Annotated in this window: 57 protein-coding genes and 1 tRNA gene (2 of these 58 running past the window's edge); 35 read left to right on the top strand and 23 right to left on the bottom strand. The window is 63.4% G+C overall.

Going from position 1 to position 55052, the window contains the following annotated elements; translation table 11 throughout:
* Positions 1-939 carry the 5' portion of an MATE family efflux transporter gene (locus tag KPL81_RS11440; protein ID WP_219792150.1) on the bottom strand. It extends 510 nt beyond the left edge of the window, so 939 of the gene's 1449 nt are visible here — the first part of the coding sequence; its start codon is at positions 937-939; its stop codon lies beyond the left edge, outside the window.
* A 132-nt stretch (positions 940-1071) separates the two neighbouring features.
* Here KPL81_RS11440 and KPL81_RS11435 point away from each other — a divergent pair, with 132 nt between their 5' ends.
* Positions 1072-1656, top strand: a complete 585-nt coding sequence (locus KPL81_RS11435; RefSeq protein WP_338035609.1) for an elongation factor P hydroxylase — start codon at positions 1072-1074, stop codon at positions 1654-1656.
* On the opposite strand, the gene KPL81_RS11430 is transcribed toward KPL81_RS11435, so the two are convergent.
* Positions 1614-2465, bottom strand: coding sequence for a LysR family transcriptional regulator (locus tag KPL81_RS11430; protein ID WP_219792146.1), 852 nt, complete (start codon positions 2463-2465; stop codon positions 1614-1616). The genes KPL81_RS11435 and KPL81_RS11430 overlap by 43 nt on opposite strands.
* A 101-nt stretch (positions 2466-2566) precedes the next feature.
* On the opposite strand from KPL81_RS11430, the gene KPL81_RS11425 reads away from it, so the two are divergent.
* A complete protein-coding gene (locus tag KPL81_RS11425) occupies positions 2567-4798 on the top strand; it encodes a thiamine pyrophosphate-dependent enzyme (RefSeq protein ID WP_338035608.1) in 2232 nt (743 codons plus the stop codon).
* Positions 4795-5886 (top strand): ACP S-malonyltransferase, encoded by a 1092-nt coding sequence (locus tag KPL81_RS11420; RefSeq protein WP_219792144.1) that lies wholly within the window; start codon positions 4795-4797, stop codon positions 5884-5886. Before KPL81_RS11425 ends, KPL81_RS11420 begins: the two co-directional genes overlap by 4 nt.
* Here KPL81_RS11420 and KPL81_RS11415 read toward each other — a convergent pair.
* A complete protein-coding gene (locus KPL81_RS11415; RefSeq protein WP_209473322.1) occupies positions 5872-6348 on the bottom strand; it encodes a hypothetical protein in 477 nt (158 codons plus the stop codon). The two genes, KPL81_RS11420 and KPL81_RS11415, sit on opposite strands and share 15 nt — an antisense overlap.
* A gap of 13 nt (positions 6349-6361) precedes the next feature.
* Positions 6362-7243, bottom strand: coding sequence for a TatD family hydrolase (locus KPL81_RS11410; RefSeq protein ID WP_240549175.1), 882 nt, complete (start codon positions 7241-7243; stop codon positions 6362-6364).
* Between the two features lie 100 nt (positions 7244-7343).
* Here KPL81_RS11410 and KPL81_RS11405 point away from each other — a divergent pair, with 100 nt between their 5' ends.
* Positions 7344-9269, top strand: a complete 1926-nt coding sequence (locus KPL81_RS11405; protein WP_219792140.1) for an ATP-binding cassette domain-containing protein — start codon at positions 7344-7346, stop codon at positions 9267-9269.
* 55 nt (positions 9270-9324) lie between these two features.
* On the opposite strand, the gene KPL81_RS11400 is transcribed toward KPL81_RS11405, so the two are convergent.
* Positions 9325-9777 carry a universal stress protein gene (locus tag KPL81_RS11400; RefSeq protein ID WP_209473316.1) on the bottom strand — a complete coding sequence of 151 codons (453 nt, stop codon included), beginning with the start codon at positions 9775-9777 and terminating at the stop codon, positions 9325-9327.
* Between the two features lie 100 nt (positions 9778-9877).
* Here KPL81_RS11400 and KPL81_RS11395 point away from each other — a divergent pair, with 100 nt between their 5' ends.
* Positions 9878-10414, top strand: coding sequence for a preprotein translocase subunit YajC (locus tag KPL81_RS11395; RefSeq protein WP_219792138.1), 537 nt, complete (start codon positions 9878-9880; stop codon positions 10412-10414).
* 4 nt (positions 10415-10418) lie between these two features.
* Here KPL81_RS11395 and slyA read toward each other — a convergent pair whose 3' ends face one another.
* Complete coding sequence (gene slyA / locus KPL81_RS11390; RefSeq protein ID WP_209473312.1) at positions 10419-10862, bottom strand: transcriptional regulator SlyA; 444 nt, start codon at positions 10860-10862, stop codon at positions 10419-10421.
* 334 nt (positions 10863-11196) lie between these two features.
* Between slyA and fadB the strand changes: the two genes are divergently transcribed.
* The 3 genes from fadB (at position 11197) to KPL81_RS11375 (ending at position 14906) form a co-directional block, all read left to right on the top strand.
* Positions 11197-13374 carry a fatty acid oxidation complex subunit alpha FadB gene (gene fadB, locus KPL81_RS11385; protein WP_219792136.1) on the top strand — a complete coding sequence of 726 codons (2178 nt, stop codon included), beginning with the start codon at positions 11197-11199 and terminating at the stop codon, positions 13372-13374.
* 28 nt (positions 13375-13402) lie between these two features.
* Entirely contained in the window at positions 13403-14581 is a 1179-nt protein-coding gene (gene fadA / locus KPL81_RS11380) for an acetyl-CoA C-acyltransferase FadA (protein ID WP_219792134.1), read from the top strand.
* Positions 14582-14720: 139 nt separating this feature from the next.
* Positions 14721-14906, top strand: coding sequence for a CCGSCS motif protein (locus KPL81_RS11375; RefSeq protein ID WP_219792132.1), 186 nt, complete (start codon positions 14721-14723; stop codon positions 14904-14906).
* Between the two features lie 100 nt (positions 14907-15006).
* On the opposite strand, the gene KPL81_RS11370 is transcribed toward KPL81_RS11375, so the two are convergent.
* A complete protein-coding gene (locus KPL81_RS11370) occupies positions 15007-15468 on the bottom strand; it encodes a flavodoxin family protein (protein ID WP_219792130.1) in 462 nt (153 codons plus the stop codon).
* 76 nt (positions 15469-15544) lie between these two features.
* Here KPL81_RS11370 and KPL81_RS11365 point away from each other — a divergent pair, with 76 nt between their 5' ends.
* From KPL81_RS11365 to thpD, 3 genes are all read left to right on the top strand, one after another.
* A complete protein-coding gene (locus KPL81_RS11365; protein ID WP_209473302.1) occupies positions 15545-16021 on the top strand; it encodes a YbhB/YbcL family Raf kinase inhibitor-like protein in 477 nt (158 codons plus the stop codon).
* A gap of 40 nt (positions 16022-16061) precedes the next feature.
* On the top strand, positions 16062-16775 hold the full coding sequence (locus KPL81_RS11360; protein WP_219792128.1) for a hypothetical protein: 714 nt from the start codon (positions 16062-16064) through the stop codon (positions 16773-16775).
* 161 nt (positions 16776-16936) lie between these two features.
* The gene (gene thpD, locus KPL81_RS11355; RefSeq protein ID WP_219792126.1) at positions 16937-17848 is read left to right on the top strand and encodes an ectoine hydroxylase; all 912 of its coding nucleotides are present in this window, start codon (positions 16937-16939) and stop codon (positions 17846-17848) included.
* 89 nt (positions 17849-17937) lie between these two features.
* On the opposite strand, the gene KPL81_RS11350 is transcribed toward thpD, so the two are convergent.
* Positions 17938-18705 carry a class I SAM-dependent methyltransferase gene (locus KPL81_RS11350; protein ID WP_219792124.1) on the bottom strand — a complete coding sequence of 256 codons (768 nt, stop codon included), beginning with the start codon at positions 18703-18705 and terminating at the stop codon, positions 17938-17940.
* 93 nt (positions 18706-18798) lie between these two features.
* The gene (locus tag KPL81_RS11345) at positions 18799-19743 is read right to left on the bottom strand and encodes a 2-dehydropantoate 2-reductase (RefSeq protein WP_219792122.1); all 945 of its coding nucleotides are present in this window, start codon (positions 19741-19743) and stop codon (positions 18799-18801) included.
* A 210-nt stretch (positions 19744-19953) separates the two neighbouring features.
* Here KPL81_RS11345 and KPL81_RS11340 point away from each other — a divergent pair, with 210 nt between their 5' ends.
* From KPL81_RS11340 to KPL81_RS11330, 3 genes are read left to right on the top strand one after another with little or no spacing between them, the layout of a single operon-like run.
* Complete coding sequence (locus tag KPL81_RS11340) at positions 19954-21546, top strand: thymidine phosphorylase family protein (RefSeq protein WP_240549174.1); 1593 nt, start codon at positions 19954-19956, stop codon at positions 21544-21546.
* Positions 21546-22451, top strand: a complete 906-nt coding sequence (locus KPL81_RS11335; RefSeq protein ID WP_219792120.1) for a ribose-phosphate diphosphokinase — start codon at positions 21546-21548, stop codon at positions 22449-22451. The genes KPL81_RS11340 and KPL81_RS11335 overlap by 1 nt, the downstream gene beginning before the upstream one ends.
* A 58-nt stretch (positions 22452-22509) precedes the next feature.
* Positions 22510-23061 carry a hypothetical protein gene (locus KPL81_RS11330; RefSeq protein ID WP_209473290.1) on the top strand — a complete coding sequence of 184 codons (552 nt, stop codon included), beginning with the start codon at positions 22510-22512 and terminating at the stop codon, positions 23059-23061.
* 35 nt (positions 23062-23096) lie between these two features.
* On the opposite strand, the gene KPL81_RS11325 is transcribed toward KPL81_RS11330, so the two are convergent.
* Together KPL81_RS11325 and KPL81_RS11320 are read right to left on the bottom strand one after the other, a co-directional pair.
* Complete coding sequence (locus tag KPL81_RS11325) at positions 23097-24023, bottom strand: complex I NDUFA9 subunit family protein (RefSeq protein WP_209473288.1); 927 nt, start codon at positions 24021-24023, stop codon at positions 23097-23099.
* A 52-nt stretch (positions 24024-24075) separates the two neighbouring features.
* The gene (locus tag KPL81_RS11320; protein WP_209473286.1) at positions 24076-24549 is read right to left on the bottom strand and encodes an Lrp/AsnC family transcriptional regulator; all 474 of its coding nucleotides are present in this window, start codon (positions 24547-24549) and stop codon (positions 24076-24078) included.
* Positions 24550-24810: 261 nt separating this feature from the next.
* Here KPL81_RS11320 and KPL81_RS11315 point away from each other — a divergent pair, with 261 nt between their 5' ends.
* The 8 genes from KPL81_RS11315 to KPL81_RS11280 all read left to right on the top strand — a co-directional run bounded on the left by KPL81_RS11315 (position 24811) and on the right by KPL81_RS11280 (position 33708).
* Positions 24811-26541: a putative bifunctional diguanylate cyclase/phosphodiesterase gene (locus KPL81_RS11315; protein WP_219792118.1), complete on the top strand. Its 1731-nt coding sequence runs from the start codon at positions 24811-24813 to the stop codon at positions 26539-26541.
* 244 nt (positions 26542-26785) lie between these two features.
* Positions 26786-27250: an SUF system Fe-S cluster assembly regulator gene (locus KPL81_RS11310; protein WP_209473282.1), complete on the top strand. Its 465-nt coding sequence runs from the start codon at positions 26786-26788 to the stop codon at positions 27248-27250.
* A 70-nt stretch (positions 27251-27320) separates the two neighbouring features.
* Entirely contained in the window at positions 27321-28763 is a 1443-nt protein-coding gene (gene sufB / locus KPL81_RS11305; RefSeq protein WP_209473280.1) for a Fe-S cluster assembly protein SufB, read from the top strand.
* A 185-nt stretch (positions 28764-28948) separates the two neighbouring features.
* Positions 28949-29701: a Fe-S cluster assembly ATPase SufC gene (gene sufC, locus KPL81_RS11300; protein ID WP_209473277.1), complete on the top strand. Its 753-nt coding sequence runs from the start codon at positions 28949-28951 to the stop codon at positions 29699-29701.
* Positions 29698-31065, top strand: coding sequence for a Fe-S cluster assembly protein SufD (sufD, locus tag KPL81_RS11295; RefSeq protein WP_219792117.1), 1368 nt, complete (start codon positions 29698-29700; stop codon positions 31063-31065). The genes sufC and sufD overlap by 4 nt, the downstream gene beginning before the upstream one ends.
* Positions 31066-31079: 14 nt before the next feature.
* Positions 31080-32339 carry an aminotransferase class V-fold PLP-dependent enzyme gene (locus KPL81_RS11290; protein ID WP_219792115.1) on the top strand — a complete coding sequence of 420 codons (1260 nt, stop codon included), beginning with the start codon at positions 31080-31082 and terminating at the stop codon, positions 32337-32339.
* Between the two features lies 1 nt (position 32340).
* Positions 32341-32913: a putative Fe-S cluster assembly protein SufT gene (sufT, locus tag KPL81_RS11285; protein WP_209473271.1), complete on the top strand. Its 573-nt coding sequence runs from the start codon at positions 32341-32343 to the stop codon at positions 32911-32913.
* A 66-nt stretch (positions 32914-32979) separates the two neighbouring features.
* The gene (locus tag KPL81_RS11280; RefSeq protein ID WP_209473269.1) at positions 32980-33708 is read left to right on the top strand and encodes a SanA/YdcF family protein; all 729 of its coding nucleotides are present in this window, start codon (positions 32980-32982) and stop codon (positions 33706-33708) included.
* A 15-nt stretch (positions 33709-33723) separates the two neighbouring features.
* Here the strand turns inward: KPL81_RS11280 and KPL81_RS11275 are convergent, their stop codons facing one another.
* From KPL81_RS11275 to KPL81_RS11260, 4 genes are all read right to left on the bottom strand, one after another.
* Positions 33724-34167 (bottom strand): hypothetical protein, encoded by a 444-nt coding sequence (locus tag KPL81_RS11275; protein WP_209473267.1) that lies wholly within the window; start codon positions 34165-34167, stop codon positions 33724-33726.
* A 109-nt stretch (positions 34168-34276) separates the two neighbouring features.
* Positions 34277-35185: a 30S ribosomal protein S6--L-glutamate ligase gene (gene rimK, locus KPL81_RS11270; protein WP_209473265.1), complete on the bottom strand. Its 909-nt coding sequence runs from the start codon at positions 35183-35185 to the stop codon at positions 34277-34279.
* 29 nt (positions 35186-35214) lie between these two features.
* A complete protein-coding gene (locus KPL81_RS11265) occupies positions 35215-35652 on the bottom strand; it encodes an ATP-dependent zinc protease family protein (RefSeq protein WP_219792113.1) in 438 nt (145 codons plus the stop codon).
* A 65-nt stretch (positions 35653-35717) separates the two neighbouring features.
* Positions 35718-36749, bottom strand: a complete 1032-nt coding sequence (locus KPL81_RS11260) for a DUF3549 family protein (RefSeq protein ID WP_219792111.1) — start codon at positions 36747-36749, stop codon at positions 35718-35720.
* A 319-nt stretch (positions 36750-37068) separates the two neighbouring features.
* On the opposite strand from KPL81_RS11260, the gene KPL81_RS11255 reads away from it, so the two are divergent.
* The 5 genes from KPL81_RS11255 to KPL81_RS11235 all read left to right on the top strand — a co-directional run bounded on the left by KPL81_RS11255 (position 37069) and on the right by KPL81_RS11235 (position 40192).
* Positions 37069-37827 (top strand): amino acid ABC transporter substrate-binding protein, encoded by a 759-nt coding sequence (locus KPL81_RS11255; RefSeq protein ID WP_219792109.1) that lies wholly within the window; start codon positions 37069-37071, stop codon positions 37825-37827.
* Between the two features lie 17 nt (positions 37828-37844).
* The gene (locus tag KPL81_RS11250) at positions 37845-38519 is read left to right on the top strand and encodes an amino acid ABC transporter permease (RefSeq protein WP_209473257.1); all 675 of its coding nucleotides are present in this window, start codon (positions 37845-37847) and stop codon (positions 38517-38519) included.
* Positions 38516-39262, top strand: coding sequence for an amino acid ABC transporter ATP-binding protein (locus KPL81_RS11245; protein WP_209473255.1), 747 nt, complete (start codon positions 38516-38518; stop codon positions 39260-39262). The genes KPL81_RS11250 and KPL81_RS11245 overlap by 4 nt, the downstream gene beginning before the upstream one ends.
* Before the next feature lie 66 nt (positions 39263-39328).
* A complete protein-coding gene (locus KPL81_RS11240) occupies positions 39329-39661 on the top strand; it encodes a YqcC family protein (protein ID WP_209473253.1) in 333 nt (110 codons plus the stop codon).
* Positions 39662-39691: 30 nt separating this feature from the next.
* Complete coding sequence (locus tag KPL81_RS11235) at positions 39692-40192, top strand: gamma-glutamylcyclotransferase family protein (protein WP_209473251.1); 501 nt, start codon at positions 39692-39694, stop codon at positions 40190-40192.
* 80 nt (positions 40193-40272) lie between these two features.
* Here the strand turns inward: KPL81_RS11235 and KPL81_RS11230 are convergent, their stop codons facing one another.
* A complete protein-coding gene (locus KPL81_RS11230; RefSeq protein WP_209473249.1) occupies positions 40273-40899 on the bottom strand; it encodes an OmpW/AlkL family protein in 627 nt (208 codons plus the stop codon).
* 234 nt (positions 40900-41133) lie between these two features.
* Positions 41134-41736 (bottom strand): OmpW/AlkL family protein, encoded by a 603-nt coding sequence (locus tag KPL81_RS11225; RefSeq protein ID WP_209473247.1) that lies wholly within the window; start codon positions 41734-41736, stop codon positions 41134-41136.
* A gap of 272 nt (positions 41737-42008) precedes the next feature.
* Here KPL81_RS11225 and KPL81_RS11220 point away from each other — a divergent pair, with 272 nt between their 5' ends.
* Entirely contained in the window at positions 42009-42305 is a 297-nt protein-coding gene (locus KPL81_RS11220; RefSeq protein WP_209473245.1) for a hypothetical protein, read from the top strand.
* A gap of 58 nt (positions 42306-42363) precedes the next feature.
* Here the strand turns inward: KPL81_RS11220 and putP are convergent, their stop codons facing one another.
* The 6 genes from putP to KPL81_RS11190 form a co-directional block, all read right to left on the bottom strand.
* The gene (gene putP / locus KPL81_RS11215) at positions 42364-43842 is read right to left on the bottom strand and encodes a sodium/proline symporter PutP (protein WP_209473243.1); all 1479 of its coding nucleotides are present in this window, start codon (positions 43840-43842) and stop codon (positions 42364-42366) included.
* Positions 43843-43885: 43 nt separating this feature from the next.
* On the bottom strand, positions 43886-47077 hold the full coding sequence (gene putA, locus KPL81_RS11210; RefSeq protein ID WP_219792107.1) for a bifunctional proline dehydrogenase/L-glutamate gamma-semialdehyde dehydrogenase PutA: 3192 nt from the start codon (positions 47075-47077) through the stop codon (positions 43886-43888).
* 180 nt (positions 47078-47257) lie between these two features.
* Positions 47258-48070 (bottom strand): AraC family transcriptional regulator, encoded by an 813-nt coding sequence (locus tag KPL81_RS11205; protein WP_219792105.1) that lies wholly within the window; start codon positions 48068-48070, stop codon positions 47258-47260.
* A 53-nt stretch (positions 48071-48123) separates the two neighbouring features.
* On the bottom strand, positions 48124-48504 hold the full coding sequence (locus KPL81_RS11200; protein WP_219792103.1) for a hypothetical protein: 381 nt from the start codon (positions 48502-48504) through the stop codon (positions 48124-48126).
* A gap of 53 nt (positions 48505-48557) precedes the next feature.
* Positions 48558-48631: transfer RNA gene (locus tag KPL81_RS11195), tRNA-Gly, on the bottom strand.
* A gap of 352 nt (positions 48632-48983) precedes the next feature.
* Positions 48984-49391, bottom strand: coding sequence for a CBS domain-containing protein (locus tag KPL81_RS11190; protein ID WP_209473235.1), 408 nt, complete (start codon positions 49389-49391; stop codon positions 48984-48986).
* 221 nt (positions 49392-49612) lie between these two features.
* On the opposite strand from KPL81_RS11190, the gene KPL81_RS11185 reads away from it, so the two are divergent.
* The 7 genes from KPL81_RS11185 to KPL81_RS11155 all read left to right on the top strand — a co-directional run.
* Positions 49613-50146 (top strand): YqaE/Pmp3 family membrane protein, encoded by a 534-nt coding sequence (locus tag KPL81_RS11185; RefSeq protein ID WP_219792101.1) that lies wholly within the window; start codon positions 49613-49615, stop codon positions 50144-50146.
* 443 nt (positions 50147-50589) lie between these two features.
* Positions 50590-51678: an ABC transporter ATP-binding protein gene (locus KPL81_RS11180; protein WP_219792099.1), complete on the top strand. Its 1089-nt coding sequence runs from the start codon at positions 50590-50592 to the stop codon at positions 51676-51678.
* Positions 51678-52775: an ABC transporter ATP-binding protein gene (locus KPL81_RS11175; protein ID WP_209473229.1), complete on the top strand. Its 1098-nt coding sequence runs from the start codon at positions 51678-51680 to the stop codon at positions 52773-52775. The genes KPL81_RS11180 and KPL81_RS11175 overlap by 1 nt, the downstream gene beginning before the upstream one ends.
* Positions 52772-53656 carry a carbohydrate ABC transporter permease gene (locus tag KPL81_RS11170; protein WP_209473227.1) on the top strand — a complete coding sequence of 295 codons (885 nt, stop codon included), beginning with the start codon at positions 52772-52774 and terminating at the stop codon, positions 53654-53656. The genes KPL81_RS11175 and KPL81_RS11170 overlap by 4 nt, the downstream gene beginning before the upstream one ends.
* Position 53657: 1 nt before the next feature.
* Positions 53658-54551 (top strand): carbohydrate ABC transporter permease, encoded by an 894-nt coding sequence (locus KPL81_RS11165; RefSeq protein ID WP_209473225.1) that lies wholly within the window; start codon positions 53658-53660, stop codon positions 54549-54551.
* Between the two features lie 16 nt (positions 54552-54567).
* On the top strand, positions 54568-54840 hold the full coding sequence (locus tag KPL81_RS11160; RefSeq protein WP_104201682.1) for a DUF2160 domain-containing protein: 273 nt from the start codon (positions 54568-54570) through the stop codon (positions 54838-54840).
* Between the two features lie 62 nt (positions 54841-54902).
* Positions 54903-55052, top strand: the 5' end (the start) of a protein-coding gene (locus KPL81_RS11155; protein WP_209473223.1) for an ABC transporter substrate-binding protein. The gene runs 1593 nt beyond the window's last position; the window shows 150 of its 1743 coding nt (coding positions 1-150); the start codon lies at positions 54903-54905; the stop codon falls past the right edge of the window.

Below are 55052 nucleotides of genomic sequence, written 5' to 3'. Positions count from 1 at the left end.
TGCCAGTGGCAGCATGAACAGGATCGAGGTGTAGTTCAGGGCCACCTGATGCGCTGCCACCGTCACTTCACCCAGGCTGGCAATAAATAGCGAGATGAGCGTGAACAGCGTGACTTCGACGAAGATCGCCACGCCGATGGGGACGCCTACGTAAAGCAGTTCGCCGATCAGCGTCCAGCGCGGAGGCGTGGGCGAGTGCCACAGAGAGACGCTGCCGTAGGCGCGCGAGCGGCGGGTGTAGAGGATCATGGCCAGGCACATGGTCCACATGGAGAGTGCTGTGGCGATACCGCAGCCCAGTGCCCCCAAGGCCGGCAGGGCATGCAGCCAGCCCGGCAAGGCGTCGCCAAACAGCTGGACCAACCCGTCGCCGCCGTAGATCAGGATGAAGTTGCTGGGAACGTTGACGCCAAGCCCCACCAGGCTGATCCAGAGCGACGGTCGGGTATGGTTCATGCCGTCGGAGAAGGCTCGCAACGCCTGGAACAGGGCAACGCCCGGCATGCCGAAGGCAACGGCGGCGAGGTAGGCCGATGAGCGTCTGGCAACTTCGGGAGGAACCTCCATGAGGCGGAAGATGGGGGTCACCGTGAGCCATAGCAACGCTGCCGACGCTAGCCCCAGTGCCAGCGCGACCCAGAGCGCCTGGTGAACGTTGGGTCGGATTCGCTCGGTGGCACCGCCTCCCAGTAGATGAGCGACGATAGGCGTCAGCCCCATCAGTGTGCCGGTCATGAACAGCATCAGCGGCAGCCATAGGCTGGAGCCGACGGACACGGCCGCCAGGTCGGTGGCGCTGACACGGCCCGTCATCATCACGTCGGTGACGCTCATGCCGGCTTGGGCCAGCTGGGCGCCGCAGATCGGCAGGGTCAGCCGCAGCAGGGGCCGCGTTTCCGTGCGGCTGACGCTCAGCAGGTCGGTGAAGAACGTTGCCAAGGGAGTGCTCCGTGCATGTCAGGACCTTGGCCGCATGCCAAGGAAACCGAATATGTTAGCAATTCCCGGTGAATTTCGCTGCGCAACCGACTCGCCTATACTGGTGGCCCCTTCGTCATGCATGGAGAACTCGTGACGCATCGCCTCGATGACGTGATCGCCCTGTTCGACGGCCTGTTCTTACCACGCTTCAATACTCGGTTGGTACGTGGTGGCGACGAGCCGCTCTACCTGCCTGCCGACGATCGTGTTCCCTGGCATCGGGTGATCTTTGCGCGAGGCTTCTACGCGAGCGCCTTGCACGAGATCAGCCATTGGTGCATCGCCGGTGAGCAGCGGCGCCTGCAGGAGGATTACGGCTACTGGTATCTGCCCGACGGGCGAAGCGCAGAGCAGCAACGCCGCTTCGAGCAGGCCGAAGTGGCGCCCCAGGCACTGGAGATGCTCTTCTCGCGCGCTTGCAGGCTACGCTTTCATGTCAGCGTCGACAACCTGGGTGGTGAGGTCGAGGTCGACCGCGAGGCCTTCCGTGACCGCGTTGCGCAACGCGCGGCCCGCTACGAGCGGGAGGGGCTGCCATGTCGGGCAGCCGCATTCCGCGCTGCGCTGCAAGCCTTCTACCAACGGGGCGAGCCCATGCAGAGCGCGCTGTCAGAAGGGCTGCGTGTGCTCGATCAGCTGCGCTCGCGAGCTTCCCACGCCGCTCTGCCGAGCTGAAGCAGCGGGATCAACGCCGGCATCGTCTGCTGCGCCGGGTAGGCGACGCCGATGGTCTGGCGAATTTCGAGCTCGGCAAGGGGGCGGCTCTGCACGTCCGGGTGAGCGAGGATCTCGGGCCAGGCCGGCACCAGCGAGGCGCCGACTCCGGCCGCCACCAGCCCCAGGGTATATTCGATGGTGCGCAGACGCGCTCGTACCTGGCAGCGCACGCCGGCATCGCTGAGCGCCGTGGCCAACTGCTGCATGGCAGCGCATGGATGGCGCCAGATGAACGGCAGTCCGTCGAGGTCGGCCAGCGAGACAGTGCCCTGCAGGCCCAGCGGGTGCCCGCTGGGCAGCGCGAGACGATAGCTGTCGTGCCAGATCGGCTGGAAGGCTTCGCCGGGCGACAGGTCCTGTTCGCCGATGATGCGTGCGTCGCAGCGCTCCTCAGGATTGACCAGGGTCAGGGCCAGGTTGTCGCCCTGGCCGATGTACTCCTTGAGCAGGGCGGTCATGCGGCTAGCGCCTAGCGAGCGCATCAGGCCCAGGCGCACCGGCATTGCGGGTGCCGGCGTGCGAAACAGGCGGCTGATTGCATCGAGATCCTCGCTGACCTGGCGGGCCAAGGGATAGAGCCGGTGTCCCTCTTCGGTTGGCGTGATGCCGCGACGGTGGCGCTCGAACAGCGGCGTGCCCAGGCGCTCTTCCAGCTGCACCAGCGCGGTCGAGATGGAGGGTTGCGCCACGTGGCAGCGCCGGGCGGCGGCGCTGATCGAACCGCCCTCGTAGGCGGCGATGAAGTAGCGCAGACTTCGTACATCCATAAGATATGCCTATATCTGGGGCAGGATATCGATATTATCGCTTTATCTGCCGGGCACGCTAGGCTGTAGCCATCACCTTGGCAGCCCCGGGAGCCTGCACCGTGCTCGAACCCCTTCCTCAGGAGCAGCGATTTTACGCTGCGCTACACAGCGGCGACTGGCCCGCACCACAAAGGGAATGGCAGCTCGACGAGGTCGGGCTCAGTCCCTCCGGTCTGGCCGAGTTGTTCGAAACCCAACTGATGAGTCGTCATCTGGACCTGCACGCCCGACGCCTGCAGGCGCGCGGCGAGGCCTTCTACACCATCGGTAGCGCGGGTCACGAAGGCAACGCCGCCATTGCGCGCGCCTTTCGTACCACCGATCCTGCGTTCCTGCACTATCGCGACGCGGCCTTCCTGATCCAGCGCAGCCGTGCGGTGCCAGGTCAGACGCCGCTGTGGGACCTGCTATTGAGCTTCGCCGCCTCGGCGGAGGATCCGATCTCCGGCGGTCGGCACAAGGTGCTGGGCTCGAAGACGCTGCACATCCCGCCCCAGACCAGCACCATCGCCTCGCACCTGCCCAAGGCCGTGGGTGCGAGCTACAGCTTCGGCCTGTGGCGACGACTGGGAGGTGGGGGCGAGTGGCCCGCCGACAGCGTGACGATCTGCAGTTTCGGCGACGCTTCGTTCAATCACTCCACCGCCCAGGGGGCGCTCAACGCTGCCGGATGGGCCGCCTACCAAGGGGCGCCGATGCCCTTGGTAATGGTGTGCGAGGACAACGGTATCGGCATTTCCACGCCCACGCCGAATGGCTGGATCGAAGCCAGCATGCGTTCGCGCCCCGGCTTCCACTACCTCGCCTGCGACGGTCTCGACCTGCTCGATACCTGGCGGGCGGCCAGAGAAGCCGAGCGCATCGCGCGGCGCCGCAAGCAGCCGGTCTTCCTTCACATGCGCTGCGTGCGGCTATACGGCCATGCCGGCTCCGATGCTCAGCAGGCCTATATGACGCCTGCCCGGATCAAGGCCGACGAGGCGCGCGATCCGCTACTGGTCACGGCCGGTCTGCTTCAGCGCCACGGGGTGCTCGATGCCGCCGCCATCGAAGCACTCTACCGCTCGGTGGCCGAGCGGGTTGCGCAGGTTGCCGAGGAGGCGATTTGCCGGCCCAAGCTGGAGACGGCCGCTCAGGTCATGGCCAGCATCGTGCCGCCGCCAAGGCCGGAGCGTGTGCGGCCCTGGCAGGGCGAGGTGGACGCTACCCCGGCGCCCATGGCCAAGTTGCTCAACCAGGCGCTGCAGCGCTCGATGACTCGCTACCCGCATCTGGTGATGGCAGGCGAGGACATCGGTCGCAAGGGCGGCGTGTATGGTGTTACCCAGCGGCTGCAGGCGCAGTTCGGGCCGCATCGGGTGATCGATACCCTGCTCGACGAGCAGAGCATCCTCGGGCTTGGCATCGGTCTGGGCCAGAGCGGCCTGGTGCCGATCCTCGAAATCCAGTTCCTGGCCTACCTGCACAACGCCGAAGATCAGCTGCGTGGCGAGGCGGCCACGCTCAGCTTCTTCTCCAACGGCCAGTACACCAATCCCATGGTGGTGCGCATCGCCGGTCTCGGCTACCAGAAGGGCTTCGGTGGGCATTTCCACAACGACAACGCCATCGCCGTGCTGCGCGATATCCCCGGACTGCTGGTGGCCTGCCCATCGAATGCTGCCGACGCCGTGGGCTTGCTACAGGAGGCCGTGCGCCTGGCCGACGAGGAACAGCGGGTGGTGGTAGTGCTCGAACCGATCGCGCTCTACCACACCCGCGACCTGTTCGAGGAGGGCGACCAGCAGTGGTGTTTTACCGATCCCGGGCCCGAGCATCGATTGGGTGTGGGCGAGCCTGGTGCATGGGGCGAGGGCCGTGAGCTTGCCATCGTCACCTACGGTAACGGTGTCTATCTGTCGCGCCAGGCTGCCGCCAGGTTGGAAGCCGACGGCGTGGCGCTGCGCATCGTCGATCTGCGCTGGCTGACCGCCATCGATCATGACGCCGTGCATCGCCTGGTCGCCGACTGCGCCCAGATACTGATCGTCGATGAGTGTCGGCGCAGCGGTTCGCCCAGCGAGGAGCTGATCGCGGGCCTGGTGGAGCGCGGTATGGCGAGCGACAGGCTGCACCGGCTGACGGCTGAGGACAGCTTCATTCCCCTGGGGCGGGCAGCCACGGTCACGTTGCCCTCGGTGCAGGCGATCGTGGCACAGGGGCGACGCCTCGTGGCGTCAAGGCAGCATGGTGAGGTGGCCGCTAACGCGGTAGGCACGGGCAAGGTCACGGCAGGGAGTGGCGAGGCATGAGTCGCAGCGACAGCATGGTGAACGGCGCATCGGAGCGCGAGCGCTTATTGATCGTCTGTCCCGGTCGGGGCACCTACAACGCCGCGGAGTGGGGCACCCTGAACCGGCTGGCGGGGGGCAGCGAGTGGCTGACACGCTTCGATGCCATGCGCCGCGAGGCCGATCTGCCGACGCTCTCCGAGTTGGACGGCGAGATACCTTTTCGCCAGAGCCTGCAGGGTCGGGGCGAGCATGCCTCGCCGCTGATCTATGCCTGCGCCTGGGCCGACCTGCTGTCGATCGATCGTGAGCGCTACGATATCGTGGCGGTCACCGGCAACTCCATGGGCTGGTACATCGCCCTGGCGGCGGCCGGCGCCCTGGGGCCCGACGAGACGCTGCACCTGATCGGCACCATGGGATGGCTGATGCAGGAGAGCCTGGCCGGCGGCCAGGTCCTCTACCCTTGGGTCGATGACGCCTGGCGGCCGGACTGGGCGCTGCGCAAGGAGCTGCTGGCATTGATCGAGCAGATTCACGGCATCGCGGGTGCCGAGCTCTATCTCTCGATCGAGCTCGGCGGCATGCTGGTCTTCGGCGGCAATGAAACGGGGCTCTCGCGCCTGACCGAGCGGTTGCCGGCACGCGAGCGTTTCCCGCTGCGGTTGCACCAGCACGCCGCCTTCCATACACCCCTTCAGGAGGGAGTGAAGCGCGAGGCGCGCCGGCGGCTTGGCGCCGGGCCGTTCCGCGCTCCCGAGGTGCCGATGATCGATGGCCGCGGCCATATCTGGACGCCCTGGAGCACCGATCCCCAGGCGCTGTGGGACTACACCCTGGGCGAACAGCTGGTCGAGCCCTACGATTTCACCGCGGCAGTGAAGGTTGGTGTGCGGGAGTTCGCGCCGGACCGCATCGTGATTCCCGGCCCGGGAGCGACCCTGGGTGGGGCCACGGCTCAAGCCCTGATCCAGCTCGGCTGGCAGGGTTGGAGCGACAAGGCTGCTTTTCAGTCCGGCCAGCAGCAGGAGCCACGCCTGCTATGCATGGGCATTGCAGAGCAACGTGACCGGCTGCTGCCGGCGCAGGCAGCATCAGCCCTCGGCTAGTCGCTGGTGCAGATGCAGCATCACCTCGACCTCATGCTCGGGCCGTAGTGGCTCGAGCCCCATCTCGCCGAACAGCTCGTTGCGTGCCCGGCTCCATTCGCCGACGGAAAGCTCGGGATAGAGACTGTCGGCGGGAGCCAGCTCGACGAAAGGATCGATGCCGTAGGTGTCGAACAAGCGCGCCAGGGCGGCTTCATCGCCGCTGATACCCGCAGTGAACAGCGTGGCATTGAAGTGATCGCTCTCGAGCTCACGGATCACGTCCAGTGGACTCGCGCCGAAACTGTGTAGCTCCTCCAGACTGTAGCCATTGAGCTCGTTATATTCGTCGTCGAGCCAGTCATTGTCGGGCTGTATCAGGGTGTGCTTGATACGCCCGTCGGGTAGCACCCAGGCAATGGCCAGCGGCAGGTCGCTATCGTCGCCGGTCTCCACGGCAATGAATCCGGGTATTTCGGCCATATTACGACTCCTGTTAGTCACGGCCTGTCTCCTGGGCTTCGCGAGCCTCGTTCAGGCGAAAAAAGCGGTGTGCGGTATTGCTGGTGGTGCGGGCCAGTTCCGCTTCGTCAGTGTCTCGCCAGTGGGCGATCTCGCGCACGATCCACGGCAGCAGGGCGGGCTCGTTGCGTCTGCCCTTGAGTCTGGCAGGTAAATCGCGCGGCAGTAGGTAGGGGCAATCGGTTTCCACCATCAGACGCGCGAGGGGGATCTCCTTCACCAGTTCGCGCAGGTGGTGGCCACGGCGCTCGTCGCAGATCCACCCCGTCAGACCGATGTGCAAGTCCAGGTCGAGATAGCCGTAAAGAGTGTCGCGGTCGGCGGTAAAACAGTGCACCACGGCATCGGCGATATCGTCGCGCCAGACCCGCAGCATTTCGCGCATGCGTGGTCCGGCGTCGCGTTCGTGCAGGAACAGCGGCTTGCCGCTCTCCGCGGCAAGCCCCAACTGGGCCTCGAAGGCACGCTCCTGCTCGGCCGGCGTGGAGAAGTTGCGGTTGAAGTCGAGACCGCACTCACCCACGGCCACCACCTCGGGGCGTTTATGCAACTCCCGCATGGCAGCGGCCAGAGAGGTGTCCCAATCGCTGGCGTCGTGGGGGTGTACGCCTGCCGTGGCGTGTAGTCCAGGATAGCGCTGGGCCAGTGCTATGGCCTGTTCGGCATGGGCGTGGTCGGTGCCGGTCACGACCAACGTCGTGACGTTGGCGGCTCGCGAACGCTGCACGACCGCTTCGAGATCGCGGGCGAAGCTGTCGTGGGTCAGGTTGGCGCCGATGTCCACCAGTGGGGCTGGCGAACGAAAGCGCAGTGCCTCGGGCAGAAAGTCGTCGAAGGCGGCGTCGGTATCAGCCAATGGGGAGCGCTCCTTTGCAGCTTTCGCGCATTGTAACCAAAGCCACGGCGGGCCAGCCATGCGTTACACTAGCCGCCTTGATGAACGATGAGGTGAGCGTGTGACCCTGCTACGTCTGGAAGGCCTGCAACTGGCCTATGGTACCCATGTGCTGCTCGATGGCGCCGACCTGGTGCTGGAGAAGGGCGAACGTCTGGCGCTGGTCGGGCGCAACGGTACCGGCAAGTCGACTCTGCTCAAGCTGGTGGCAGGGGAGATCCTGCCCGACGACGGCAGCATCTGGCGCGCGCCGGGGCTGAAGATCGGCGTGCTGGAGCAGGACCTGCCTTCCGCATCGGGGGAAACCATCTTCGATGTGGTGGCCCAGGGACTGCCCCAGGCCGGCGAACTACTGGCCGAGTACCATCACCTGGTGCAGGCCGCCGATCCCGACATGAAGCGCATGGCGACCCTGCAGAGCCGTCTGGAAGCCATCGATGGCTGGTCCTTCCATCAGCGCATCGACGTGGTGCTGACCCGGCTGGGCCTGCCCGCCGACGATCTGATGAGCTCGCTTTCCGGTGGCTGGCGGCGGCGCGTGGCACTGGCCCGGGCGTTGGTCGCCGAGCCCGATCTGCTGCTGCTCGACGAGCCTACCAACCACCTGGATCTCGACACCATCGCCTGGCTCGAGGAACAGCTGCTCGACTTCAACGGGGCGGTGCTGTTCATCACCCATGACCGGGCCTTCCTGTCGAAACTGGCCACCACCATCCTCGAGCTCGATCGCGGGCGGCTGGGGCGCTATCCCGGGGATTACGCCAAGTATCAGCAGCAGAAGGCGCATGAGCTCGAGGTCGAGGCGCGGGAGAACGCCGAGTTCGACAAGAAGCTGGCCCAGGAGGAAGCCTGGATTCGCCAGGGCATCAAGGCGCGTCGTACACGCAACGAAGGTCGGGTTAGAGCGCTGGAGCAGCTGCGGCGCGAACGCAGCCAGCGGCGCGAGGTGCAGGGCCGCGCCAGCTTCGGCATCGACAGCGGCGAGCGCAGCGGCAAGCGGGTGGTCGAGCTCGTCGGTGTGACCCACCGCTTCGGCGACGACACCATCGTTCGCGACCTGTCACTCGAGATCCAACGCGGCGACCGCATCGGCCTGATCGGACGCAACGGTGCCGGCAAGACCACCCTGCTCAAGATCCTGCTCGGCGAGCTCGAGCCCAGCGAGGGTACGGTAAGGCTGGGCACCAATATCAAGGTGGCCTACTTCGACCAGCTGCGCGCCGGCCTGGAGCCGGAGAAGAGCGTCTACGACAACGTCGCCCAAGGCAGCGACAGGGTCAGCGTGGGCGGCAAGGACAAGCACGTCATCAGTTATCTGCAGGATTTCCTGTTCACCCCGGAGCGGGCGCGCCAACCGGTCAAGGCACTCTCCGGCGGCGAGTCCAACCGTCTGCTGCTGGCCAAGCTGTTCACCCAGCCGGCCAACGTACTGGTGCTCGACGAGCCGACCAACGATCTCGACGTCGAGACCCTGGAGCTGCTCGAGGAGCTGCTGCTCGATTTCGACGGCACCCTGCTGCTGGTCTCCCACGACCGGGCCTTCATGGACAACGTGGTAACCGGCGTGCTGGCCTTCGAAGGCGACGGTGTGGTGCGGGAGTATGTAGGCGGTTACAGCGACTGGGTGCGCCAGGGCGGCAAGCTGCCGCCGGCGCCGTGGGAGGGGGCGGCGCTTCAGCAGGTGGAACCCACGGCGAAGTCGATGGAGAAGGCGCCCGCCAGCCCGGCACCCTCAGCGCCGCCGGCCAAGAAGCCCGCCAAGCTCTCCTACAAGCTGCAGCGCGAGCTCGACGCGCTGCCGGCCGAGATCGAGCGGCTCGAGGCCGAGGTGGCGGAGTACGAAGCCAAGGTGGGCGATCCGGCGTTCTATCAGCAGGAGGCGGGGACGGTGGCCGAGGTGCTGCAGGCCATGAGCGACAAGCAGGCCGAACTCGATGCCGCCATGGAGCGGTGGATGGAGTTGGAGGCCATGGCAGCGGGAGAGTAAGGTGCTCCCCACTTCCCTGTGGGTCGTCGAGCGCAGGAGTTTAACAGGGTTTCCGCTACTCGGCGCTTTCGCCCTTCTTGCCCACGCGTACGGCGAGTACGTCGCACTGGGCGCCGTGCAGCACGCCGGTGGAGGTGGAGCCGAGCAGCAGGGCGAAGCCGTGCCGGCCGTGTGAGCCGACCACGATCAGGTCGACGCCGTTTTCCTGGGCGAAACGGTGGATCTCGGTGTCGGGCATGCCGACCAGCACGTGCTGGTTTTCCTTGGCCACGTGCGGATCGGCGATCTCGGCCAAGCGCTGCTTGGCATGTTCGTCCAACTGATCCTGAATGCTGGTGAGATCCATCGGGATGTCGCCGCCATAGGCGAAACCCAGCGGTTCCAGCGTATGCATGATCGAGAGCTTGGCCTGGTTGCGCTCGGCGATCTGCAAGGCTCTTTCTAGCACCTTGTGGGAATCCTTGGTCAGGTCGACGGCGACCAGGATATGACGATATTCATTGCTCATGGCAGGGCTCCTGCGTAACGGCATGTGATCGATATGCCTTCACTCTAGGACGGCTGATGAATCAAGACAACGACTTGCGTCAAGAATCAGGAGAAAGCGGATGGTCTGGCTAGTCATTCTTGCGGCAATGCTGTTGATGATCTCCCCAGTGATGTGGCTCAAGCCCAGCCCCCGTCAACGCCGCATCGTGCCGCTGCGCAATGCGGCGGCCAAGGCGGGGGTCAGAGTGGTGCTGGAAAAGCCGCCGCTGCACGGTATCGAAACCGCCATGCCGGGTTACCGTTGGAGTTATCCCGCTGCCGCACCGGGGCCGCACTTCCTGCTGGTGCGGGCCAGCGAAGCCAGCGACCTGCTCAAGCCCTGTGTGGCCGACTGGCGCTGGCGGATCGAGCCGCTCCGGTCCCTGCCTCAAGCGGCGCGCGAGCCGCTCGAAGCGCTGCTGACTCGCCTGCCACAGGATGCCCTTGTGATCGAATCCAACGAGAGCGCCATCACCCTATGGTGGTGGGAGTCGCAGACGGCGGAACGCTTCACCACCTATCTCGACGACTTTCGCCGGCTGCGCGATGCCTTGGCTGGACGTGCCGATCGAGGCGGAGTCAAACCTGACTTCGGTGCCGGCGCGACCGGCGACTGAGCGTTCAGCCCTCGCTTTCTCTGGCCTGGATGGCCAGACCGTTGTTCTCGATATGCTCGAGCAGGGCGTCGAGCTGGCGGATATCCGCTTCGCTGAGCCCTTCCAGCATCTCGCGCCGTGCCTGGGTTACCACCTCGTCGATCTGCTCGAGTAGCGGATCTGCTGCTGCGGTCAGGAATACCCGCTTGGTGCGGCGGTCCTGCTCGCAGGGGCAGCGCTCGATCAGCCCCTGCTCCGATAGCTGGTCGAGCGTACGTACCAGGGAAGGTGCCTCCACGCCAATCGCCCGTGCCAGATCGCACTGGGGCTGCCCATCGCCGAGCCGCCATAGGTGATATAGCGTGATCCAGCGCGTTTGCGTCAGGCCCAACGGAGCCAGGCGACGATCGATGATGGCGCGCCACAGGCGAGGCAGGCGTGACAGTCGGAAGCCGATGTTCTGGTGCATGGGACTCCGCTTAATCGTTGAATTTGTCGAATTGTCCGGACCCCGTGCGTGTAATGCAACTTGTCTCGTCAAGTAACCGTGCCTCGGTGCGTCGATAATGGCATCCATGCCCTGGTCCCCCATTCACTTCGGTACTTATCCGGCTGGCGGCGATGAGACAGTTCGCTTACGGGACGCTAGTGCAGCGCCCCGACCGGGACGTGCCTGCACCCAATGCGCACAAAGCGTCTTCGGGGGCTTGACGCGCCGCCCGGAGTGCACCAAGCTTCCGTAATCAAACGGCCGTATGAAACTGGCACTCCTCCAACGTCAACCTCTGTGTGGAGATTCGTGGATGATCTATCAAGGCAACGCCATCACGGTGGCACGCGGTACCGGGAACGGGGGCGAAGACATCGCCATGCTCACCTTCGATCTGAAGGGGGAGTCCATCAACAAGCTGTCCAGTGCCGTCGTTGCCGAGCTGGACGAGGCCGTACAGGCCATTCGCGCCGAGAACGGCCTGAAGGGGCTGGTGATCGGCAGCGGCAAGGAGGCCTTCATCGTCGGGGCCGACATCACCGAATTCCACGGCATCTTCGAGAAGGGCGAAGCGTACCTGGTCGAGATGAACCTCAAGGTGCATGAGATCTTCAATGCCATCGAGGATTTGCCGTTCCCCACGGTGACTGCCATCAACGGTCTGGCGCTGGGTGGCGGGTGCGAGGTGACGCTGACCACCGATTTCCGCGTCATGGGGGATAAGGCCAAGATCGGCTTGCCTGAGACCAAGCTCGGCATTCTTCCCGGCTGGGGGGGCTGCGTGCGCCTGCCACGCCTGATCGGCTCCGACAATGCCGTGGAGTGGATCGCTGGCGGCGGCGAGAACCGTGCCGATGCCGCTCTCAAGGTAGGCGCAGTGGATGCCGTGGTGCCGAACGAGCAGCTCGAGGCGGCGGCACTGGACATCCTCGCGCGAGCCAACGCCGGTGAACTCGATTACCAGGCACGCCGTGCCGAGAAGACCGGGCCGCTCAAGCTAAACGCCATCGAGCAGATGATGGCCTTCGAAACTGCCAAGGGCTATGTGGCCGGCAAGGCCGGGCCGCACTACCCCGCACCGATCGAAGCGATCAAGGTGATCCAGAAGGGCGCCGGTGAGGAGCGCGCCCGTGCCCAGGCCATCGAGGCCAAGGCTTTCGCCAAGTTGGCGATGACCGATGTCTGCTACAACCTGGTGGGGCTGTTCCTCAACGACCAGGTGGTCAAGAAGAAGGCCGGCAAGTACGAGAAGCAGGCCAAGGCGGTCAAGCAGACGGCAGTGCTGGGGGCCGGCATCATGGGTGGCGGTATTGCCTATCAGAGCGCCTCCAAGGGTACGCCGATCCTGATGAAGGACATCAAGGAGGAGGCCATCGAGCTGGGCCTGAAGGAGTCGCGAAAGCTGTTCGCTAAGCAGGTGGAACGCGGCAAGCTCTCCACCGGGCAGATGGCGGAGAAGCTGACCCTGATCCGTCCCACGCTCTCCTACGGTGACTTCGGCCATGTCGACCTGGTGGTCGAGGCGGTGGTCGAGAATCCCAAGGTCAAGGATGCGGTGCTGACCGAGGTGGAAGGCCTGGTGAGCGAGGACACGATTCTCACCTCCAATACCTCGACCATCTCGATCACCCGCCTGGCTCAGAACCTCAAGCGCCCCGAGAACTTCTGCGGCATGCACTTCTTCAACCCGGTGCACCGCATGCCGCTGGTCGAGGTCATTCGCGGCGAGAAGACCGGCGACGCTGCCGTGGCGGCTACCGTGGCCTACGCCCGCGCCATGGGCAAGACGCCGATCGTGGTCAACGACTGCCCCGGCTTCCTGGTCAATCGCGTGCTCTTCCCCTATTTCGGCGGCTTCAGCCTGCTGGTCGAGCAGGGCGCCGACTTCCAGCGCGTCGACAAGGTGATGGAGAAGTTCGGTTGGCCCATGGGTCCCGCCTACTTGCTCGACGTGGTCGGCATGGACACCGCCGTGCACGCCAACGAAGTGATGGCGGAAGGCTTCCCCGACCGCATGGCGCGCGACGCCAAGTCCGCGATCCAGGTGATGGTCGAGAACGAGCGCCTGGGGCAGAAGAACGCCAAGGGTTTCTACGCGTACGAGGAAGACAAGAAGGGCAAGCCGAAAAAGGTCAGCGACGAGCAAGCCCATGCGCTGGTCAAGCAGGTCGTCCAGCAGGAGAAGGAGTTCTCCGACGAGGACATCATCGCCCGCATGATGGTGCCGTTGTGCCTGGAGACCGTGCGCTGTCTGGAAGACGGCATCGTCGAGACGCCGGCCGAAGCCGACATGGCGCTGATCTACGGTATCGGTTTCCCGCCGTTCCGCGGTGGTGCGTTGCGCTACATCGATGCCATGGGCGTGGCCGAGTTCGTCAAGCTGGCAGACGGGCTGGCTGAGGAGCTGGGACCACTCTACGCCCCCACTGACAAGCTGCGCCGGATGGCCGAGTCTGGCGAGCGCTTCTATTCCACCCAGGCCCAAGGCTGAATCCACCACGAGCAGGAGGTGAGTTGAAATGAGTTTGAATCCGAGAGATATCGTGGTGGTCGACGGCGTCCGCACTGCCATGGCCAAGGCCAAGAACGGTGCCTTTCGTCACGTGCGCGCCGAGAATCTTTCCGCTGCGGTGATGCAGGCGCTGTTCGATCGTAACGCCGGCCTTGACCCGGCCGAAGTCGACGACGTGATCTGGGGCTGCGTCAACCAGACCCTCGAGCAGTCGATGAACATCGCCCGCAACGCGGCGATCATGACCGGCATCCCGCGTACGGTGCCGGCCCAGACGGTCAACCGTCTGTGCGGTTCCTCGATGACCGCACTGCACATTGCTGCGGCCAACATCAAGGCCGGCATGGGCGACTTCTATGTCATCGGCGGTGTGGAGCACATGGAGCACGTGCCCATGACCCATGGTGTCGATGTCAACCCGGCGGCCAGCAAGTATGCCGCCAAGGCGGCGATGATGATGGGCCTCACCGCCGAGCTGCTGGGCAAGATGCACGGCGTGACCCGCGAAGAGCAGGACAAGTTCGGCGTACGCTCGCACCAGCGCGCCTACGCAGCGAACCAGAAAGGCTATTTCGACAACGAGATCGTCGGCGTAGAAGGACACGACGAGCGAGGCTTCCGTACGCTTTTCAAGCACGACGAGGTGGTGCGTATCGACGCCAGCCTCGAGGATATGGCCAAGCTCAAGCCGGTGTTCGATCCTCGCAGCGGTACCGTTTCGGCCGGTACCTCCTCGGCGCTCTCCGTAGGGGCCTCGGCCATGGCCATCATGAGCTACGAGCGTGCGCGTGCTCTGGGCCTCGAGCCGATGGCACGGGTACTCTCCACCGGGGTGGCGGGCTGCGATGCCTCGATCATGGGCTACGGCCCGGTGCCGGCCTCCAAGAAGGCGCTCAAGGCGGCGGGCTTGTCGTCGGAGGACATCCAGACCGTCGAGCTCAACGAGGCTTTCGCCGCTCAGGCGATCCCGGTGCTCAAGGATCTGGGCTTCCTCGATGCCATGGACGAGAAAGTCAACCTCAATGGCGGCGCTATCGCCCTGGGTCACCCGCTGGGCTGTTCCGGCGCGCGTATCTGCACCACGCTGCTCAACGTGATGCGCCAGCAGGATACCGCCTTGGGGCTCGCCACCATGTGTATCGGCATGGGACAGGGGGTGGCGACGGTTTTCGAGCGATTGAAATAAGCGCTCAAGCAGGCGCCTGCCATAGCCAGCGGCCTCGCCCTTTCAGGGGCGGGGCCGTTTTATGCGTTGACGCCCAAATCGTCGAACAATAAGATGCATTTGTTATGCATCTTTTTAAAATCATTATGAGGGTGTCTCCATGGGCCTCAAGAATCTGTTCAAGAAAGACAAGGCGGAAGACAAGCAAGCCGTCCAGGCTTTTGAGCCTGAAGCGACAACAACGGCGGCTGCGGACACCAACTCAGGTGAAACCGTCAGCACCGAGGCAAAGAAGAAGGCGAAGCATGGGGAGCCAGGAGTCTGCTGCGGATCATGCAGCAACTGATACCCGGCCGATAATCGTAGCCAAACGAAAAGCAGCGGGTAAGCCCTGCAAGGGATATCCGCTCTTTTCCAACTCTCGGATGTTCCAAGCCTGGCCGGTGCTAGAGCACGCCCGCCTCGAGCCCGGCCGCCAGGTATAGGCCTAGCTCCTCCACTTGAGTTACGAACCTATCCTGCCACTCCCCACGCAGGATCAGCGGCTCCTGTACCCAACGCCAGCGCAGCCCGGTGACGATGCTCTCCACCGCCCGGCACGTACCCGTACCGTCATGGCCGGCGCGGACGTAAAGCGCGCAGGGCAGCCCCTGCTTCTCCTCCAGTACCGCGTAGTAGCTGCGATCGAAAAAATCCTTGAGCGCACCGCTCATGTAGCCGAGGTTCTCGGTGGTCCCGAGCAGGATGGCGTCGCTTGCCCGAATGTCCTCGGGGCCGGCTTCCAGAGGAGCCTTGACCACGACCTCGACCGCCTCGATATCGGCATGCCTGGCACCGCGCGTCGCGGCGTCTCGTAGCGCTCGGGTATTGAGTGAAGGCGCATGGGCCACGATCAGCAATTGTTTCATGTTTGACAGTCTACAGGCTTTTTCCGACGCTGTTTCGGCACCTTCCGGTTTTCAACAGACAGGAGGAATCCAGGCCATGGCCTTTGCACTTTCGAACATGCAACTGGAGAGTTCCGCCTTTCAGGCGCATGGGAGCATCCCTACCCGACATACCGGCGAGGGCGAAGACATCTCACCGGCACTGAGCTGGAGCGGGGCTCCCGAGGGAACCAAGGGCTATGCCATCATCTGCCACGACCCCGATGCCCCCCTGGTTCAGCACGGCAGCTATGGCTTCGTGCATTGGCTGCTCTACAACCTGCCTGCATCCACCACGACTCTGGCCGAAGGCAGCAGCGACGGCAAGAGCGGCAAGAACGATTTCGGCAAGCTGGGCTACGGGGGGCCGATGCCGCCTGAGGGACACGGTGTGCATCACTACTATTTTTGGGTGCTGGCGCTCGACAAGCCGACCGATCTACCCGAGGGACTCGGGCTCGGGGAAATGCTCAAGCAGCTCGAACCCCATCTGCTCGGCATGAACCGGCTGATCGGCACGTACCGTCGTGGCTGACATGGTGGCATAGCGTTCATGGCAGTCACGGAGGATTGCGATGTTCGATTGGCTCAACCAGCACGGAGAGACCATCTCCGTGCTGACCGATATCGGCACTCTGCTGATCTGGCTGGTCTACGCCCAGCTGCTCTATTTCGGCTTCCGTCGCCAGCGTCGTCCGCGCCTGTTGATCAACCGCGGCAGAAAAAAGGACATCGATGCATTGTGCATCATCAGCAACATGAGCGCCGAGCCGGTTTTCATCCAGCACATCGTCGCCGAGCTGGAGACCTCACAAGGCGTCATTCGTCTAGACGTGACCGATCGCACGGAGAGCTACAGCGACGGAGACGAGCATCGGCAGGAGGATGATTCGGCAGCCACAACGAATCCATCGCCCATCGTGCGCGACGGTTCGCACCAGGGGCCATTGGGATCGGGCGACTTCGTGCATATAGATAGCTTCGGTGCCCTGACTCGGCGCCTGGCCCACGATGGGGGGATCGAGATGGCGGGATACCGGCCGCTGAATGACGTCGTGTTCCGTGCTTTGACCGTCCGCCTCATCTGTGTCTACGGCTCGGAGGATCTGCCGGTCGGTGCCGAGCGGCGCTTCGAATTCATCAACGAGCAGCCGGGCTGCGGCCTGGTGCCGGCCACCTGGGATACCAAGCGCCTCTCCTCGCCCTGGCAGCGGCGGCGACTGTGCCGCGAGATTACTCAGTGGAACCGCAAGAATGATCTCACTACTGCCGGTGAATCAGAGGGTTGAGTGACGGGGAAAGCGCCTTTTCCAATCGGTGATTACGGTTAATTTTCGTTGCGCAATAGGCCGATACAAAGTCGTTTTGCATGCAAAGGTTTCCAGGTCTAAGTTGGGTTACTACCAGTTGGATGACTGGCGTTTCGCTTGGATTCAAGGAGGAGCATGCGATGAAACATGATGTACAGGATCTGTTCCCTACGCGACTGGAACGCAAGCTCGGCATGTTCGAGCGTATCGACCCCGTGGTGTATTCAGAGGGGGCAGAGCGTGCCGATGGACCACTGAGCGAGGACCAGGTTCGCGAATACGAGGAGAAAGGGTTTCTGTCGTTCGAAGGTTTCTTCGACCGGGAAGAGATGGAGGCCTTCATTCGGGAATTGCGTGAGTACGAAGAGGACGAGGACCTCAAGCTGTCGGAGGGCACCATCCTGGAGCCGGGGCGTGAGGAGATTCGCTCCATCTTCGGTATCCACGAGATCTCCGAACGCTTCAGTCGCTTGACGCGCGATCCGCGGCTTTTGGCCATGGTCGAGCAGCTTCTCGGTGGGGGAGTGTACATCCACCAATCGCGTATCAACTACAAGCCGGGCTTCAAGGGCAAGGGCTTCGACTGGCATTCCGACTTCGAGACCTGGCACAGCGAGGACGGCATGCCCCGCATGCGTTCGCTGAGCTGTTCGATCGTGCTGACCGACAACGGCGAGTACAACGGCCCGCTGATGCTGATCCCCGGCTCGCACCAGTATTTCGTGCCCTGCGTGGGACGTACTCCGACCGACAACTACAAGGAATCCCTCAAGAGTCAGGATGTCGGGGTACCCGACAATGCCAGCCTGCGCGAGCTGATGCTGAAAGGAGAAATCGAGGCACCCAAGGGGCCTGCAGGCACCCTGGTGATGTTCGAATGCAATACCATGCACGGCTCCAATACCAATATGTCGTGCTGGCCGCGCAGTAACCTTTTCTTCGTTTACAACAGTGTCGACAACGGGTTGCTGAATCCCTTCTGTGGAAATCGCCCGCGCCCCGAGTTTTTGGCCAACCGTACGGACTGGAATCCGCTCGAGCCGATTGGGTGAGAGGCCGGCAGGCGATGCATCTGGGCTTGCTCGCTTGGTGCACCTGCCGGTGAGTTGCGTCAGCGCCTGCTGCTTCGGGGTCTGACGCTTCAGCGCCGTGCCTGCACCCGCAGGCGTACATAGTCGGCCGTCCAGTTGCCGTAGCCGTCGCGCAGGCTCGGTGCCAACAGCGACTCAGCATCGGCCAGTATCGCCTCGCGAAGGTCTTCGTCGAGACCGTACAGGAAAGGGTTGGCGAAGGTGGCGAGCCAGCCGGCTATCCCGGTCGGCAGGCTTGTCGGACGTGGTATCAGCTCGATGGCATCGACTTTGAACCCCGCCGCCTCCAGGGATTCCCGGTACTCTTCCGGAGTGGGGAAGAACCAGGGGAAGCGGGCTTTGCCGCTGATGCCTCGCGCCTGGAGTGCCGCCAATATGGCGGTGCAGATTGCCGCCACGTTGCCGTGTCCGCCAAATTCAGCGACGAAGCGCCCGCCCGGCTTGAGGGCGCGATAGATGCCTGCCACGACGGATTCGTGATTCAGCATCCAGTGCAGGGCGGCATTACTGAACACCGCATCGAATTCGCGCTCGAAGGGCAGGTGATGCGCGTCCAGAACGCGGGCATCGAGCCCGCGGGACCGGGCTGCCTCGATCATGTCGTGTGAAGCGTCCACGCCGACTACGGTTGCCCCGGATTTCGCCAGCCGCTCGGTGAGAGTGCCGTCGCCGCATCCCAGGTCGAGTATGCGCTCCCCGGGGCGAGGGGCGAGCAGTCTGGCCACCGTATCGCCCAGCTCGGCGACGAAATCGGCGTTGTGCGCATAGGCAGCGGCGTTCCATTGCTGGCCCGGGGCGTTGTACGAGGCGTCATTCATGGCGGTGCTCCAGGGGTGAGGCGCGTCAGGTCTTTGTCTATCAGAATACTCCAAACCGAGCCAAACCATCGTGTTCCTTGCAAGTAGGCGGGGTCATCTCATCGCCGGTATCTCGCCGCGGGCCGCCAGTTCCTGAGGCAGCAGGGCGGCATAGATCAAGGCGTGCACCGGCGTCTCCACGCCAACCGAGCGCCCCAGACGCACCACGGCGCCATTCTGAGACTCCAGCTCGGAAGGTTCGCCGGCGAGGATGTTGCGCTGCATGGAAGAGGTGCTCTCGGCCGGTATTGCGTCGATGAACTGCATGGCGCGGGCGACGGCATCGGAGGGAAAAACGACACCATGGCCGCGGGCCACCTGGTCGATCTCCTCGAGCATGGCTTGAATTAGGCTGCGCGTCTCCGGCACCTGACGCGTGACGCCGATGGGTGCCCTGCTAATGCTGCCGATTCCGCTCATGGCGCAGATGAAAAGAAATTTGCTCCATTGGGCGACGCGAATATCGTCGGGAATCTCGGCGCTGACGCCACGCGCCTTGTCGAAGGCGGCCTTGAGTCGTGCGGTCCTGGCACTGCTGTGATTGTCTCGTTCGCCAAAGCGCACGAAAGGATCCACGCCGGCATGACGTATCCTGCCTGGCGCTTCCCGCCAGGCCAGGATGCCGCACAAGCCGTCGAGAACTGGTGCATCACCCAAAACCTCGGCCAGAATATCGGCGGCTTCGACGCCGTTCTCCAGGGGCAGCACCAGGGTGTCGGGTCCGACCAGGGGCCGGATCGATTCAGCCGCCTCGCGCACCTGCCACGCCTTGACGGCCACGATGACGCAATCCACCTCGCCGACGCCGGCGGGGTCGTCCGTGGCCTGGACCCGGGGTAGCGTCACGTCTCCCTTGATGCTGCGCACGTGCAGCCCCTGGTTCAGCATGGCGGCGAGGTGTTCCCCGCGGGCAATGAACGTGACCTCTTCACCCGCTTCGGCCAGGCGGGCGCCGAAGTAGCCACCGACACCGCCGCTACCCATGATGGCGAATTTCATGCTGCCTCCTGTCGATTCAGTCTCGTTTCTCGGAGCATAGCGGCAAGATGGACGGCGTGTGTGCCTCTCCTGCTGCCGAGGGGCGCGACGGGCTCCATGGCTCGCCTGCGACAAGCTTGCTGCAGGTCATGACGGGCGTCATTGTGCTGCCCAGCACGGTGGAAATGCGGCAGACTGAAGTCAACCGTCCTCGTGGAAGATATCCGCCGTATGAGCCGAGTTCAGCCGCCATCAACGAGCAGTGCCCCGCCCATGGATGACGCCGGGTTGCCCCTCGCGCTGTGTCGCGTGGCCATCGACACGTACCGTGAAAACGTCGCCTACCTGCACCGCGAGTGCGACCTGTATCGCGCCGAGGGCTTCCAGGCGCTGTCGAAGGTGGAAGTCCGTGCCAATGGCCGGCGCATTCTGGCGTCACTGAATGTGGTCGATGACGTTGCCATCGTCGGCCACACCCAGCTGGGTCTCTCGGAGGATGCCTTCTCGCTGTTGGGTGTCGAAGAGGGGCACGCCGTCAGCGTGTCGCAGGCGGAGCCGCCCGCATCGATTCCGGCTCTGCATCGCAAGATCGCTGGTGAGCGTCTGTCGCGCAGGGACTTCCGCGAGATCATCCAGGACATCGCCGAACTGCGCTATTCGAAGATCGAACTGACGGCTTTCGTCATGGCCTGCGAGCTCGGCGAGCTCGACCGAGAAGAGATCTTCTACCTCAGCGATGCCATGGGGCAGGTGGGGCGACGGCTCGATTGGCACGAACATCCCGTGGTCGACAAGCACTGCATCGGCGGGATACCCGGCAATCGTACCTCCATGCTGGTGGTGCCCATCGTGGCGGCACACGGTCTGCTATGTCCCAAGACCTCGTCGCGCGCGATCACTTCACCTTCGGGCACTGCCGATACCATGGAGGTGCTGGCCAAGGTCGAGGTACCCTTCGATGAATTGGGTGAGTTGGTGCGTACTCACCGTGGCTGCGTGGCCTGGGGCGGCACCAGTGAACTATCACCGGCCGATGACGTGTTGATCTCGGTGGAGCGGCCGCTCTCCATCGATTCGCCGGGGCAGATGGTCGCCTCCATTCTGTCGAAGAAGGTCGCAGCCGGCTCGACGCACCTGTTGCTCGACATTCCCATCGGACCGCATGCCAAGGTGCGTTCCATGCCGGAAGCCCGCCGCTTGCGCAAACTGTTCGAGTTCGTGGCCGGTCGCATGGGGCTGGTGCTAGACGTGGTGATCACCGATGGCAGCCAACCCGTCGGTCGGGGTATCGGCCCAGTACTGGAAGCGCGTGACGTGATGCGAGTGCTCACCAACCACCCCGAGGCGCCCATGGACCTGCGTCAGAAGTCATTGCGCCTGGCGGGGCGGATGCTGGAGTTCGACCCCGACATTCGCGGCGGGGATGGCTTCGGTATTGCCCGTGACATCCTGGACTCCGGCCGGGCCCTGGAGAAGATGCAGGCCATCATTCGGGCTCAGGGGGAGAAGCCTTTCGACCTCGACAACCCCGAACTGGCGCCGCATCGGTTCGAGGTGCTGGCACCTCGGGGAGGGGTCGTCACTGCCATCGACAATCTTCGGCTGGCACGAATTGCCCGTCTGGCCGGGGCGCCCAAGGCCAAGGGGGCCGGCGTCGATCTACTGGCACAGATCGGCGACCGGGTCGTACAGGGCCAGCCGCTCTACCGGGTCCATGCTGCCTTTCGTAGCGAACGCGGCTTCGCCCATCAGTGCAGCGAACGTGACAGCGGCTACAGTATCGGTCAGCCGGACGAAATCAACCGCTTGAATGTGGAGTTCTGATGCACGCAGCCCTGCTCTATTTCGACGAGGAGTCCAGGCCTGCCGAACGCCTGGCCTCGGTGACCGGTATCGAAGCTCATGTGGTCGGCTGCCACCGCTTTCCCGACGAGGAGTTGTGCCTGCGCCTGCCTGATATCGACCTGCCTGCTTGCCTGGTCATCTATCGCAGCCTGGATCGCCCCAACGACAAGCTGGTCGAGCTGATGTTGCTGGCGCGCCACGCACGTGAGCGCGGCGTCGAGCGCTTGGTGCTGGCGGCGCCCTACCTTGCCTACATGCGCCAGGATACGGTTTTTCATCCCGGCGAGCTGGTCAGCCAGCGCCTGGTCGGGGGCTTTCTCGCCGAGCTGTTCGACGCCGTGATTACCGTCGATCCACATCTGCACCGTATCGAGCGTCTCGAGCAGGCGATTCCCGTGCGTCATGCCGTTGCCCTCTCCGGTGCTGCGCCGTTGGCCGCGACGATCGCCGAGCGGCGCAGCGATGCCCTGCTGCTGGGCCCCGATGCGGAATCGTTGCAGTGGGTGGAGAGCGCAGCCAGCATCGCCGGGCTCGCGTATGCCACCTGTACCAAGGAGCGCCATGGCGATCGTGACGTCGACATTACGCTGCCCGACCTGACCATTGCCGGCCGACGCATCGTGCTGCTGGACGACGTCGCCAGTTCCGGCCGCACTCTGGCGCGAGCCGCCGAGCGGGTGCTCGCCGCCGGCGCGGCCAGCGTGGACGTAGCGGTGACCCATGCGCTGTTTGCCGGCGATGCCCTTCAGGTCATTCGCCAGGCCGGCGTGGGGGAAATATGGAGCACCGACACCATTGCCCATGAGAGCAATGTCGCCTACATGGCATCTGTCCTGGCCCAGGCGCTGGAGCAGGTGCTTGGAGAAGTAGCGGGTGGGGGCTAGCCAAACGGCGCCGGAAGACGTAAAACGCGGCGCAACGCTAGCCAACCCGGGAGGGGACATGCGAGTTGCAAGAACGTTCAGTACGTTGATTCTGCTATTGAGCCTGATCGGCTGTGCCGGACGGTCGGCGCCGGTGGCCGAGCAGGCCGCTTCCGGGCCGTTGCGTGACGAGCCCGAGACGGTCACGCCGGCTGAACCGTCGGCGCCGCTCGTGGCCACCACGCGTCACGATCGCTTCTGGGTGCCCCCACTCTTTGCCTCGGAAGAGGACGAGGTGCATTACTACATCAGCCGCCTGGCCGACAGGGGGTTCATCGATGTCTACGGCGGCGGGGAGCACCCGAGGGTCTGGTACATAGCGGCGGAGCGCCTGGGCCAGATCGGTGAGCCTGCGATCCCGCTGCTGGTGGCGCTGCTCGATACCCGTGACGAGTACGAGCTGATGCTGGCACTCTATGCGCTGCAGCTGGCCACCCAGGACCCGCGCTCGATGGCCCGAACCGGCGGCGATTACGTTCGCCTTACCACGACGCTCGATGCGAGCGCTAACGCGGAGAACCGCGAAATAGCACGGCAGTGGTGGGCACGTCATGGCCACTATTGGCAGTGAGGCCAGCCAGACAGGGATGGGGTGTCGTGTCGTCGTCAACCCGAGCGGGAGGATGCCGGGTGGCGCGTCGGCAGGCAGGCGGGCAGGGCATCGCGCAGCGAGCGCGGCAGGATGTCGAGGTCGGCGAAGGTACCCACGCCCGCGCCAACCGTATTGTCCTGGGACATCATGGTGACCTGATCCCGGGTCAGCGGTGGCCCGGGTAGCGGCGAAGCCAGCAGAGCGGCGAGCTGCCACAACACGAACGGGACAGGCAGCAGCAAGCGCTCGCGCTCCAGGTGGGCCATGATCAGCTCCAGGATTTCCCGGTAGCTCAGAATATCCAGGCCGCCCAATTCGAATAGCCGCCGCTCGGATGGGGCAGCGCCCATCAGCCTCACGATCGCTCTTGCCACATCCACCACGTGTACCGGTTGGAGATGCGTCTCGCCGCGCCCGAAGAGCGGGATGACGGGAAGCCGGGTCAAGTCTGCCAAGCGCTTCAGGAAGGCATCCCCGGGGCCGAACATCACGCTCGGTCGCAGGATGACTGCCTTGGGGTACGCATCGATAACGGCCGACTCGCCGCGCCCCCGTGCCCGGACGTAGCGCGAGCGCGACGAGGGGTCAGCCCCTATGCCGGAGAGCTGGACGAAGATTCGCACACCCTGTGCCCGCGCCACGCGGGCCAGACGTGCGGCCCCTTTCACATGCACCTGCTCGAAGCTCATCTGGCGACGCTCGACGTAGAGGCTCACGGCGTTGACCGCGCCGACCGCCCCTTCGAGGGCACGGCTCACGTCGCTCTCGCTGTGGATATCGATGCTCATCGGCTCCACAGGATCACCAGCTTCGGCCCAATCCGGCAGCACAGGACGGCGTGCCGCGATGCGAACGGCATGGCCCGCATCGAACAGCTCATGCACCACGTGACGACCCAGAAAGCCGGTTCCGCCGAATACGGTGATGAGGGCTTTCGCCATGTTGTCTCCTGGTTGCAAGGGGGAGGCGGGCGCGAGCGGCTGTCGCCGGGACTCAGTGCGTGGGCAAGGGAAGGGACCCGTTTTCCTTGACGGTGCGTATGGCGAAGCTGCTGTCCACCGTGTCGACCATCTCCAACTGGCGGAAGTGTCGCAGCCACCCTTCGAAGGCGTCCATGTCGGCGACGATAACCTGCAGCAGATAATCGAAGTGACCGGAGACGCTATGGCACTGGACCACCTCCGGCATGTCATTCATGCGCTCCTCGAATGCCTCCACCCGCTCCTGACGATGCCGGTCGAGGCGTACCTGCACAAAGGTCGTAACCGTCAGGCCGAGCCGGCTCTTGTCCAGTTCTGCCCGATAGCGCTTGATCAGCCCCGCCTGCTCGAGCCGGCGAATGCGGCGCGCGCAAGGCGAAGGCGAGAGGCTCACGAGCTCTGCCAGCTCGGCAGTGGTCAGACGGGCGTCCTGCTGGAGGGCTTCGAGCAGCATGCGGTCGATGCGGTCGAATTTGAGATTGCGCATGGGGTGCCTCGTCAATGTGGCGTTCAGGGGTTCCTTGGCCGGTACCGCTAACCATCAATGCAAGTCTGGCGAATCTGGCCCGTACTCGCCAGTTCACGAGCCTGTATGCGGCTGGTGCGAATCACTTCCTGCCGGGAGGTGGCGAGGCCATCGCGTCTCCAAGCGTTGAGGGAGGTTGAGGTCGTCCTCGTGCTATGTTGTTTACACTTCGAGGAATTCGCGCTTTGGGCTTGGTTGACGCTATCGGGGCAGGGAGGGGGCATGGCTGATCCGAGCAATATTCTGCATGCGTGGCGTGCCGTGGAGCGACGGTGGCAATCCTGTCCGCTCGTGCTGCGCCATGGCGGTCAGATCTTCGTGCTGGTGGCACTGCTGATGGCGGGTACCGCGCTTGTGCATGTCACCGGCGGTACCCAATACGCCTATCCCTACCTGATGCTGATACCCGTGCTGCTGGCGGGGACCTGGTATACCTGGGGCGGCTCCCTGCTCGTCGCGCTGACAGCCGGCCTGCTGATGGCGGCAATCCCGCTATCGGTGGAGACCGGCGAGCCTCAGGCGACCCTCAACTGGATGATTCACCTAGGTCTGTACTTGGTTATCGGCGGCTTTGCCGGAGGGTTGTTCGAGCGCCTGAGGCAGAGCTATCACAATGCCGAATTGGCATCGCGCACCGATCCTCGCGCCGGGCTTCCCAACGATATTGCACTGGAAGCGGACCTGGCACGCTGGCTGAAGCGAACGCCGCGCCAGGATGGGCGTGGCATCGGAGTGGTTCTGGTGCGCGTCGATGACATCAGCGAAATCATGGAAGCCTTGGGGGCGGATGCTGCCGATGAGCTGATGGTGGCGATCAGCGGACGGATGGCCCAACTGGGGCCCAATCTCCAGGGCTGTTATCGTGTCAGCGGCGCCGAGCTGGTCCTGCTGTTTTGGCCGGTCGGGCTCAAGGAGCTGGGGCGGCTCGCGCATCAGGTGGTGGAGCTGGGCGAGGACAATCTGGTGGCGCTTGGCGTGCCCCTGCGTGCTCAGTTGGTGTTGGGCAGTTCGCTGCAGGGCGCCGAGAACGCTACCCCCGGCAGCTTGATCCGCGAGGCGAGAATCGCCATGCTGGCTGCCTCCGAGAAGCATCGTGTGCATTGCCATTACCAGCCCTCCTTCGCTCGCCGTAGCCTCCAGAACATCCGGCTCATCGCTCGAGTGCGGCGCGGCCTGGCGCAGGGCGAGTTCGAGCTTCACTACCAGCCCAAGCTGCATCTGGCGAGCGGGCGGGTCAGTGGCTTCGAGGGACTCATTCGCTGGCGTGACGAGCGTGGTGCTCTGATCGCCCCCGGCATGTTCATGCCGAAGGTCGAAAACACTACCCTGATCGCCCCGGTGACCCGGTTCGTCATGAAGGAGGCGTGCCGATTCGCTCGGCGCCATGGCGGCAAGGTCAGCATCAACTTCTCGGTGCGTAACCTGATGGACGATGACCTGCTGGAGGAACTCAACCGGCTCGTCGAGGAGACCGGAATCCATCCCTCGCAGCTCGAAGTGGAAGTGACCGAGAGTGCTCTGGTGCTCGATCTCTTTGCCGCCAAGCAGGCGCTGGAGCGTCTTCGCGGCTACGGCATTCAGATCAGTATCGATGACTTCGGCACCGGCTTCTCCTCTTTCGAGTATCTGCGCCACCTGCCCATCACAGGCCTCAAGATCGATCGTGCCTTCGTCGAAGGGCTCGAGAAGGATGAGCGGGCTCGTAAGCTGATGGCCTGCCTGATCGATGTGGGGCACGCACTCGATCTGGAAGTTACTGCCGAGGGCGTCGAGACCCAGGGCCAGCATCGCATTCTCGTGGAGCTGGGCTGCGATCAGGCCCAGGGGTTCCTCTACTCCAAGGCACTCCCAGTCGAAGAGCTCTTGGCCTGGCACCACGAGCGCGAGCAGCTCATGCGTCAAGCGGAGGCTCTCACTTCTCAGCGGGCCTCCTCCAGCGTGCTGCCGCGTTGAACGTGCTGCCGTTCTTTTTCTCTCCTGATGCTGCATCCGGGCGGATCCGATGAGACATTGGCCTGGCATGTAAATGAGAATGATTGGGTTTAATGGCGTGAACGGTGCCGAACGTGTCGCCATCTTGACGTTTGCACGCTTGCTGACGCTCTGAGGCCTTCACATCGGATCCATACAGGACTAAAATGGTCCCAAATGGAGCGCAGGGCCTTCGCCTCGTGTCCGTGCCAATCAGGAGTCAGGCATGCTGAAGCTTTCTCGGCTGACAGACTACGCCGCTGTGATCCTGGCGCAGATCGCCCGGCATCCCGAACAGCCCCATGCGGCGGCGGAGTTGGCCGAGACCGTGCAACTGCCGCATCCCACGGTCAGCAAGACCCTCAAGATGCTGGTCAAGGCGGGGCTGCTGGAGTCGCGTCGTGGCGCCCAGGGTGGCTACTCCCTGGCGCGCCCGGCATCACGGATCACCGCCATCGATATCATCACGGCTATCGAGGGGCCGGTGGCAATGACGGAGTGCAGCCACGCCGAAGGTGATTGCGATCTGCTGGCGACCTGTGGCGTCTCCGACAACTGGCAGCGCGTGTCGCTGGCGGTGCGTACCCTGCTCGACAGCGTGACCCTGGCGCACCTGGCCGACACCACGCCGATCAAGCTGCCGGTGCAGCTACCCATACAGAGTGTGAGCCTGGCCGCCGACACGGCCTGAGCCACCGAAACGGATACATGACCCGAGGCGAGTTCGCTCGCCGGCCCAACCGCCCGGGAGGGGAGAGACCATGGCAAGTGAGGAAATGGAACAGCTTGTCCGCCGCGAATACAAAGAAGGATTCGTGACGGACATCGAGAGCGATACGGTACCGCCGGGGCTCGACGAGAGTGTGATCGCCTTCATTTCCAACAAGAAGGGCGAGCCCGAGTGGATGCTCGAATGGCGCCTGAAGGCTTACCATCAATGGCTCAAGATGACGTCGCCTTCCTGGGCGCATCTTGACTATCCGCCCATCGACTACCAGGCGATCTCGTACTACAGCGCGCCCAAGCGTCCCGAGGATCGCCCCCAGAGCCTCGACGAGGTCGATCCCAAGCTGCTCGAGACCTACGAGAAGCTGGGCATTCCGCTGCACGAGCGGGCCGCCTTGGCCGGCGTTGCGGTGGACGCGGTGTTCGACTCCGTGTCGGTGACCACTACCTTCAAGGAGAAGCTGCACGAGGCGGGCGTGATCTTCTGCTCGATCTCCGAGGCGATCCGCGACTACCCGGAGTTGATCAAGCAGTACCTGGGTACGGTGGTGCCTGTAGCAGATAACTACTTCGCCGCGCTGAACTCGGCGGTGTTCACTGATGGCTCCTTCGTCTTCGTGCCCAAGGGCGTGACCTGTCCGATGGAGCTCTCGACCTATTTCCGTATCAACGCCGCCAACACCGGCCAGTTCGAGCGCACCCTGATCATCTGCGAGGAGGGTGCCCAGGTCTCCTACCTCGAGGGCTGCACCGCACCGATGCGTGACGAGAACCAGCTACACGCGGCGGTGGTCGAGCTGGTGGCGCTGGATGACGCCTACATCAAGTACTCCACAGTGCAGAACTGGTACCCCGGCGACGAGGACGGCAAGGGCGGCATATACAACTTCGTGACCAAGCGCGGCGACTGCCGCGGCGACCGCTCGCGCATCAGCTGGACCCAGGTCGAGACCGGCTCCGCCATCACCTGGAAGTACCCCTCCTGCGTGCTGCGCGGGAAGGACAGCATCGGCGAGTTCTACTCGGTGGCGGTCACCAACGGCCGCCAGCAGGCCGATACCGGCACCAAGATGATCCACATCGGTGAGGGCACGCGCTCCTACATCGTCTCCAAGGGTATCTCCGCCGGCCGCAGCAACCAGTCCTATCGCGGGCTGGTCAAGATCGGGCCGCGGGCCAAGGGGGCGCGCAACTTCACCCAGTGCGACTCGCTGCTGATCGGCGACCAGTGCGGTGCTCACACCTTCCCGTACCAGGAGATCGGCAACAGCACGGCAACCATCGAGCATGAAGCGACTACCTCCAAGATCGGCGAGGATCAGCTGTTCTACTGCCAGAGCCGCGGTATCTCCGAGGAGGATGCGGTGAGCATGATCGTCAACGGCTTCTGCAAGGATGTGTTCCAGGAGCTGCCGATGGAGTTTGCCGTGGAGGCCGAGGCTCTCCTTAACGTCACCCTGGAAGGCGCTGTTGGGTGAGGAAACGGCTGCGCGACGCCTGGACGGCGTTGAGCGCGGATTCGAGAATGCTCATTTACAGCCGTAAACTCCGCTTCTCTCTTCCGCGCTCGCCTTGTCCAGACGCCGCTCGCTCGTTTCGCTGGGCTGGATGAATTATTTTCCGGGTCGCTCATGCGGCTCGCCAGAATCAAAAGGTATTCAAGATGCTCGAAGTCAAGGATCTGCACGTCAAGGTGGAAGGCAAGGAAATTCTCAAGGGCCTTTCCCTGACTATCAACGCCGGGGAAGTGCACGCCATCATGGGCCCCAACGGGGCCGGCAAGTCGACGCTGTCGGCGGTGATCGCGGGCAAGGACGGCTACGAGGTGACCAAGGGCTCGATCACCTTCGAGGGCCGCGACGTGCTGGAAATGGAGGTCGAGGAGCGCGCCCAGGCGGGCCTGCTGCTGGGCTTCCAGTACCCGGTGGAGATCCCCGGGGTGAAGAACATCTACCTGCTCAAGGCGGCGCTCAACGCCCAGCGCGAGGCTCGCGGCGAGGGCGAGATTCCGGCGCCGGAGTTCATGAAGCTGGTCAAGGAAAAGCTGGCGCAGATGAAGATGGACGCCAGCTTCCTGCAGCGTGCCGTCAACGAGGGCTTCTCCGGCGGCGAGAAGAAGCGCAACGAGATCCTGCAGATGCTGGTACTTCAGCCCAAGCTCGCCATGCTCGACGAGATCGACTCCGGCCTCGATATCGACGCCATGCGCGTGGTGGCCGATGGCGTCAACTCGCTGCGCGACGAGAAGCGCGCCATTCTGCTGGTGACCCACTACCAGCGCCTGCTCGACTACATCGTGCCCGACCGGGTGCACGTGCTGGTCGATGGCCGCATTGCCAAGAGCGGCGACGCCGAGCTGGCCCGTGAGCTGGAATCCCGCGGCTACGACTGGGTCGTGGAGGAGTCCGCTGCATGAGCGATGTCGAACGGCAATCAAGCGAGGTGAAGGCCTTTCTCGACCGGCTTGCGGAGCGTAACGTAAACCGCGGGCAAGAGCCGACCTGGATCGCCGCGCGGCGCCAGGCCGGGGCGGCCCGCTTCGAGGCGCTCGGCTTTCCCACCCGCCGCGACGAGGCGTGGAAGTACACCGACGTGCGCGCGATCGCTCGCGGTGACTTCGTGCTGACCGACAGCGCCGAGTTTTCGCCGGCCTCGGCGGCGGCGTTGACACTGCCCATTGAAGCCTACCGCCTGACCTTCGTCGATGGCATCTTCTCGCCGGCGCTCTCCGACCTGGCCGAGCTTCCCCGCGGCGTGGCCGTGCTGCCGTTGTCCCAGGCTCTGGCTGAGAACCACGAGGCCGTGGGAGGCCCGCTGGGCCGGCTGACGGGGGTCGAGTTCTCGCCGTTCTCGGCGCTGAATACCGCCTTCGTGGAAGAAGGCGCGGTGGTGCGCCTGGCGCCGGGCAGCGTGGTGGAGAAGCCCATCGTGGTGCAGTTCCTCTCTCGCGCCAACGCCCAGCCGGTGATGAGCCATCCGCGCATTCTGGTCGAGGCCGGCTCCCGTAGCCAGGCCACGCTGATCGAGCATCATGTCGGCGAAAGCGAGGCGGCCAACTTCACCAACCTGGTGGCCGAGCTGATGCTCGACCGTGGGGCGATCCTGACCCACTACAAGCTGCAGGAGTCGCCGCTTGCCGACTTGCACGTGGCCAGCATCCACGTCGAGCAGAATCGCGACAGCCGCTACACCTCGTTCAACCTGAACCTGGGCGGTGGGCTGGTGCGCAACGACCTGATCAGCGAGCTCAACGGCGAAGGGGCGGAGGCCAACTTCTACGGGCTGTTCTACGGTCAGGGGCGGCAGCACATCGACAACCATACCCTGGCCAACCACAACGCCCCGCGTACCTTCTCCAACGAGAACTACAAGGGCATCCTCGACGACCGTGCCCGCGGCGTGTTCAACGGCAAGGTGGTAGTCAAGCGCGACAGCCAGAAGATCGAAGGCTCCCAGAGCAACGCCAACCTGCTGCTCTCCGACCGGGCCGAGATCGATGCCAAGCCGGAACTCGAGATCTACGCCGACGACGTCAAGTGCTCCCACGGCACCACCACAGGCCAGCTCGACGAGGAAGCGGTCTACGCCCTGCGTACCCGCGGTATCGACGAGCAAACGGCGCGTGGTCTGTTGACCCTGGCCTTCGCCGGTGAGGTGATGGAGCAGGTCGAGCTGGATGCCGTGGCCGAGCGGGTCGAGCTGGCGGTGGCCGGCAAGCTGCCGGAGCGTTTCAACCTGGCCGGGCTGGTGGAAGCCGCCATGGCCCTGCACGACGAGTAATCAAGGAGAGAGCGATGAATCACCTGGCCACAGAACGAGCGCTCAGCGCACCGGCCTACGACGTGGCCGGGATTCGCGCCCAGTTTCCGATACTCGAGCGGCAGGTGCATGGTCATCCGCTGATCTATTTCGACAATGCCGCCACCAGCCAGACGCCGCTGGCGGTGATCGATACTTTCCGCGACTACTTCAGCCGCTACAACGCCAATATCCACCGCGGCCTGCATACCCTAGCCGACGAGGCGACGGCAGCCTACGAAGCGACCCGCGAGACGGTACGCGGCTTTCTCAATGCGGCCGACCGGCGCGAGATCGTCTTCACCCGCGGCACCACCGAGGCGATCAATTTGGTGGCCAACAGCTGGGGCCGGGCCAACCTCATGGCCGGTGACGAGGTTCTGGTCTCGCTGCTCGAACACCACTCCAACATCGTGCCGTGGCAGCTGTTGGCCAGCCAGCTCGGTATCAGGGTCAAGGTGATTCCGGTGGACGCGCGCGGCGTGCTCGATCTCGATGCCTACCGCGCACTGTTCACCGAGCGCACCAAGCTCGTGGCCGTGAATCACGTCTCCAACGCCTTCGGTACCGTCAACCCGGTGGGCGAGATGGCGGCCATTGCTCACCAGCACGGCGCCCTGATCCTGGTCGACGGTGCCCAGGCGGTGCCGCACCAGACGGTGGACGTGCGCGAGATCGACGCCGATTTCTACGCCTTTTCGGGTCATAAGGTCTATGGCCCGACGGGGGCAGGCGCGCTCTACGCCAGGGCCGAGCTGCTCGAGGCGATGCCGCCGTGGCAGGGCGGCGGCGAGATGATCAGTAGCGTCTCCTTCGACGTGCCGACCACCTTTGCCGACGTTCCCCACAAGTTCGAGGCGGGCACGCCGGCCATCGCCGAGGTGATTGCGCTAGGCGTGGCGCTGGACTGGGTAAGCGGCGTGGGACTCGACGCCATCGGCGCCTGGGAGGCAGGGCTGCTGGAAAGGGCGACGGCGGAGGTATCGCGTATCGACGGGTTGCGTATCCTCGGCACTGCGCCGAACAAGGCCGGCGTACTCTCATTTGTCGTCGACGGCGCTCACTCGCAGGATATCGCCTTGCTGATCGATCAACTCGGCGTGGCCATTCGCACCGGCAACCACTGTGCGCAGCCCCTGCTGGCGCACTTCGGCGTGACGGCGACCTGTCGGGCCTCGTTTGCCGCCTACAACACGCTGGAGGAGGTCGACGCTTTTGCAGCGGCCTTGGAACGCGTCATTGGCATGGTGCGCTGACATGTCCAGTATCGAGCAGATTGCCAGCCTGCAGAAAGGACAGTCGTTGCCGCTGCAGCGTGACGTAGATGCCATCTCGATCCCCTTCGGCAAAACCGTAACGCTCGCCGAGGACAGTGTGGTCAGCGTAATGCAGGCCAAGGGAAGTTCGGTCAGCGTCGGTTACGAGGGGCGTCTCTACCTGATCGAGGGCAGCAACCTCGATGCCCTGGGGCTCGAGCCACTGCCGCGACCGACCCTGCCCGAGGATGCCACCGACGACGAGATCGAGCAGTTCGTCTGGGATCAGCTGCGTACCTGCTTCGACCCGGAGATCCCAGTCAATATCGTCGACCTGGGCCTGGTCTACGGCTGTCGCATCGAGCGGTTGATCAGCGGCGAGCGCATCGTCACCATCCGCATGACCTTGACCGCGCCCGGCTGCGGCATGGGGGACGTGATTGCCGCCGACGCCCGCAACAAGATCCTCGGTGCTCCCCAAATCAGCCGCGTGCACACCGAAATCGTCTTCGATCCGCCCTGGAGCCGTGAGATGATGAGCGACGAGGCGAAGCTGGAACTCGGCATGTTCTAGCCGCTGGGCTCCAGCCGCTCGTCTGGCGGTGGCGGGGCTTCGTGTTTCCTTGTCCGGTGACGGTGAATGCAGGCGCTGCTGTGGAAAACCTTCAAGCTTCTTCTGATGTCGCTCGGCGCACTGCTGCTGCTGGCGCTGCTGCTGTTAGTCGGCGCCAACCTCTGGGTGCTGGCGCAGACCCACGACCGTATCGAACACGAATTGCCGCTGTGCGGCCCCGAGCAGGTGGGGATCGTCTTCGGCACTTCGCACTGGACCCGCAGTGGCGTGCGCAATCCCCATTTCGATGCGCGCATCAATGCCGCCTCTCGCCTGATGAGGTTGAACCGGGTCGAGCATCTGCTGCTCTCCGGCGATAACCGCACCCGCCAGTACAACGAGCCCATCACCATGTGGCGTGACCTGCGTGCCCAGTACGTGCGCGACGAGGACATGACCCTCGATTATGCCGGCTTCAGCACCTTCGATACCCTGGTGCGGGCGCGGGACGTGTTCGGTGTCGATCGGGTGCTGCTGGTCACGCAGTCTTGGCATCTGCCGCGTGCGCTGTTCATTGCCGATGCGATCGGCCTCGAGGCGTACGGTTGCAGCGCGCCGTCGCGCCCGGTGGCTGGCGTGTGGCGACTGCAGGCGCGGGAGTGGCTGGCACGGGCGGCCACCGTGGGAGACCTCTATCTCTGGGAACGAGAGCCCTACTTCCTGGGGCCGCTCGAACCGCTTGAGATCGCTCCGCCGGTCTGGCGTCAATTGCTCGACAGGGAGTCGCAGTGGGAGGAAGCGCCGGCGACACCCTGAGTGCTCGACCGCGACTCAGCGGCGACGCGACTTTTGCTGCCGGTAGAGTTCGCGAATCAGGGCGCGGCAGTCTTTCCAGCACTGCTCGACGATCGGCTCGAGCGGATTAGGCAGCGGGTGGGTGTAGAGCGTGGCGAGCGCCTGCATCAGGACGCGCTCCTGCTCCAGCAGCTCACCGATGACCACCTGGCTCTCGTTGCCGACGAAGCTCTTCAGGCGACTCCAGAGCCACATGTAATCGTCACGCTCGACGTCGGCATCGCGCGGAAGCAGCTTGAGGTGCTGCCTGGCCAGCTCTTGCAGCTTGTGCATTGTCTGGGCGCGGGCTTCATAGTGAGGCTTGAGCGTTTCGCGCAGGGAAGGGCGCAGGCGCTCGAGGTTGTCCTGAAAATAATCGATGCTGTCAGCCAGCGCTTCCAGAACGCTGTCCATCGCCACTTGGCGATTGTCGAGAAACATGAGCGGTCACCTCCTCCGGTGACGCAGATTGTGGCGGGGGAAACACTGTTTTGCTACCCCCGCGAGTAAAATAAGTACTCTTTCTACAAATTCCTGCGCTTTTCTCAAATTACCCCTTGGGCTTAGGCGGCGCCTTGCGCGAGGCGGTGGCATTCTTTTCGATGTGCTCGATGATCAGGCCGGCGATATCCTTGCCGGTCGCGGTCTCGATACCCTGAAGCCCCGGTGAAGAGTTGACCTCCATGATCACCGGACCATGGTTGGAGCGCAGCAGGTCGACACCGGCCACCCTGAGGCCCATGGCCTTGGCAGCGCGGATGGCCGTGGAGCGCTCTTCCGGGGTGATACGGATCAGGCTGGCCGTGCCGCCGCGGTGGAGGTTGGAGCGAAATTCGCCCTCCGCTGCCTGCCGCTTCATCGAGGCGACCACCTTGTCACCGATCACGAAGCAGCGGATATCGGCACCGCGGGCCTCCTTGATGTACTCCTGCACCATGATGTTGGCCTTCATGCCCATGAAGGCCTGAATGACCGATTCGGCCGCCTGGTTGGTTTCGGCCAGCACCACGCCGATGCCCTGGGTGCCCTCCAGCAGCTTGATCACCAGCGGCGCGCCCTTGACCATGGTGATCAGATCGGGGATGTCGTCCGGTGAATGGGCGAAGCCTGTGATCGGCAGGCCCAGCCCCTTGCGCGACAGCAGCTGCAGCGAGCGCAGCTTGTCACGCGAGCGGGTGATGGCGACCGAGTCGTTGAGCACGTAGGTACCCATCATTTCGAACTGGCGCAGCACGGCGCAGCCGTAGAAGGTCACCGAGGCGCCGATGCGAGGCACTACCGCATCGAAGCGCTCGATCTCCTCGCCTTTATAGTGAATCGAGGGATGGTGCGCGGCGATGCTCATGTAGCAGCGCAGGGTATCGATCACCCGTACCTTGTGGCCACGCTGTTCGGCGGCCTCGACCAGGCGTCGCGTGGAGTAGAGATTGCGATTGCGGGACAGCAGCGCGATATGCATCGTGGGCTCCGGGACGGTAGGGCCGGTGGTCAGGGTTCGCCATGCAGGAAGGTGACGCCGGGCGCCACCAGAAGGCGTCGCAGTGCACGGCGGCCGAGCAGCATGGGGTAGCGCATGTCACTGCGATCGGCCAGGGTCAGTTCCACCATTACTTCCAGCTCTCCCAACTGCATCGGGGTGCGAATCACGTAGCGCCACTCCTTCTGGCCGTTGGAGCTGGTTACGCGCCGGCGATCGTGCAGGTGGGTGCGGTAGACGTGGGGGGGCGACTCCAACCCTCCGCTACGGGTGGTGAAGCTGACCCAGAGATGGCCCTCCTGTTCGAAGATCTCGATATCCTCGGCATGCAGTGCCGAGGTGTAGGCCCCAGTGTCGATCTTGGCGCAGACGGTCATGCCGATGTTAGGCAGGGTGACCATCTCGAGGCGGCCAATCACGGCCTTGGGAATATAGGGCAGTTCCTTCATGACATGGTTTCCGGCTTTCCTTCTTCGTTGGCCCTGGCTCATGGAACCGGGCGCGTTGCCCTGGCTCATTGCTCCAGGCTTGCCAGGCGACGACCGATGGCGGAGTCCTGCCGTGCCTCACGCAGGCTCATCAGCACGGGCAGGCGCAGCCGCGGTATCAGCGCCAGGTCGCGGGCCAGACTGGCAAAATCCGCCTTCGGCTGGGCGGCCAGGCGCTCCAGGAAGCGAGGCAGGCGCTCGCCGTCCTCCAGATGCTCCCAGCCACGTGCGGCAATCGCCGCCAGCAGGTCGGGGCCGCAGGCTGCCGGGTCGGACAGCAATTCATCGAACCATGCCCCGGCGATCGTTTCGTCGGCACCGCCCACGGCCCGCACGCAGGCACACAAGGTTTCCAGTCGGCCCGCGGCGGCGGCCTGTTCGCCCCGGCCACGCAGCGCCAAGCCTAGCGAATCGGGCACGCCGACATGCTCTAGACAGTAGCACAGTGAATGCAGCACTTCGTCGGGCAGGGTAGGAAGTGTCGAGGCCAGTTGGCGAGCGGCCTCGCTATCCAAACGTACGGCGAAGTCGGCCAGCCCCTGCAGTCCCAGGAACTGCCAGTCCACCTGCTGCTGGCCGCTGAGATAGGCCTCCACCGGCTCCAGGTGGGAGCTGGCGGGCTTGCCGGTGTCGTGAGTGGCACGAGCATGCAGCATGGCCTGGAAGGGCAGCGATGGCGTGAAGGCCAGAGGGTTGTCGTGCATCAGGTTGTCGATGTCGCCGCTCTCCGGGTCTTGGCGGCCTGCTCGTTCGACGTTATGTCCCAATGTCACGAGCAGCCGCTGCAGGAAGGCATCGCGAGGAGCGGGGACCAGTTGACCCTGTTCGTCCAGCGGCAAGGCCAGAAACCAGATCAGCGGGTCGGTGAGGTCACCGAGGCGAAAGACGATGCCCAGGCGAGCCTGACCCTGCCAGGGAAGCGGCCAGGGGCTGGCAGCGACTTCCAGGCTTGCCAGGGTGCCTAGCGGGCACGGTTCGACCCGCCGGCCCATGTGGTAAAGGCGGACGTCGGCACCGGTGCGCTCGAAGAATTCATGAAGGGTGTGGATCGGCTGCATAGGGGCTCCCTTTTGAGCGTGCACTCTACCGTGACCGCCGGGGAGTTGTCAGCCACTTGTCCTGCGTGGCAGCGCTCGCGATTGGTCAAGAATTGAGCATGCCTGGCAAAGCCACGGCTTGTCTGCTACCGGGCCGGGTTTCCAAAGCTTATCCACAGCCTCTTGCAGTGAATCTGTGCATGATCCCAGGCTGCCCGGCTACGCTATGGCAGTCATGCATCATTTCAATGAAGCGCCAAGCGTCAAGCTCTCCTTGTTTTGGTAGAATCGAATAAAAGCAAGGTTTTCTATTGCAGTTTCGCATTAAGGGAGGTGGACCATGTCGCCACGTATCATTACTGCAGCGGTTCTTTCCAGTGCTCTTGCTTTCGTCAACATTGCCCAGGCCGAAGACGATGTGCTCAGGGTGGGAATGTCCGGAAGCTACTTTCCTTTTACGTTTGTCGAGCAGGATACGCTCAAGGGCTTCGAGGTGGATGTCATGCGCGCCCTGGGAGAGGAGATGGGCGTCGAGATCGAATTCGAGACTGCCAATTTCTCGGGGTTGTTCGGCATGCTCGAGTCGGGACGCATCGACACCATCGCCAACCAGATCACGATTACCGAAGAGCGCGAGGCGAAGTACCTCTTCACCGAACCATACGTCTATGACGGCGCACAGGTCGTCGTCAGGGAAGGCAACGAGGAGATCGAAGGCGTGGAAGACCTGAAGGGCAAGCGGGTTGCCGTCAACCTCGGCTCGAACTACGAGCAGCTGCTGCGCGAACTGCCCTACGCCGACGACATCGATATCCGCACCTATGACAGTAACATTGAGCAGGATACCGCCCTGGGACGCGTCGACGCCTTCGTCATGGATCGCGTCAGCGCCAGCCAGGTGATCAAGGAGAAACCCCTGCCGCTGCAGCTTGCCGGCGAGCCGTTCTCGAGCATTCGCAACGCGCTGCCTTTCCGCGACACCGAAGCGGACCGGGCGCTGCGGGATCGAGTCGACGAGGCGCTTGCCACCTTGCGCGATGACGGGACCCTGGCATCCATCTCGGAGCGCTGGTTCGGTACCGACATCACGCGCCCGTGATCCGCTGAGTGCCTGCCATGCGCGTACTCGATCTCGACTACATGCTGGGGCTGATCCCCATCCTGCTGCGCTATCTGCCGTTGACGCTGCAGATGGCAGCGGCAGGCATGGCGTTCGCCCTGGTGCTATCCTGCGGTCTGGCGGTGATCCGCGTGCTGAAGATTCCGGGGCTGAACGCAGCGACGATGCTGTTCATCTCTTTCTTTCGCGGCACGCCACTGCTGGTGCAGCTGTTCCTGTTCTACTATGGCTTGCCGCAGCTGCTGGCTTTCCTGACCCACATCAACGGCATTACCGCCACCATCATGGGGCTGACGCTGCACTTCTCGGCCTACATGGCCGAGTCGATACGCGCCGCCATCGTCGGGGTCGATCGCAGCCAGACCGAAGCCGCCCTGTCGATAGGCATGACCAATGGGCAACTGATGCGTCGTATCGTGCTGCCCCAGGCCACTCGCGTGGCCGTTCCCACGCTGATGAACTACTTCATCGACATGATCAAGGCGACTTCCCTGGCGTTCACCCTGGGCGTCACGGAATTGATGGGGGCGACGCAGAAAGAGGCGGCCGGCAGCTTTCTCTACTTCGAGGCCTTCATCACCGTGGCAGTGATGTACTGGATCATCGTCGAGCTGCTGGCCTGGTTTCAGAGGTGGCTGGAAACACGACTCAACAGGGCATATCGCAGATGATCAAGATCAGCCATCTCGTCAAGCGATTCGGCAACGCAACCGTGCTCGACGGTATCGATCTCGACATCGAACAGGGCGAGATCATCGTAGTGATCGGCCCCTCGGGAACCGGCAAGTCCACCCTATTGCGCTGTCTCAACTTTCTCGAGCGGCCAGATGCCGGTCGCCTGATCATCGGCGACCTGGACGTCGACGTTACCCGGGCCAGCCGTGCCGAGGTACTGGCCGCGCGACGGCGCACGGCGTTCGTCTTCCAGAACTATGCCTTGTTCGCCAACAAGACCGCGCTCGAGAACATTGCCGAAGGATTGATCGTGGTCAACCGCTGGCCGAAAGCCAAGGCGCATGCTCGCGCCCGGGAGATCCTCCAGCGCATCGGTCTGGCCGACAAGGCGGACGCCTATCCGGCGTCGTTATCCGGCGGTCAGCAGCAGCGGGTCGGCATCGGTCGCGCCATGGCCGCACAGGCCGAGGTGATCCTGTTCGACGAGCCGACCTCATCGCTCGATCCCGAGTGGGTCGAAGAGGTGCTCGCGCTGATGAAGCAGCTGGCCCGGGAGCGCCAGACCATGCTGGTAGTAACGCACGAGATGGGGTTCGCCCGGGACGTGGCGGATCGCGTGGTGTTCATGGATGGGGGGCGCATCGTCGAGCAAGGTCCTCCTGCGCAGCTGTTCAACGCTCCTCGTGATCCGCGTACGCGCGACTTCCTGCGCAAGATTCTGGCCGGCCAGCCCGCGTGACCGGGCGGCGGATGGGACGATGAGCGAAGTGTGCGATAATGCATGGTATGTCCAACAGGAGATGTCATGACCGTACATGAAGAGCTCGACGTCGCCCTGCGCCGGCTCGAGGCCACCATGAAGGCCACCAACATGTGGCGCATGAGCGTGCCGGAGCCAGCGGCCTACGAGAGCCAGCAGCCGTTCTGCATCGATACCATGGCCTTGCCCCAGTGGTTGCGCTTCGTGTTCATAGCTCGTCTCGATGCGCTGATCGAGGCCGAAGCACCGATGCCGGAGAAGTGCGATGTAGCGCCCGTGGTCGACACCTACCTGGCCCAGCAGGGCGCGCGAGCCACGGATCGACTGCTGCTTTGCAAGGCGGTGGAAGAGATAGATCGCCTGATCACGGATAACTGATCCGGCCAGGCCAGCGAAGACGAAAGCCAGATGCCGTTCTATTTCGCTTACGGTAGCAACATGAATGTCGCCAGGGTCGAGGCGCGCATCGGTGCGACACGTCGCGCCATGGCGGGCGTATTGCACGACCATGTGCTGCGCTTCGACAAGGCGTCACGGGTGGCCGGCATCGCCCATGCCAACGTGGTGCCGACAGCGGGAGAGAGGGTGGAGGGCGCGCTGTTCGAACTGCTCGAGCCTGCCCAGATCGAGCGCATGGATCCCTTCGAGGGTTATCCGCACGAGTACCAGCGCCACCGCTTGCCCATCGTTACCGCTGAGGGAGCGATCGAGGCGTGGGTCTACATCGCAGCCCCCGGCACTACCGCCCAGGCGCTCAAGCCGGCGCGAGAGTACCTGGATCATCTGCTGGCCGGAGAGCCGTTTCTCAGTTCCGACTACCATCGTCGCCTGGCTCGGGTCGAATCGATCAGCGGTCTCGAAGAGCGTCAGCTTTCGCTGCTCGGTCTGTCTCGGCACTCACCGCGCTGAGGCGCTCCTGCGCTATGCTCTGGGTGGCCGGAAACATACGAGGCCCACTCTTCGGTGGGCCTCGCAGCGTCAGTCATCGCTCAGAATCGGTAGCTGATGCCAGCCATGAAGACCCAAGGGTCGATATTGACCGTGCCGAGGTCGGCACCATCAAGACTGGCGTCGGTATCGATATCGACGTACCAGGCGGCAGCGTTTACGCCCCAGCTATCATCGAGACGCACGTCGATGCCGAGCTGGCCAGCCAGGCCCCAGGAACTGTCCAGCTCAAGGTCGCCCAGTTCGGTCGATTCATCGAAGAAGTGGGTATAGTTGAGTCCGATACCGGCGTAGGGCTGGATCTGGTTGTCGGTGCCGCCCAGCGGGTAGTACTGCAGGGTCAGAGTAGGGGGAAGGTGCTTGGTTGAAGCGGCCTCGACGCCATTGAGCTGGATGTCGTGCTTGAACGGCAGTGCCGCCAGCAGCTCGACGCCGAGCTTGTCATGGAACAGGTAAGCCAGGGTAAAGCCCAGGTTGGTGTCACTATCGACCTCAACGTCGATGGCATCATTGGCCAGGCTGCCGTTGTCGCTCTTGGGATCGACATGGGCGACGCCCACGCGGGTAATGAAATCGCCCTGGTTATAGGCGAGCGCCTGGCTGCTTGCGAGAAGGGCAGTGGCTGTCAGGCCTGCGCCTAAGAGAGTAGGGAGTGAAGGCTTATGCATGGGTCGACTCCTGTCGTTTGCAGAGGGGCAGCCTGAGCTGCTTACGAAACGAAGCCAGTCTACTCAGTGCCTGGCGGCAGGTTATTGACCCACGACAATAGTTGTTTCTGAAACTAAAGAGGTATTTTGGATGTTGCTTATGCGGCAAAAGCGGACAGTCAGGGGTGGCAAACGAAGAACGCCGGGCAAGTCGCCCGGCGTTTGCGCACTGACGCGTTGCCAGCTACGCAAGGCTCAGAAGCGGTAGGTCACGCCGCCGCCCACTGTTACGGGGTCGACTTTGACTTCAGTCTCGCTGCCACCCGCTGAGATGTCAGAGTGCACTTCGGCATAATTGGCGAAGCCATTCAGCATCAGATTATCCGTGATGGCGAGATCGATCCCGACTTGGCCGGCAGCGCCATAGCTATTGTCAGCGTTGATGCCATCCGGCTCGCCGGAGAAGCGGGTGTAGTTCACCCCGGCACCCACGTACGGCTGCACTTTGGAATCCAGCCCGCCCAGCGGGTAGTAGTTCACCAGCAGATTGACTGGCATGCGGTCGATGGTGCCGGCACCGGCGCCATCAAGCGCGAGATCGTGCTCGATCTTTTCGGAGCTGTTCAGTTCGATGCCGATCTTGTCATGGAACAGGTAGCCGGCACCGAAAGTGAAACCGTTGGAATCATCGATGGAAAGGTCCTGCCCGGCGACTTGGCCATTATCGGAACTCGGCTCGGACTTGGCGAAACCGCCACGCACGAAGACATCGCCGGCGCCATAGGCCAGGACCGCCTGGCTGGCGAACAGGGAGCCGGCAGCAAGGGCAACCACGGGAATCAGACGAATCGGTTTCATAAAGCGTTTCCTCCAGGTTTTCAGCTGGCCGGAGTTCCGGCGAGATTGGACACTGAGGAGTATAAGAACGGTGTTTCTAAAAGTCCTGTTTAATTTTGTTATCGGCCATATAGCGCTGATTGATTGATGCAATCCCAGGGTTGCCTAATTTCGCCGTCTTGAATATGACAAACAATGTGCAGAGAGGTGTATAACTATTGCTGTGGCGCAACATGGCGCAGGGGGAGACGAAGGGCTAAGTCTTGTGTAAGCGCATTAAAGGAGAAGGCAAGATGCGAACAGAGGTTCAGGGTCGTCCGATGTGGCTTCCGCTGGCCGCCATGCTGGTAGCTGCTGCATTGGCGCTATGGTTGCTGATGCGTCCCGAGCTGCTCAGCGGGCTGCCGATGTTCCTGCGCATGCCTGCCATCGGGCTGGGGGTTTGGGCACTGGGCGCAGCCTTCATGCAGCCGCTGGGGCTCGAGTTCCGCCGCCACTGGCTGAGGTGTGCGACTGCTCCACCGGTGAGCCTGGTGGCGCTGGCGACCTTTGCTCTGTTGGTGGTGATACGCGCGTTCTGGTTGGCCTGAACGACAACGAGAAAGCCGCCCGCAGGCGGCTTTCTCGGTGCATTTTAGTGCCGAGCGGTTACGCTTCTTCGAAGGTATCGAAGTCGGCGGTTACGCGCAGGTCCGGCTCCTCGGTGGCCAGGCTCGCCACCACGATGGCGATATAGGCGAGGATGACGCCAGGCACGATCTCGTAGAGGTCGAAGATGCCGCCGGACAGCTCGGCCCAGACCACCACGGTGACGCCGCCGACCACGATGCCGGCCAGCGCCCCCCACTTGTTCATGCGGCGCCAGTAGAGCGACATGATCAGCGCCGGGCCGAAGGCCGCACCGAAGCCGGCCCAGGCGTAGGCTACCAGGTCGAGCACGGTGGCATCGGGGTTGAGCGCCAGCAGGTAGGCGATGACTGCAATGGCGACCACGGCCAGTCGCCCGATCCACACCAGCTCGGTCTGACTGGCATCCTTACGGAAGATTGCCTTGTAGAAGTCATCGGTCAGTGCCGAGGAGGAGACCAGCAGCTGCGAATCGGCGGTGGACATGATCGCGGCCAAGATGGCAGCAAGCAGGATGCCGGCGATCACCGGGTGGAAAATCAGGTTGACCATGATCATGAACACGGTCTCGCCGTCGGCCAGGTCACGCTGCACGAAGCCCACCCCGAGCAGGCCTACGGCGACCGAACTGACCAGGCCGATGGCAGTCCAGGTCACCGCGATGCGGCGGGCGGCGGGGATATCCCGATCGCTGCGAATGGCGGCGAAGCGTGCCAGGATGTGCGGTTGGCCGAAGTAACCCAAGCCCCAGGCCAGCGAGCTGACGATGCCCATGAAGGTTAGCGCTTCGCCGGTGGAGGCGTCGCGGAACCAAGCGAGCATGGACTCGCTCTCCGCGGCGAGTGCGGCGCCGGCGCCGCTGGTGCCGCCCAGGTCGCTGAAGGCGATGATCGGTACGATGGCCAGTGCCGCCGCCATCATCAGACCCTGGATCAGGTCGGTCCAGGAGACCGCCAGGAAGCCACCGATGAAGGTGTAGGAGATGATGGTCAGAGTGCCGATCGTGACGGCTACGGTATAGTCGAGACCGAAAACCGTCTCGAACAGTCGACCGCCAGCGACCAGGCCGGAGCTGGTGTAGAAGAGGAAGAACATCAGAATGAACACCGCCGAGATGACTCGCAGCAGCTGTGAGTTGTCGCGGAAGCGGTTGGCAAAGTATTCGGGCAGGGTCAGGGCGTCGCTGACCTTGAAGCTGTACAGGCGCAGACGGCGCGCCACGATCAGCCAGTTGAGCCAGGTGCCGACCAGCAGGCCGATGGCGATCCAACTCGCCGAAATGCCACTGACATAGGCAGCGCCGGGCAGGCCGAGCAGCAGCCAGCCCGACATGTCCGAAGCGCCGGCGGAGATCGCCGAAGTCCAGGGGCCGAGCGAGCGGCCGCCGAGGATGTAGTCGGAGAGATTGGTGGTGCGCTTGTAGGCAATGATACCGATGCCCAGCATCACTAGGAGGTACACCGCGAAGGTGAAGCCGATAGCCATGTTGTTTTCAACCATTTGGGGATTCCTTCAATGTTCTTGTGTTGCCAGACGAGCCTTGTCACTCGTCTCCCAGCGCAAGCAGTGACGCATTGCCGCCCAGTGCGGCGGTATTGACGGTCACGGTCTTTTCCGTGGCGAAACGCAGCAGGTAGTGCGGCCCGCCTGCCTTGGGTCCGGTGCCGGAAAGTCCCTGGCCGCCGAACGGCTGAACGCCTACGACGGCGCCGATGATATTCCGGTTTATGTACACGTTTCCAACGCGAATCTTCTGTGCAACGAGCTGTGCGAACGATTCATTACGGCTATGAACGCCGAATGTCAGCCCGTAACCCTTGGCGTTGATCGACTCCAGCACCTGCTCGATCTCGCTGGCCTTGTACCGCACCACGTGCAGCACCGGGCCGAACTGTTCCCGCTCGAGGGCGTCGATGGAATCGATGCTGAAGGCGACCGGCGGCACGAAGGTGCCATGGGCGGTATGGGCCGAATCCAGGCGGGTTTCGGCCAGCAGGCGTCCCTCGCTCTTGAGCTTCTCGATGTGGGCCAGCAGGTTCTTGCGCGCATCCTCGTCGATCACTGGGCCCACGTCGGTACCCAGGTCGCGAGGGTCGCCCACGTGGAGCTCGTCCATGGCGCCGCGCAGGATCTCGATGACACGGTCGGCCACGTCGTCCTGCAGGTAGAGCACGCGTAGCGCGCTGCAGCGCTGGCCGGCGCTCTGGTAGGCAGACTGGATCACGTCGGCGACGACCTGCTCCGGCAGGGCGGTGGAATCGACGATCAGCGCGTTCATGCCGCCGGTCTCGGCGACCAGGGCGGGCAGCGGGGCGTTTTCGCGGGCGGCCAGGGCGCGGTTGATGATCTGGGCGGTATCGGTACCGCCGGTGAAGGCAACGCCGGTGATGCGCGGGTCCGAGGTGAGCACGCTGCCCACGGTGGGGCCGTCGCCCGGCAGCAGCTGTACCACGTCACGTGGCATGCCGGCTTCATGGAGCAGTTCGACCACGCGATGCGCGACGATGGATGTCTGCTCGGCGGGCTTGGCCAGCACGCTGTTGCCGGACACGGCTGCTGCCACCATCTGGCCGCAGAAGATCGCCACGGGGAAATTCCACGGGCTGATAGCGGCGAACACGCCCTTGCCGCTCAGCATCAGGCGGTTCGACTCGCCGGTGGGGCCGGGCAGCTCGAGCGGCTCGCCGAATTGCTCCTCGGCACGCATGGCGTAGTAACGGCAGAAGTCCACGGCTTCACGAATCTCGTCGACGCCATCGGTGAGCAGCTTGCCGCCCTCGCGGGAACACAGCGTCATCAACTCGGCCAGATTCTCTTCCATCAGGTCGCCCAGGCGGCGAATGATGGCGGCGCGCTCGGCGACCGGCGTGGCTTCCCAGCGCGGGAATGCGGCCCAGGCGGCATCTACCGCGCGGGCGGCCTGGTCGCGGCTGGTCCACTGCACGCTGCCGACCCGTTGGCGGCGATCGTAGGGGCTGAACACCTCATGCACGTTGGCCGGGTCGGGTTCCACATCGAAGGCCAAGAGGGGGCGTACGTCGTAGCTGCGCTCCATGAAGTCCGACATGGCCTTCATCAGCGGTTCATAATGGCTGCGCACGTTGAGGTTGACTCCCCTTGAGTTGCGTCGTTTTTCGCCGTAGATATCCTTGGGCATCGGTATCCGCGGGTTGGAGAAGGTGCGGTATTGGCCCAGCGTCTCCACCGGATGCACGCACAGCGTTTCCACCGGCACCTTGGGGTCGACCAACTGGTGCACGAACGAGGAATTGGCGCCGTTCTCCAGCAACCGGCGCACCAGATAGGGCAGCAGGTCCTTGTGTGCGCCCACCGGTGCATAGATGCGGCAGTAGGTGCCCTTGGGCGCACGCTTGAGGGCCGCATCGTAGAGTGCCTCGCCCATGCCGTGCAGACGCTGAAACTCGAAGGGGCGGGTGGCCTCGTCGGCCATCTCCAGAATGGTGCTGATGGTATGAGCGTTATGGGTGGCGAACTGCGGGAAGATGCGGCCTCGAGTCTGGTCGGACAGCAGGAAGCGGGCGCAGACCAGATAGGCCACGTCGGTGCACGCCTTACGGGTATAGACTGGGTAGCCCTCGACGCCGAGTTGCTGAGACTCCTTGATTTCGCTGTCCCAGTACGCTCCCTTGACCAGGCGCACGGGAATCTCGTCACCCTGGCTCTCGGCCAGGCGATTGAGGTAGTGCAGCACCGGCAGGGCGCGTTTGGAGTAGGCCTGGACCACCAGCCCGAAGTGGCCCCAGCCCTTGCAGGCATCGCTTTCATAGACGGCGCGGAACACCTCCAGCGACAGCTCCAGGCGATCCACCTCCTCGGCGTCGATGGTCAGCGCCACGTTGCGCTCGCGGGCCATGACCACCAGTTCGCGCACGCTGCCCGCTAGTTCGCGCAGGACCTGCTCGCGACGGCCGAACTCGTAGCGTGGGTGCAGTGCCGAGAGCTTGATCGATACGGAAGGCGCCGGGGTACGTGCAGTGAGCTTGGTGCTGGTCAGGCCGACCCGCTGGATGGCATTGGCGTAGTCGTCGAAGTAGCGCTTGGCGTCGGCCCGCGTGCGTGCCGCTTCGCCCAGCATGTCGTAGGAGTAGGTGTAGCCCTTGTCGAACAGCGGGCGGGAGCGCTTCAAGGCCTCGTCGATGTCACGGCCAAGCACGAACTGCTTGCCCATGATCTTCATCGCCTCGTACATGGCGCGACGGATCACCGGCTCACCCATGCGATTGACCATGCGGTTGATGAAGCCCGAGGGCTTGCCGTCGCGCGGCTTGTCGAGGGTGACCACGTGACCGGTCATCAGCAGCCCCCAGGTGGAGGCGTTGACCAGCCAGGAATCGCTCTGACCGACATGGGCCTTCCAGTCGGCGGGGCCGAGCTTGTCCTCGATCAGGGCGTCGGCAGTGGCCGTATCCGGAATGCGCAGCATGGCTTCGGCCAGGCACATCAGCATCAGGCCTTCATGGGTGTCGAGGCTGTACTGCTGCAGAAGCTGGTCGATCGTGTCGACCGCCGTGTCCATCTCGCGCACCTCGCGGACCAGCTCGGCGGTCTTGCCTGCAATGCGCCGGCAGTCCTCGTTATCGGCGCTGAGTACATCGACCAGTTCCTTGACGAAGGTTTCTTCATCCACCACGTAGTGTTCGCTGATACGCGAGAACAGGCTATCGAGATCCTGCTGCCAGGTGGCAGCATTCAGCATGGTTTCGGCATTGAGCATAGGAGTCCCCCGGGTATTCACCCGTTCCAGAACGGCAAAACGCCATGTGCGTGGCGCTCCGCCCGAACATGGGTGTGTCTCCCTTGACTGTAGGGCCGGTTGAGCGGTGCTGCTTGTCAAAAACCGGGAAGGATTTATGAATTTCGCGGCAGATTGCCGCAGAGCCATTGAAATTTAGACTTAAGTCGTATGTCGTAGACGGTTTGTGGCTTCGAGGGCGGAGCGCTCTAGAACGGCGCGACGGAGTTGGCTCGGCGGGCAGCCGAACGTGCTGCGAAAGGCGTGCGTCAAGGCGCTCTGGTGGGCAAAGCCGGTATTCACGGCGATCTGCGACAGCGGCATACGACTCTCCTCGAGCAACCGGCGTGCCGCTTCCAGGCGCCGGCGACGCACGTACTGCCACGGAGAGAGCCCAGTTTGCTCGCGGAAGCGGCTGCGAAAATGGGCCTCGCTGAGGCATGCCTGGGCGGCCAGGTCGGCCACGGCGATGGGGCAGGCCAGGTGTCGGTCGATGTAGCGGTCGAGCTTGGCCAGATCCAGGCGGCGAACGCCGGGAGGGGAAGCCGTTCCGCCGAGCCTGGCATGCAGGCAACCGAGGAAGGTGGCGGCCAGGCGGTCGTTTTGAGCGGCGCTCAGGCCTTCCTCGCCGTTCCCCTGCTCGAGCAGCAGGAATTCGAGATAGTGCTTGAGCGGAGTATCCAGGGCGAAGAAACGCGGCGCATCGAAGAGGCGCGAAAGTTCGTGGTGGTAGCCGGTGAGCGAGGGCGCATCGGCAGGCAGGTCGAGAATCAACTGGCGGTTTTCGCCCTGACCGACATAGTAGTGCACATGATTGGCGGGCACGATGCAGCCGGAGAAGGCGGAAATCGCACCGCCGAGGCCTTCGATCTCGAATTCGGCCCGACCCTGCAGGCCGATGACGATCTGATGAAAGTCATGCGCGTGATGCTGGGTGGCGGTATCGAGCGGAATCTGGCGTATGACGCTGGACATGGGGCCTCCCGCCTATGGCTAACACTTGGGAGCTTACCATACTCGAAGCGCCATCAACGCTTCGCTTGATGGTGCTGACGTTCTCTCAGGCGCTTGTGGGAGGCCAGGTGATGGCGCAGTGCGGCCAGTTCCTCGCGTCCGGTCTTGTCGAGCAGGGGCTTGCCTTGGGCGACCTGCCAGGGGCGGCCATGCTCCTGCATCAGGCGCTGGGCCCGGCGCCTCACACCGTCGAGGTAATCGTCGTGGCGGATCGGATAGTTGATCACGATATTCCACTCGTTCTCGCCGACCTGGCTCGCTAATGCCTTGTCGAACAACTCGAGCAGCTGCTCTGGTTCGGTGCGATAGCGTGGCGTACGCGAGAACAGCAGAATCAGCACCATGCCGCCGATGACGAACAGGCAAACGGCAAAGATGAGCAGGAAGAGTGCCATGAAAGCCACGCTGGGAAAGGCGAGCCGGCTGGCGCAACGGCGGCTGCGGGATCTGGAGCGGGTGAAGGGAATCGAACCCTCGTCTTAAGCTTGGGAAGCTTCTGCTCTACCATTGAGCTACACCCGCGCGCGGATTCGATAGTAAAACCAAGGGCTTGGGCTTGGCAAGTCGCGCCGGGAAAATCCTTTGCTTCGCCCGCTAAGTGCTTGTTTTCCCCCGAAGACAAAAAAATTAACGAACAGTGGCGAACTTTTGTACTTGGTGCTGTCATAACAGGTACAGGCAACAGCGCGATGGCAGTCGCTAACACTGTTGCTCTGGCTCGCAGTTTCGATCTTGCCGCCCATGATCCCCTCATGGGCGGTTTTTTATGTGTGCCAATACCGCGAGCTACCACGACGAGGAGCGAGCTCCATCGGTGGGCTCGCTCGTTCTCCAAAGGATGCCGGCTGCCCGGCTGCGCCGGGCGAGTGAGGTGTCAGTGGTGTCGCATGCGCAGGATGGCCGTCAGGACGTCGCGACGGGTCACGATGCCGCACAGGCGGCCCTGTTCGGTTACCGGATAGACCTTGGGCTTCTGTCCGAGCATTTCCTGGGCCAGGTCGGTGATGCTCTTGGTTGGGGAAACGGACAGGACTTCGTTCCGCATCAACTCCCTCACTAGAGGTGCCTCGTCGTTGAGATAGGCGCTCTGGAGCAGTTTGCCCAGTACATCCTGCTCGGAGATGAAGCCGATCAGCTGGTCGTGCTCGTCGACGACCGGCACGCCCGGCAGGCGGTGGAGTGCCAGCCCTTCGGCCAGGGTCGTGATCGACATGTTGCCGGTGACCCGATAGCAATCACGGGACATGATTTCGCGAACGATGGTAGGGGCCCTCTGGGGCATGGCGCATCTCCTTGTTCCGAACGCTCTCGGCGGGACACTTTCAGCATAGTCGAGTCGGCCCAAACATAAGGAGGGGCTTCAACACCTGGCCAACGCTCGTATCGCTGGTACCGCGGCAGTGGAACACGATCAGGCTGGGCGGGCTCCAAAGCATAGGAACTGGGCTAGTTTTATTCTCGGGCCCGGCGAATCGGGCGCCACGATCAAAGCAGGAGGTGGTGATGGACGCGCGCGAATACCTGGCAAGAAAGGGGCTTGATGGTCGCCGGGACGAGGAGCGTCCCAACACCCTGGAAGAGAAGGCGTGGGAGCGTGCGCGCCAAGCCGGCGGGCATCAGCCTCGGGCCGGCACCCCCTATGATTGGGAGGACTGGCAGCGCTATCACGAGGAGCTGGCCGAGGGGGCGGAAACCATCGAGCAGAAGATCGATCACGAGGCGCATGAGCCGTCTCGTGAATCGATGCGAATGCAGCGTCAGGCGGATGCGGCAGTAGAGCAGTATGTGCCCCCGGCAACGGCGGGGCCGGTTACCGGTCAGGCACGCAGCGCAGAACCAGCTTCGCCGCCAGCCTGGCAGGAGTCTGCGGCGCTGCGTATCGTCTACCAGACTCTCGCCGTGCTGTTGCCGCCCCTGGCCGTTGGCCTGGCGCAAGGTGGCTGGCGGCGTGTGATCGTTAGCGTGCTTCTCACGCTGCTGGGCTGGGTGCCGGGGTGTCTTTATGCCTGGGCATGGTTGCGGCGTGTGATGGGGTGAGGCTCGTGTCCCTCGGCCGGCCCGGTCAGCGTCATACCCGATGGCGCTTCAAGGTAGGCTCTTTCGCAACCGAATGGGAGTGTCGAAAGTGCAAGTGCGTAGGGGCGCTGCCGTGATACTCGCGGGCGGATTATTGTCTGTACGTTATCGAAATTAGACTATGGTATAAGTGCTTTTTCGAACATGAGCATTGCTGCTCAATGCGCTCTAGGCTAGTCTCGCTATCGTAATTCGAACATTTCGGGTTCGTTTTCGATCACTGGCGAACATGAGGGCAATCACTCTTCATGCCCTTGTCACCGCCTCAGTGATGACGAATCAACAAGAACAACAGGCGAGACCCATGTCCCACTCCCTTCGATCATGGCACGACCGTCTTGCCGGCCGTCTCGAGATCTGGCCGCTCTACCCAACGACTCGATAACGACGACAAAGAGCTCAGCATGTCATTGATACTGGAAAATATCGACCATGTGGTCAATGGGGCCACGCACATCGAGGGCGTCAATCTCGAGCTGGCACCCGGCTCCTTCAACGTCCTGCTGGGACGTACATTGGCCGGCAAGACCACGCTTATGCGAATCATGGCCGGTCTCGAGGTGCCTACTCGAGGCAGAGTGCTGATGCATGGCACCGACGTGACGGGCACCTCAGTGCGCAGGCGCAACGTTTCGATGGTCTACCAGCAGTTCATCAATTACCCAAACTTCACGGTCTACGACAACATCGCCTCGCCGCTGAAGCTGGCGCGAGTGTCGCAGGAGGAGATACGTCGGCGGGTCCACGAGACGGCCAGCATGCTGCATATCGAGCATCTCCTGAATCGCTACCCTGCGGAACTCTCCGGCGGTCAGCAACAGCGCACCGCCATGGGCCGGGCGCTGGTCAAGGATGCCGACCTGATCCTTTTCGATGAACCACTGGTCAACCTCGACTACAAGCTGCGCGAAGAATTTCGCGAAGAGCTGCGCGAGCTGTTCAAGGCTCGCAACTGCATTGCCGTGTATGCCACCACCGAGCCCAACGAAGCGCTGGCATTGGGTGGACACACCGCAGTGCTTCACGAGGGGCGCCTGCTGCAGTACGGCCCCACTGAGGAGGTCTATCACCGTCCTCGTGATGTGCTCACCGCCGAAATGTTCTCCGAACCTCCCATCAATGTAGTAGCGGCTACGGTGTCGGAGGCCGAAGTGACCTTCGACCGCAGCGTGCATTTTCCGCTCAATCAGGATCTGGCGGGGCTGGCGCCCGGCCAGTATCAGTTCGGCGTGCGTGCTTCGCATATCGGGCTCACGCCTCAGGCGGAAGACGACCTCGAGATAGAGGTGACGGTCGACATTGCCGAGATCAGTGGCGCCGAGACCTTTCTTCACGTGCACAACGAATCCTTCCACCTGGTGCTGCATCTTCCCGGCGTGCATGCGTTCGGCGTCGACCAGCGCATCAAAGTCTACTTTCCCACCCACAAGATCTATGCCTTCGACCGGCATGGCAATGTCGTGCACATTCCGGCACGGCCAGGAGCGCATTGATGGCCCAGATCACGCTCAAGTCGCTGGCGCACAGTTATTCGCCCAACCCCTCGGGCCCCGAGGACTATGCCATTCGCGAGATGGAGCACGTGTGGCACCAGGGCGGGGCCTATGCCTTGCTAGGCCCCTCCGGCTGCGGCAAGTCGACGCTGCTCAACATCATCTCAGGCCTGTTGACGCCTTCGAACGGGCAGGTGCTGTTCGATGAGCAGATCATGAACGAGCTGCCGCCCGAAGAGCGCAACATTGCCCAGGTGTTCCAGTTCCCGGTGGTCTACGACACCATGACCGTGTACGACAACCTGGCCTTTCCGCTGCGTAACGTGGGCACGCCCGAGGCCAAGGTGAACGAGCGGGTGAACGAGGTGGCCGAGGTGCTCGAGCTCACCCCGCTGCTGCGACGCAAGGCGCGCAACCTCACCGCCGACGAGAAACAGAAGGTCTCCATGGGGCGCGGACTGGTACGTGACGACGTCTCGGCGATCCTGTTCGACGAGCCGCTCACGGTGATCGACCCCCAGCTCAAGTGGAAGCTCCGGCGCAAGCTCAAGGAGATTCACGAGCGCTTCAACATCACCATGATCTACGTAACCCACGATCAGTTGGAGGCCTCGACCTTCGCCGACAAGATCGCCGTGATGTACGAGGGACAGGTAGTGCAATTCGGCACCCCGCGTGAACTGTTCGAGGCGCCTGCGCACACCTTCGTCGGCTATTTCATTGGCAGTCCGGGAATGAATTTCATGGAGGTGGCACGGACCGACAGCGGGGCGCGGGCCGGTACCGTCGACCTGACGCTCCCCCCGGCGCTTCAGAAGGCTATCCAGCAGGCGCGTTCGCGCAATCTCAAGCTCGGCATCCGACCCGAGTTCATCGAGGTATTGGACGCGCCGGCCGAGGCAGCCTATCCCATCGAGATCGCCAGCACTCAGGATCTTGGGACCTACCGCATCGTGTCGTTCGCGTTCGCCGGCAAGACGTTCCGGGCCCGCCTGGAGGAGGATCAGCCGATACCGCAGCACCGAGCGTTCGTCCGCTTCCCCGATTCCTCTCTGCACCTTTACATAGACGAGTTCCGCGTGGAGGTGGGACGATGAACAAGGTCTACAACAACCGAGCCTGGTTTCTGATCCTGCCCATGCTGCTGCTGGTGGCATTCTCGGCCATCATCCCGCTGATGACGGTGGTCAACTATTCGGTGCAGGACGTGTTCGATGCCCAGACACGTTTCTTCACCGGCACCGAGTGGTTCGAGACCATGCTCAACGACAGCGCGCTGCAGGCTGCGCTGCTGCGCCAGTTTGCCTTTTCCTTTACCGTCCTGGCCATCGAGGTACCGCTGGGCATCGGTATCGCCCTGCTGATGCCCAAGCGTGGCTGGCAGGCCTCGGCGATGCTGATCCTGCTCACCCTGCCGTTGTTGATTCCTTGGAACGTGGTCGGCAGCATCTGGCAGCTCTTCACCCGCGGCGATATCGGCCTGATGGGCGTGGGAATCCGTGAGCTGGGCTATGCCTACAACATTACTCGCAACCCCACCGATGCCTGGGCGACGATCGTCCTCATGGACGTCTGGCATTGGACGCCACTGATCGCATTGCTGTGCTACAGCGGCCTGCGAGCGATTCCGGATGCCTACTACCAGGCGGCGCGCATCGATCGTGCCTCCAAGTGGGCCGTGTTCCGCTACATCCAGTTGCCCAAGTTGACCAACGTCCTGGTGATCGGCGTGCTGCTGCGTTTCATGCACTCGTTCATGATCTATGCCGAGCCGTTCGTGCTCACCGGCGGTGGGCCGGGCAGCTCCACCACCTTCCTCAGCCAGACGCTGACCACCATGGCCATCGGGCAGCGTGACCTCGGGCCATCGGCTGCTTTCTCGCTGATCTACTTCCTCATCATCCTGCTGGTCTGCTGGGTCTTCTACACCGCGATCATGAACAGCCAGAAGGACAACACCCCACAGGGAGGAGCCTGACATGACCCGCTCCGTACCGACCACGCCCGATAGCGTACGTCAACAAGCCGCCGAGGCGTCGGCCAAGCGCCGCAAGCTCGCGCGCTCCGCCACCGTCCGCTGGCGTCGCCGCACGCTGCTCGGGCTCTATCTCGTATTCGTGCTATTGCCGATCTACTGGCTGCTCAACCTTTCGCTGCAGTCCAACAGCGAGATCCTCGGCACGTTTTCGTTCTGGCCCCAGAACCTCACCCTGGCGAATTACATCGGCATCTTCACCGACGCCAACTGGTACATGGGCTATGTCAACTCACTGGCCTATGTGTTGATGAACATGCTGATCAGCATTCTGGTGGCGCTGCCTGCCGCCTACGCCTTCAGCCGCTTCAAGTTCATCGGCGACAAGCATCTGTTCTTCTGGCTGCTGACCAACCTGATGGCGCCGCCGGCGGTATTCCTGCTGCCCTATTTCCAGCTCTATTACTCGGTGGGGTTATTCGATACCCACGTTGCCGTAGCGCTGGCCCACTGTCTGTTCAACATCCCGCTGGCGGTGTGGATCCTCGAGGGCTTCATGAGCAGCGTTCCCAAGGAAGTCGACGAAACGGCCTACATTGACGGTTACACCTTCCCGGCGTTCTTCGTGAAGATCTTCATTCCCATGATTCGCTCGGGAATCGGCGTGACGCTGTTCTTCCTGTTCATGTTCTCGTGGGTCGAACTGCTGCTGTCGCGCACATTGACCGCCACCAATGCCCAGCCGATCGCCTCGATCATGACCCGGACCTCGACCGCGTCGGGGATCGACTGGGGCACCCTGGCCGCCGCCGGTGTGCTCACCATCATTCCCGGCGTCATCGTGGTCTATTTCGTGCGTAATCACATCGCCAAGGGCTTTGCCCTGGGCCGTACCTGAAGGGGAGGAAGTCGCAATGGAATGGATGGTCTGGACCCTGCCCACGGCAATCTTCTTCTCCGTGATCGCTGCCATTCTTCTCGGCATGACGGCTTGGGAGCTGGTCTCCCCGACGGTAGAGCGGCGCGGTTTCCTGCCGATCGCCACGACGCGCGGCGACCGGCTCTTCATCGGGCTGCTCTCCGCCGCCTATATCCACTTGGTGACGGTCGGCTTCACCGAGCTCTCGATTTGGTTTGCCCTGGGGATCTCCGTCCTCTGGTTGCTGGTGCTGATGCGCTGGGGCTGAACCAAGGTTGTACGGACGACAACCGAGTCAAGGATGACGACCACACGCAGAACGAGGTCAACATGAAGAACAATAGGATCCAACTGACGGCACTGGTAGGCAGTCTGCTGCTCGCCTCCGGTGCCCTGCACGCCCAGACAGACGATGCCCGTGCCATCGCCGAACGGCTGGTCGACGAGCACTTCCAGAACTCGACGCTCTCCCGTGAGGAG

The organism is Billgrantia antri, assembly GCF_019430905.1.
Taxonomy (GTDB): domain Bacteria; phylum Pseudomonadota; class Gammaproteobacteria; order Pseudomonadales; family Halomonadaceae; genus Halomonas; species Halomonas antri.
Note: the sequence above shows the minus strand (reverse complement) of the source record. Positions and strands in the feature narration are given on the sequence as shown.

Excerpts from the sequence above, each read along its gene's own strand:
- putA (WP_219792107.1), bottom strand. The coding sequence starts at position 47,077 with ATGCTCAATGCCGAAACCATGCTGAATGCTGCCACCTGGCAGCAGGAT.
- fadA (WP_219792134.1), top strand. The coding sequence starts at position 13,403 with ATGAGTTTGAATCCGAGAGATATCGTGGTGGTCGACGGCGTCCGCACT.
- KPL81_RS11360 (WP_219792128.1), top strand. The coding sequence starts at position 16,062 with ATGTTCGATTGGCTCAACCAGCACGGAGAGACCATCTCCGTGCTGACC.
- KPL81_RS11160 (WP_104201682.1), top strand. The coding sequence starts at position 54,568 with ATGGAATGGATGGTCTGGACCCTGCCCACGGCAATCTTCTTCTCCGTG.
- KPL81_RS11220 (WP_209473245.1), top strand. The coding sequence starts at position 42,009 with ATGCGAACAGAGGTTCAGGGTCGTCCGATGTGGCTTCCGCTGGCCGCC.
- KPL81_RS11345 (WP_219792122.1), bottom strand. The coding sequence starts at position 19,743 with ATGAAATTCGCCATCATGGGTAGCGGCGGTGTCGGTGGCTACTTCGGC.
- KPL81_RS11200 (WP_219792103.1), bottom strand. The coding sequence starts at position 48,504 with ATGGCACTCTTCCTGCTCATCTTTGCCGTTTGCCTGTTCGTCATCGGC.
- KPL81_RS11430 (WP_219792146.1), bottom strand. The coding sequence starts at position 2,465 with ATGGATGTACGAAGTCTGCGCTACTTCATCGCCGCCTACGAGGGCGGT.
- KPL81_RS11400 (WP_209473316.1), bottom strand. The coding sequence starts at position 9,777 with ATGAGCAATGAATATCGTCATATCCTGGTCGCCGTCGACCTGACCAAG.
- KPL81_RS11180 (WP_219792099.1), top strand. The coding sequence starts at position 50,590 with ATGTCATTGATACTGGAAAATATCGACCATGTGGTCAATGGGGCCACG.
- sufD (WP_219792117.1), top strand. The coding sequence starts at position 29,698 with ATGAGCGATGTCGAACGGCAATCAAGCGAGGTGAAGGCCTTTCTCGAC.
- KPL81_RS11325 (WP_209473288.1), bottom strand. The coding sequence starts at position 24,023 with ATGGCGAAAGCCCTCATCACCGTATTCGGCGGAACCGGCTTTCTGGGT.
- KPL81_RS11280 (WP_209473269.1), top strand. The coding sequence starts at position 32,980 with ATGCAGGCGCTGCTGTGGAAAACCTTCAAGCTTCTTCTGATGTCGCTC.
- KPL81_RS11250 (WP_209473257.1), top strand. The coding sequence starts at position 37,845 with ATGCGCGTACTCGATCTCGACTACATGCTGGGGCTGATCCCCATCCTG.
- KPL81_RS11260 (WP_219792111.1), bottom strand. The coding sequence starts at position 36,749 with ATGCAGCCGATCCACACCCTTCATGAATTCTTCGAGCGCACCGGTGCC.
- KPL81_RS11420 (WP_219792144.1), top strand. The coding sequence starts at position 4,795 with ATGAGTCGCAGCGACAGCATGGTGAACGGCGCATCGGAGCGCGAGCGC.
- KPL81_RS11170 (WP_209473227.1), top strand. The coding sequence starts at position 52,772 with ATGAACAAGGTCTACAACAACCGAGCCTGGTTTCTGATCCTGCCCATG.
- sufC (WP_209473277.1), top strand. The coding sequence starts at position 28,949 with ATGCTCGAAGTCAAGGATCTGCACGTCAAGGTGGAAGGCAAGGAAATT.
- KPL81_RS11375 (WP_219792132.1), top strand. The coding sequence starts at position 14,721 with ATGGGCCTCAAGAATCTGTTCAAGAAAGACAAGGCGGAAGACAAGCAA.
- KPL81_RS11205 (WP_219792105.1), bottom strand. The coding sequence starts at position 48,070 with ATGTCCAGCGTCATACGCCAGATTCCGCTCGATACCGCCACCCAGCAT.
- putP (WP_209473243.1), bottom strand. The coding sequence starts at position 43,842 with ATGGTTGAAAACAACATGGCTATCGGCTTCACCTTCGCGGTGTACCTC.
- sufT (WP_209473271.1), top strand. The coding sequence starts at position 32,341 with ATGTCCAGTATCGAGCAGATTGCCAGCCTGCAGAAAGGACAGTCGTTG.
- thpD (WP_219792126.1), top strand. The coding sequence starts at position 16,937 with ATGAAACATGATGTACAGGATCTGTTCCCTACGCGACTGGAACGCAAG.
- slyA (WP_209473312.1), bottom strand. The coding sequence starts at position 10,862 with ATGCACCAGAACATCGGCTTCCGACTGTCACGCCTGCCTCGCCTGTGG.
- fadB (WP_219792136.1), top strand. The coding sequence starts at position 11,197 with ATGATCTATCAAGGCAACGCCATCACGGTGGCACGCGGTACCGGGAAC.
- KPL81_RS11245 (WP_209473255.1), top strand. The coding sequence starts at position 38,516 with ATGATCAAGATCAGCCATCTCGTCAAGCGATTCGGCAACGCAACCGTG.
- KPL81_RS11225 (WP_209473247.1), bottom strand. The coding sequence starts at position 41,736 with ATGAAACCGATTCGTCTGATTCCCGTGGTTGCCCTTGCTGCCGGCTCC.
- KPL81_RS11415 (WP_209473322.1), bottom strand. The coding sequence starts at position 6,348 with ATGGCCGAAATACCCGGATTCATTGCCGTGGAGACCGGCGACGATAGC.
- KPL81_RS11370 (WP_219792130.1), bottom strand. The coding sequence starts at position 15,468 with ATGAAACAATTGCTGATCGTGGCCCATGCGCCTTCACTCAATACCCGA.
- KPL81_RS11290 (WP_219792115.1), top strand. The coding sequence starts at position 31,080 with ATGAATCACCTGGCCACAGAACGAGCGCTCAGCGCACCGGCCTACGAC.
- KPL81_RS11340 (WP_240549174.1), top strand. The coding sequence starts at position 19,954 with ATGAGCCGAGTTCAGCCGCCATCAACGAGCAGTGCCCCGCCCATGGAT.
- KPL81_RS11350 (WP_219792124.1), bottom strand. The coding sequence starts at position 18,705 with ATGAATGACGCCTCGTACAACGCCCCGGGCCAGCAATGGAACGCCGCT.
- KPL81_RS11265 (WP_219792113.1), bottom strand. The coding sequence starts at position 35,652 with ATGAAGGAACTGCCCTATATTCCCAAGGCCGTGATTGGCCGCCTCGAG.
- KPL81_RS11255 (WP_219792109.1), top strand. The coding sequence starts at position 37,069 with ATGTCGCCACGTATCATTACTGCAGCGGTTCTTTCCAGTGCTCTTGCT.
- KPL81_RS11175 (WP_209473229.1), top strand. The coding sequence starts at position 51,678 with ATGGCCCAGATCACGCTCAAGTCGCTGGCGCACAGTTATTCGCCCAAC.
- rimK (WP_209473265.1), bottom strand. The coding sequence starts at position 35,185 with ATGCATATCGCGCTGCTGTCCCGCAATCGCAATCTCTACTCCACGCGA.
- KPL81_RS11365 (WP_209473302.1), top strand. The coding sequence starts at position 15,545 with ATGGCCTTTGCACTTTCGAACATGCAACTGGAGAGTTCCGCCTTTCAG.
- KPL81_RS11275 (WP_209473267.1), bottom strand. The coding sequence starts at position 34,167 with ATGTTTCTCGACAATCGCCAAGTGGCGATGGACAGCGTTCTGGAAGCG.
- KPL81_RS11315 (WP_219792118.1), top strand. The coding sequence starts at position 24,811 with ATGGCTGATCCGAGCAATATTCTGCATGCGTGGCGTGCCGTGGAGCGA.
- KPL81_RS11240 (WP_209473253.1), top strand. The coding sequence starts at position 39,329 with ATGACCGTACATGAAGAGCTCGACGTCGCCCTGCGCCGGCTCGAGGCC.
- KPL81_RS11230 (WP_209473249.1), bottom strand. The coding sequence starts at position 40,899 with ATGCATAAGCCTTCACTCCCTACTCTCTTAGGCGCAGGCCTGACAGCC.
- KPL81_RS11190 (WP_209473235.1), bottom strand. The coding sequence starts at position 49,391 with ATGCCCCAGAGGGCCCCTACCATCGTTCGCGAAATCATGTCCCGTGAT.
- KPL81_RS11320 (WP_209473286.1), bottom strand. The coding sequence starts at position 24,549 with ATGCGCAATCTCAAATTCGACCGCATCGACCGCATGCTGCTCGAAGCC.
- KPL81_RS11395 (WP_219792138.1), top strand. The coding sequence starts at position 9,878 with ATGGTCTGGCTAGTCATTCTTGCGGCAATGCTGTTGATGATCTCCCCA.
- KPL81_RS11185 (WP_219792101.1), top strand. The coding sequence starts at position 49,613 with ATGGACGCGCGCGAATACCTGGCAAGAAAGGGGCTTGATGGTCGCCGG.
- sufB (WP_209473280.1), top strand. The coding sequence starts at position 27,321 with ATGGCAAGTGAGGAAATGGAACAGCTTGTCCGCCGCGAATACAAAGAA.
- KPL81_RS11235 (WP_209473251.1), top strand. The coding sequence starts at position 39,692 with ATGCCGTTCTATTTCGCTTACGGTAGCAACATGAATGTCGCCAGGGTC.
- KPL81_RS11310 (WP_209473282.1), top strand. The coding sequence starts at position 26,786 with ATGCTGAAGCTTTCTCGGCTGACAGACTACGCCGCTGTGATCCTGGCG.
- KPL81_RS11335 (WP_219792120.1), top strand. The coding sequence starts at position 21,546 with ATGCACGCAGCCCTGCTCTATTTCGACGAGGAGTCCAGGCCTGCCGAA.
- KPL81_RS11165 (WP_209473225.1), top strand. The coding sequence starts at position 53,658 with ATGACCCGCTCCGTACCGACCACGCCCGATAGCGTACGTCAACAAGCC.
- KPL81_RS11330 (WP_209473290.1), top strand. The coding sequence starts at position 22,510 with ATGCGAGTTGCAAGAACGTTCAGTACGTTGATTCTGCTATTGAGCCTG.